This is a genomic window from Paraburkholderia sp. BL23I1N1 (assembly GCF_003610295.1).
Classification (GTDB): domain Bacteria; phylum Pseudomonadota; class Gammaproteobacteria; order Burkholderiales; family Burkholderiaceae; genus Paraburkholderia.
In genome coordinates this window covers 173,015-229,930 of record NZ_RAPV01000004.1, presented here as the reverse complement: position 1 = coordinate 229,930, position 56,916 = coordinate 173,015, and the positions used below count along the sequence as shown (strand labels likewise).

Below are 56,916 nucleotides of genomic sequence, written 5' to 3'. Positions count from 1 at the left end.
CGGTCGCCGGTAAAGCGCGCGTGCCAGCATGACCCGCTGTCGCTGCCCTGCGGATAGCGCGGACCCCATATCCCCGATATAGGTGTAATAGCCCATCGGCATCGCGCGAATGTCCGCATGCACAGACGCCATTTCTGCGCACTCGCTGATCCACGCAAAATCAGGCGTCGTATCGAAGAAACTGATATTTTCCGCAATCGACCCGGCAAACAGCCGATCCTCCTGCATGACGACGCCAACCAACGAGCGATAATTTGCCAGGCCCATTTGTCGAATCGGCATGCCGCCCGCGATGACCTCGCCCCCATGTGGCGCGAGTAAGCCCGCAAGCAGCTTCAGCAGCGTCGTTTTTCCGCACCCCGAAGGACCAACGATTGCAACCGCTTCCCCTTCTTCGACACGCAAATCGAAATCATCCACGATGCGGGGACCGTTCTTTGAGTAACCATACGACAGGTTCCGAACCTCAAGCGTCGGCACGAATTCATCCTTGTCCGGCGCTCGCATTATTTCTTCCGGCTCCCGCGTGGTGAGTACGATGTCAGCCAGGCGCGCCGCGTGCAGCCTCAAAATTCGTAGCTCGTAAATCTTGTCGATCAGCGCCGTGAAACGCGCAGTGAACTGACCTCGATAAGACAGAAATGCGAACAACATGCCGAGTGACAGTGAACGCTCAATGACCGCTACCGCGCCGAAATATGTCACCAGGATTGCTTCGAGTCCGAAAATAAAACGGTTGCTTGTCCCGGCTATCAACTGGAGCCTACGCGTTCGCAAATCAGCGTTCTTTTCACTCACAACGATGTTCAGCCAGCGCGCAAGCCGGTCCTCAGCCTTGCCGAATAGCCGCACGCTCTGGATGCCTCGAACCGATTCCATCAGCAGGCTTTTGCCACGAGCCGCAAAAACGATCTGCTTCTGATTTGACATCCTGAGTGCGCCATAAATGCAGGCACGCAAGATCGCATAGAGCACGACCGCGACGACGCTGACAAGCGACAATCGGGCGTTGTAGACGACCATGATTGTGATAGTGCCGATGGACATGAGCCCATCGAGCACCGACTCCACAAAGCCGACCGTGAGCGCCTGCTGGATCGTGTTCACACTGTCGAACCGTGAAACGATGTCCCCAATGTGCCGCTTGCCGAAGTAATCAAGCGGCAGATTCAGCAGATGGCGAAACACGTTGGCTAGCCACTGAACATTCACGAGCGTGCTGAACGTAGTGACGGCCCACGCGCGCATTGCTTCGGTCGCAACGTGGATCACCATTACCAGGCCGAAGCCGAGCGCCAGAACGGCAAGCAAATGCCGATCCCCGGTTGTAATCGCCTGGTCTGTTACCCATTCGGGATAGAACGGCGCGACGATGCTGAACACTTCGAGTGCGAGCGCGAGCAGAAAGATTTTCAGCAAGCCGCGTCCTACACCGGTCGCGCGCCCCATCATGCTACGTAGGTTGATTTCCTGCCGTTCCCGACGCGGCTGAAACGCCGGTGTCGGAACCAGTTCAAGCGCCATGCCGCTGAAATGCAGCGACAGTTCTTTGAGCGACATGCGCCGCGCACCTAGTGCCGGATCGACCAACAGCACGTGCTCGCGGCCAACGCGCTCCAGGACAACAAAATGCCGGAAATCCCAATGCAGGATGCACGGCAACCGCAGCAAATGTAGTTCTTCAGGTTCGAGCCGAACTGCGCGCCCTGCAAGGTCAAGTGTCGCGCCGATTCGAATCAGGTCGACCAGCGTCAGCCCTTTCAGAGAAGGGGAAAAGCGTCGCCGCAACGTTGCCAGGTCCGTATCGAATCCATGAAACGTTGCAATCATGCTCATGCAAGCCAGGCCGCATTCGGTTGCTTCGGTTTGCAAGTGCACGTCAATGCTGCGGCGAAAGCCGAACTGAAGTTCGCGTGGCATGGTTGACTCAGGAAAGAAAAGGGAAAACGTTGACTGTGCTACTGACGTGATTCCGAATCACGGTGATCGCCGGGTCAGCGTGTAGAGCGGTTCCAGAACCCACTCATACAGCTTGCGCGTATCGAGCACCACGTCTGCATCGACGCGCATGCCGTCCTGCAACGGGACCGCCTCACCATAGGCATTGATGGTCTGCGAATCGAGCGCAACGGTAATCTGATAAAGATTTTCAGACCGGTTAGGATCATCGGTTTCCGTCGCTGCCTGTAGCTGTGCCGGACTCAACGCAGTGCGCGCGATCTGCGTAACCTTGCCCGCGTATGTACCGAATTTCTGATAAGGAAATGCCTCGTATCGCAACTCAACCGGCGCGCCGACTTTGACAAATCCAACCGCTTTGCTAGGGGCAAACAGCTTCACGTCAAGGCGTCCACCTTGCGGCAAAAGCGACATCAAGGGCGTTGACCCATTCACGGACTGACCAGGACGGGCGAGCAGCGCCGTTACCGTTCCCGCGATCTGCGCCGGGATGGTGATTTCCCTGTTCGATTCGTTGTCAGCAAGTTCGCCGTCAACCTGGAGCATCTGCCGCTGAATGGTTCCGAGTTGATTATGTTCGTCCAACGGCGCGTTCCGAAGATCGGCCTTCACTTGCGCCAGTTCCGCCTGAGCCGCCGTGCGTTGCCTACGCAGATCTTCGAGTTGCGCGCGACCGGTCAGCATCGTCTGCTCGTGCTGTTCGTATTCAGACTGCGATACAACATCGTCATGCCGCAGTTGTGCGAAACGGGCACTGTCGATTTCGGCCAACCTGCACCGCGCCTCTAGCGTGATAATTTCCGTATCCAGATGCTGCACCCCTGCGCTCAGTTCGATGGATTTCGCTTTGAGCATCGCTATGTTCTGTTCGAAAATGCTTTCTATGTGCCGGGAGTCGCTTTCGAGACTGGATCGCCTGGCGTTTAATTCCGCGCTTATCTGCTGCCTCGAATTTCCCGCTGCGCTTGTTCGTTCAGTTGATACCGCGAGCAGCGGCTGACCGACTTTGACGGCTTCGCCCTCGCTGACGAGCACACGGACCACGGTGCCGACCGTGGGCGCGAAAATCTCCGCTGCGCCGTTGTCAATCATGACTCGACCCTCTACTTCCTCTTTCCGCGTGTAGTCAGCGAAAATCAGAAACAGGACGATGCCGACCGCGATTCCAAAAAACACGAGGCTAGACGTGAGGTGCCGCATGGAACCGGTCAGCACGACCTCACCAAGCCACTGATGCTGACGATATTCGAGCGCAGCCGGACGGAACAGCAACGCGCGCTTACTTTTCTGGCGCGGCTGTTCCGCTTCTTCAGTCCCTTCGGCGTTGGGAGTGGTTGTGATATCGCTCATTGGGCGCGCCCCCAGGTTTCGCGTCATGAACTTCACAGGCGTTCGGGTTGAACAGCAATAGTGCTCGCCGTGCGCGTATCAGTCGGCGCGAACCATCCGCCTGTTTTTTGGAGAAACCAGTACATCAGCGCGAGGGGCAACGCACCTTTGATGACGGCGAGTGCAAACCAGTCGAACGTCGTTACCGTTGCGGAAGTCTGCATATGAGATAGCGGACCCGTTAAGAACAGTATCTGCAACGCCGCACATATGTTCATCATCGTGTGCGCACCGACCGCAAGCTCAAGACGCTGATCGCGCAAGCTCAGTGCAGAAAAGCCGAGTGAGGAAAACAACATCACCATTTTCAGTTGCAGGTTGTATTGCGTATGGTAGGCCGCGAACGCCACGGCCACGACTGCCACGACGACAAACGGCATGCGTATATATTGCCCAATGGTCTGCGTCAGCCATCCCCGGAAATACACTTCCTCTGCGAACGCGAGGAACGGAAAACTGATCAACGCACCTATTAGTTTGACAATCTGTTCGCCGTGAATTCCTTCGAAGTGACCGAACGGAAACATCCATGCGCCGTATCGCGCCGATGAGTAAAGCGCCATAGTTAAATATCCGATCACATTGACGGGCAGGTACAACGCAGCACCAAGCAGACAGCGCCGAAATCTGAACGTCAGATCAGCAGAAATCAGCGAGCGGAACCGGCGTCGCAGAACCTTTCTGCACGCGATCCAGAATCCGAAAACAGAGATAACCGGGTCCGTTGCAGCGTGCACGATAGTCTTGACTACATCCGCGATATGGTAATTTCTGAAGTAAAGGGAGCCGCCCGTGAGCAGCAGGACGCTCCAATTACAAATTATGCTCAGGAGTGCGATGATAAAGACGGTCAAAACAGCAGCGCGCCAGTCGGTTCGCCCTAACTTGGCTAGATCGATGAAGGAATAGGATTTTATTTTCATGAGCAATGCTCTGCTGAAACAGCATTTTCGATATGCGGTAGACTTTCGCCAACCGGCGCGAACCATCCTTTCGTCTTTTGCAGGAACCAGTACATCAGCGCGAAGGGCAGCGCACCTTTTATCAACGCGAAAACAATTGCATCCGGGATCAAGATATGCGTATTGGAATGTGAGCCCGTGAAAAACATCGGTGTCAGCGTCACCCAAATGTTCATCATTGAGTGCGCCCCGACCGCAAGCTCAAGCCGTCGATCCCGCAGACTCAAGGCGGAAAACCCAAGCGCACAAAAGAACATTTCAATCTTCACCGGCCATTTATACTGCGTGTGAAACATGGCGAACAAAACGGCCACTAATACCACGACTACGACCGGGATGCGAATATATTGCCCAATGGTCTGCGTCATCCAGCCACGCATATACAGTTCTTCTCCGAATGCGAGAAAGGCGATGCCGAGCAGCGTAATTAGTGCAAGTGACACTTTCAGAATCGGGTTTACATTCGGATCAGTCTTCGGAAGCTGGAAATGCCCAATCGGAGATGTCCATATATCGAAGCGCAGTCCAGCATACAGCCACATGGCCGCGACACCGACCATGAAGGCAAGCTGGTACAGTGCCGCGCCGAGCAAAAAGCGCCGGACACGGAACTTCAAATCGATTGAAATCAGGGAACGGAACGGGCGTCGCAGAGCAAATTTGCATGCGAGCCAGAATCCGAAAACGCCGACCGGACTTCCCGCGTCAAGAAGCAAAGAATTAAAGGCCGCAAGGATACTAAAATGTTCGAAATACAGTGACCGATATGCGGGCATTCCCGGAATGGGCAACAACAAAGCGCCGAGTGTGCTCACGGCGATGACGCAAGCAAGAATCAGAATAGTCAACGCTATCGCCTGCCAGTCGGTTCGGCCCAACTTTGCAAGATCGATGAAGGCATGCGGGAAATCTTTTTCTGGTTTCATTGAACACAGTTCGACTGAAACAACGTTTGTTTTATGCGGCAACGATGACGAAAACGGCGTCCAGTCGCGGGACCAGGCATCCACTATCGTTCATCGATCAGGCAACAAATTCGATTTATCGAGAATTCAAAGCCTGCACGTCAGGGATATTTCTTAGTGGTTGTGACCACCACCACCGCCGCCATATCCCACCCCACGCGCGACAGCGCCTGCGACATACCCGGCCACGAAACCAAGCGTGTGGCTTTGGAATGAACTAAGGTTTGCGCTTTCGGCTTGCCCCAAAGACAGACCTTGTTGCGCAGCTTCATAACCCGCCATTTCGGCATTACCTAGGTCCCCATCGATGCCAATTCCCTTACCGATGGCGTCTGCCAAAGCGGCAACCTGGCCTTCGGATGCACCGACCGCAGCATTGTCGGCGCTCTGGTAGCCTCCGTCTGCCAATGCGGTTGCGGCAGTGCACGTAGCTGACGCTTCGCCAGAATCGCCATCACCGTCACCATCGCCGTCCCCATCGCCATCGCCGTAACCGCCGCCGTCGCCATCACCATCTCCGTCCCCACCGCCGTCACCGTCACCGCCGGCTACGTACCGCAGCAAATCCAGATCATCAATCGTTTGCATCTGAACTACTCCTGAAAAAGCGGGTTGTGAGATACATCCACAATGGCACCCGCACTGCCATTGATTCTTGAATCCGCGCTCAGAATTGCGTCCGTCATGCCTCGCACTAGAAGCGGATTTGCTTCACCCTCGACCGCCCACGTCCAGCAAGGCGCAATTTCCCACGTCGCAGCCGGAAAATCCGGCAACGTTGCGATCAACGTTTCTGCGTCCATCCCACGTTGCATGTTCAGTGCAGGCAGAAATACCTGTGATTCGGCATCGTTCCGGCAGATCAGTGCATCGCGATCCATCCGAAAATGCCCGCGAAGGCGCGTGCGCTCACCTACGCTGCGGCCTTTGAATATCAGCGACAACAGAACGCGTTCTGCGCCGGTACGCTGACTGGCTACCGATTCCTTCAGGTCACTCACGTCCGCGTTCTGCATTCCGGCAACCGGTAAAAGAATCGTCGTGACTTTTGCATCGACGGCTTGACGGCGAGCGTCATTGGAGCCTGCGACAAGCGCATCGACGTACCGCGTAACGGCGAGCGCCGAAAGACGGTCTGCGAGTCCCGAATAGAAATCCTGCGATTCGGCCCGTCCCCCCGGGCTCAGCAGCCACGCCACGAAGCGCGTCAAATCAGCCTCGTCATATGGAAAAGGAGCGCCGTAGACGGGCCAGGACAGGTCTTCCGCCTGCCGTTCAACCGTGTGCCGGTAAAGCGTGTGCCCTTCCCACTGCGTGAACTTCGCATTGCGCAGCGCATGAAGATATTGGCCCTGCTCGTTGCTATATTCCGGCGAATTCGGCAGTGCGCCGCCGAGCTTCGCGCCCGCCGTGGCCCGTACAACGATCCCGAATTTTTCATGGTTCAGTTCTTCGAGCGTGGTTTGCTCAAGCGGACCAAACAGGCTGACGCTGACAATCGTCTCACGCAGTGAATCGATAGACAGATTTGCACAGGCTTTTGTCGTTGCGACGATGACCGACATTTCCGGCGACGAACCGGCTGCATCAAATGTCCACTGGCCGCCACGTCCGATCCGTTGCAAGGTCGTCTGGTTTCGCAGGCTGACAAAGACGCCACCATGCGGATACGCGCCGGTCAGACGATATCGTTCAGGATCAGGCAAAGGCGTGTGATTTATCACCGCATCGACGGTGAGGCGAGCAAGTTGCAGCGCCGTCACGTCAATCTGCGACTGACCATCTTCTGATTGTTCCCGCAGGACCGGTGGCATCACTGATATTCCATACAGGCGGTTTGCTATACTAACGACTATGAGCATGCGATTAACCGAATCGTATTCGACGGCGCTTGTGACGGCATCCGGCAGTTGAAACACCCCGGCCAGCGCAAAGGTTGCCGGGTCGATTGCGCGAACACGCCCGTTCGTGCTGCCGAACCATACCCAGGGCCCGATACGAGCAGGCGACGAAAATATCTTCGAGTGCGCGCCGATTTTCGCAATGCCTTCGCCGGTCGCGAGGTCAATCACATACAGATATTTGTCCGTCGATCCACACCAGGCGCGAGCGCCGTCAATCAGCGGCGTGGTGTAGACCGCATTTCCCGTCTGGATGCAGAATCTCAGTTCGCCGGTATCGAGACTCACGCCACGAATACCGCCATCGAAGGAACCAAACACGACCTGTCGGCGCTCAAGGTCTAGCGCAGGCGCATGCTTGATTGCGCCGTTCGTCTGGAATTGCCATCGAACCGCGCCGGTATGCGCATCGAGCGCCACTAATGCGCCGTCATTGGTGCCGCACAGCACTGCCGCAATATCTGCGACATAGAGCGGGGAGCCGTGGACATAGCAACGGGTCGGATATTCCCAAACCTTCTGACCGGACTTTGCATCGATGGCCGTTACGCCGCCAGCTCGTGTCGGACTGGCATATTCAACGCCGATGAACACGAGGCCCAAATCAGCCGCGTAGGCCGGTGATGATCCGATCCAGTCAGGCTCAACGTATCGCCATATTTCTCGCCCATTCTCTGCACACAGGGCGTACAGATTGCCGTCATAGCCGCCGAAGAAAACCCGATCATGCGTGACGTAAGGCGTGGACCAGATTCCTTTCGAGCGCCCTGCTTCGATTTTGAAGCTCCAACGCGTTTGACCGCTCGCCCCATCAACGCAGCGCATTTCCCCGGCATCCGTGCCGAAATAAATAAAGCCGTTTTGCGCACGCGGTGCCGACTTCGGCACGACATAATGATGATTCGCGGACTCTGTTTTAGCGACCCAGCGCGTGACGAATGAAAGCTGTGCTGCGTGGCTTTTAGGAACCGACAGCTTGAGTCCGAAATCCTCAAGGGCGTAAGCAGATTCGACCGTAACGCCGTGTCGCTTCTGCCATTCGGTTCCGGTGCGGGAACCGTAATCGATCACGCTCCAGACTTTCCAGATGGTGCGGCTAATTTCTTCGAGCACGACTCTCGATTGCTCAAGACTCGTGCCGCTATTGAAAATATCATCCACAAGCAGAACCGGCGCATCCGAAACGTCACCTTCAATGGCATTCATCCGGCCATAGCGCTTGCGCTCTTTGTGAATGATAAAGCCAGTGACGTTATATCCCTTTCGCGCGGCATTCATGAGAATCGCGGCCACAAGCGGTACAGCGGCCATTTCCATGCCGCCTACCTGAAACGGCAGTTGGTCCGCGTAGCGCGTCCAGAATAACTCAGCAAGCGTATCGAGCCCTTCCGATGAAAGCAGGATCGGTCGTAAATCAATCAGCCATGACAGGGATTTTCCGCTTGATGATACAAGCCGATGTTTAGGCGCGCGGAATACGCATTTCGATTCAATCAGGTCACGCAGCAAGCTCTGTCTGTTCTGGCTGAAGTCGTTCATGGATTTAGTATCGTTTGATTACTTCACTGTCTCCGCCACGATGCTACCGGCGCGCGAATTCGATAAGCTTTTCCGCATATTTGGGTTTTACCCTCCCGATTACTTTCTGTTATAATACGGAAAGCTTATCGAAGGAAATCCAATGCGCATGCCGCTTAAGATGCGATTTTCTGGATTCTGCCTTGTGTAAACGAAACCGGGTGTTAAATTTTTCTGAGTATGCGTCTTGAATTATTACCATTTATTACGGGGCATTTCGACTCGTAATTCTAGGAAATTCGTTGCGAAGTTTTAATTGGCGAATTATTTACGTCGCAGCAGGGCGAGTGAATAACTAAGGCACTCGCCCAAAGAAAAGGCCACCGTCACAGGTGGCTTTCTTTTTCGTGCATCGAGCGCCAGTCGTGTGCTACTGACGCCTGATTTCATAGTCATCGTTCAGCGTTTTGGGGTTTGAGGCGCAGTGGAACGGTTACGCAAAAAAACGGTGACTGTTCCACTGCACCTCAAACCCCATATATACGCCTTCATCCGGACACCTTGTCTCTGGCTTGAGGCATCAGTGCGTCCCTACCCGTTGCACACCGGCAAGATGGAGGATCTTCGCACCGACACGACGAAGGAACGCGTCGTCGCGTTCAGCCTGGCCGTCACCGTCCGATACCCGGTGTTCGATGAGGATGCCGCGGCGCTTCATGATCTCGTGCATGCGCGACTTGCGCTCCAGATATTCAGGCTCGTCTGCGCCCATCGTCTCGATGACGACGCGATGCAGCCGCGGCGCGGTGCCCGCCGCTTCAACCGTCCGGAATGTCGGCTCGAAGTCCGGCCGGCACCAGAGGCTCGGGTCGTCGAGCTGTCGAACCTCACGATCGAACAGCGGCTTGGCGAGCGTGACGTCGACGCCACGTTTCTTGACCCACTCCATGACGCTGAACAGCTGTTCGAGCGTACGGCGCTCGTAGCGGCTGTCCAGCGGCACCGGTCGCGCAAACGAATACGCATGCTGCGCGAATGCCTCCCGGAACCGGGCGATGCCCTCGCGATCGCGATCGACGACGGTGAGCGCCCAGTACGGCGGCTGCGTGAGGCCGTGGTCGCGGCCGCCGCCGCGGATGCCTTTAGCCGGCCGCACCCGGCATTCGCCCATGCGCGTTTTCTTGATCGCTGCGCCGTCGTGGATCTCGTCTGCAACGAACAGCAGCAGCGCGCTGCGCGCCTTTTTGTCGGGCCACGGCAGCGCGTCGATGGTGGCCATTTTTTCATTGAGGCTGGTCCACGGCTTGAAGTACAGCACCTGCCCCAGCGTCAGTTCCGGACTCATCGCCTCATCGGCCGCGTACGCTTCGAGGCGGTCCCACGAGCGGGTTGTTTCCTTCAGCGAATCCACGTGCGCGGTCGCGAAGCCCGCATCGTCCAGCAACGTGTGCAAGATGCGCCCCAGGCGCGGCAGGCGTCGCCCGTTGTCGGCGCGACCACCAGTTGAGCCGCCGGAGCCACCCGGGCGTGCAATCCCTTCGTGCAGATCGTCAAGATAGTCGAGTGCGTCGCCAACCGGCTTGAGCGGATTGTGCTGGCCCGGTGACGCTGGATCAGCGTCCGGCTCGCCGTCTTCGGGTTCCGGAGTCTGGCGGAACGAGGCCAGCGCACAGCGATGCTCGCCGTATCTGTGCATGCGCACGAAATGACGCGGTCCTTCATCACGCACACGGGCGGTCAGCCGTGGCTGTGTCTTTGCACCATGCCCGCAGTCGCATTCGAGCCACAGCCGGACGTGCCGACCGTCGTGCATCTCCTCGAGCACAGCCGCGACGAGCTCCACGTCGCCCGGCCGGACTTCCTGTCCCGCGCCGCAGAAGCCGCGAACTGCTGCGGCTTCTGCCGGATCAAGCTGCCGGCTGATCCTGTCGGGATGATCGCGATTGACGAGGCGCATGGTCAGCCTCGCGACGAATGGCGCGCGGCCATCGCGAGGCTGCGGACGCTGGCGAGTGACGCCTCATAGCCGCGCGGGGAACCTTGCTGCGTCCGGGTTACCGGCGGGATGGCCACGGTCGCCGGCGCATTGGTGTCTACAGCGGCACGCGACGGTGGGTCGGGTTCGAACGACAGCCGCTCAAAGCGGAGGATTCGCGATGAATGACTGTTCATGCGCACGAAACCGGCCTCGACCAGTGTGCAGAGCATGTCGTTGACCTGCGCCGTCGACGTATCGAAGCACTCGGCCAGCTCGCTTGCCCGATAGGTTCGACCCGCCTCCATCAGGTCGAGCAGTTTTCCGGAAGTGAGTTTCATCGTGTTCTCCTCCACATCGACGGGCAGTGTACTGCGGCCAGCGCTTGCAGACCATCGGGCGGTTCAGTGCTGCCGGCGCCGGTCTGATATTCCAGTTCGACTCCATCGGTCCACTCCAGCCGACGGACGACCGCTGGCCCCGCGTCAGCTGCCGCCGTCCCGTTTCTTCATCAGCGCGGCATGGTGGTTCATCGCGGCGGCGGCGCTGCTGAACGCGCCGAACTGCTCGCCGGCGCACAACAGCGTCCAGCGTGACTTGCCGTTGATGATCCGGTTGGTGATCGACCAGCCGCCCGGATAGACGAATTCATACGGACTGTTTTGCGTCCGGCCCTCATGCTCCATCATGACGGGCCACAAACAGTAGCGCGTCCGGATTGCCCGCGGCCGCAGCCTTGCGCACAAGATCAAGACCTTTCCCCTTCACCTGCGACGCCGTCAGGTTCCGGTCGAGCGTGACGAAGCGACCGGGATGCGCGCTGTTCATCAGGATCCGGCCCATGATGAACATTGCCGTCGGCTCGCCTGCGTCCGCCTCCTGTTGCAGCAGTCCCGGATAATCCTGCCGGAAGTGCGTCGTCAGCCAGGTTCCGGCGACGCGGTTGCCGGCGTTCATCGCGGACTCCATCGCTGGCCTCATCTCGCGGTTCTCAACCGACTGCGCCCACGTCTGGACCGGCCCGCGCGGATCGGTGCCGACCATCCAGAGAACGGCCAGCACGCCCGCGAAAATCCCCAGCAGCCTGAGGCTTCTGCGCACGGCAGGATCGGGGTTGAGCAGCAAGGCTGTGCATTCCGGCCAGTCGATTGAAGCGGCAGCCTGACGCCGGGCCAGGGTGAGTGGGAGCGCATTTGTCATTGCATGGTTCTCCTGTGGATGCTGTTGCGGCGGTTTCAACCGCGGCTTATGGATACCGGAAAAAAGCGCCGGTGACGCGAGAACGCCACCGGCGTGCGAATCCTGGCGGCCCGAGGGTGTCACCAGGCTGAGAGACTGGTTTCAAGGCCCGTTCTCGACGCTGCCGTATTTCGAATTGACAGAACTTTTCTGGTCGCCGCCAACCGATCGGCACTGGTTCAGGTAATCACCTCGTGCGTTCGAAGTGCCACTCAGATCGAAGTGCCCATGGTGATAGCGCACAATCGAAAAATAGTTGGCCTCGTACCCACTGCATTTCTGTCCACCGCTGCCGCCTGCCATCAACCCCGCAAGACAGAGCACCGCACCGCAGGCGTCTTCGTTGTCGTCGGCGTGCGCCGGCGTGCTGATGAGCGGGCCGACCAGAAGCGAGCCGGCCAGAAGCATTCCCAGAAGGGTTTTCATGGTGTGTCTTCCTTGCATCACGGCAATCAGTGCAACACCACGAACGCGCCGAGCGTCACGGCGGCCGATATCAGCGCGGTGCCGCCCATCCATACTGCGAGTTCGAACCGCGTGAGGGCCGACCGGTTGTTCCAGCCTTCCTCGCGCAGTACGTCCCTCAGCAACTGGCGGCTACGGCCATTCGCTTCGTCGTATTGCCGCAGCGAGATTTCACCGAGCAACTGGTCGCGGGCCTGCGCGAAACTGGCCGCCTGCGCAAGCACGTCGGCGCTCGATTCTGAAAACTGCTTCAGGAACTGTTCGTGGCGCGACGTAAAACGCAGCAGCGTCAGCTCGCCGTCATCCTTGAACTGTTTGCCGCTCGCCTCGAGCAGTTGTGACAGGTCTTTCACGTCGCGGCGCAGGAGCGACAGCTCGCCGAGCACCGCGCCGATCAGTTCTTCGCGGATCGAATCGTCTGGTGCGCCCATTACTGCACCAGTAGCCGGAAGGCATCGTCATGTTCTCGCGTCACGCGTGAAGCAAGCCGTTTGATTGCTACCATCTGGCGGATGCGAGCCCGTTCCTGCTCGGGGGTACCGTCTTCCAGTGCCTGAGCATTCCAGGCTACATAATCGATTGGATCATCGTTGACTTCACTGATTGTCTTGCCAACCGCTTTGATTTTTTCGTAGATCGGATTTTCGTATACGACCGCCGACGAATCGATCACAAACGTACTGGCTTTGCGATGCTGTTCGAACAACCGCGCGAATACCCTGGTTACATCCGACTTGCTGTCTACGAAGTTGAACAGCAGCCGGATCCGGCTCGCCGGAATGCCTAATTCGCCTAGCTGGTTAAGTGTCGCAATCGTGTCCAGTTGCTGTTTGAGAGCGGGTACGGTCGGAACAACGAATCTGTCGAAGTCTTCATGGGAGCCCTCATACCGCTGCATCAGCGAAATGTAGTCCTCGACATTTGATGCACCCACGTCGACCACGACGTTAGTGCGTGACATCATCCGTTCCTGCAGTTCGTCGAACTCTTTTCCACGCAGCGCGGCGGTCTCGGTTCCATCCGAGTTGATGGATTCGATGGAAATGACGTCCGCACCGTCAAGGCGCGGTGCGAGGAGATGGTGGGCAACGGTGCTTTTGCCGACGTTGCCCGAGAAATTGATTACGGCGATCTTCATGATGTCCTGCTCCTGTTGTTCGATTTGACGATGACGGTCGTGAAACGGGCGCGGCCTCCCGTAGCGATCTGCCGTTTTACGGTTCCATTTCGAGGGTCGGTCCGTCGTGTCCGGCGGTGTGTGGCTGCGGATCCTGTCCCGGCTCCCGCGACGCAGGTTGCGTCGCCTGCTGCGCGGCCTGGGCCAGCCCCCGCTGCTCGCGCTCGATCTGCTCACGCACCGCCTCGATCGTTGCCTCGCTGACCTGCGGAATCGGGACCTCCAGCGGCCGGTTAGCCGCGCGCGCCTCGGCCACGGCGCTTTCGAACTCCCCCATCAGCTTCTCCTGCTGCTGCTCGGGCAAGCCCCTGATCTCGTCACGCAGCACCTCGCGCGCGGCCTGCGCCTTGATGCGTTCGCGCGCCTCATCGAGCGTCTTCTGCTGTTCCTTCGAGTATTGCCAGTCTCCGTTCAGGAACCGCTCGCGCGCCTGATCGATCCGGCGGCGCTCGTCCACTTCGCGGCGCACGCTGGCCAGCGCCTCGCGCTGCTCGCGCGTGGGCAGACCCGGTACATCCGGCGAGGACACCAGCCATTCGTTGCGCCGGCTTTCCACCGACTTCGGGGCGAGTTCGTTACCCTTGTCGTCGAACTGACGCTGCTGCGCAGTGACCGTTTTGCTACCGCCCTTTTCCAGCTCGATCCGCTGACCGGGTTGCACACGGCTTTCGCCGATCGCGCGTTCGAGATCCAGTCCCCACACGGTGCGTTCACCGCCGGCCGTGCGCACGGTCGCGTAATAGCTCGCGTTCTGCTTCGGATCGTGATTGAACGGTGCACCGCCGTGCGCGACGAGTACGCCCGCAGTCACGCCAGCCGCAGACTGATCCAGCGACGGCGAAGCGGGTTGAGGGTCTGCCATGGACTGGTCCGGCTGCGGCTGCTGTTGCGACTGTTTATCAGCCCTCGGGCCCGTCTGCGTCGCGCCGCGGCCGGCATCCTGCGACGCCGGGACCGGACCTGCGACGGCACCGCTGGCGGGATCCGGCACGGGCTTTTCAGGGCCCGTCGCATCCTGCTTCTGGCCGGCAGCGGTTTCCAGCGAGTTCGTGCGGGCCCCCTCGCCGTCGTTCGATCTGTCTCCGGCGCCGATGCGCATCGCTTCGCGTGCGGCAGTCAGTGCGGCGCGATCTTGCGATGCGGGTTTGAAACCGCGCGTTGGCACGCCGGCAAGTTCGGCCGCAATCCACGCCTGCCGGCGGAATTCCTCGCTGCCCTTGAGCTGCAGTTCTCCCCAGTTTTTCGCTTTCGCGACCTCGACCATGTGCGCGATCACCTCGCGGTCCTCGCTGGCCGTGGACAGCGAGCGGCCCTTGTCCTCGAAGTGCACCGTCTCGCTCTTGCGATCGAGAAACTTGCCTTCGTGCGCGACATAGCGGTTACTGACCGACTTCGGCACGTCATAGCCGGTCTTCTCAAAAACCGGTTTCGGTCGGATGATGTTCGGCGGCTCCTCGCCCTTCTTCCCGAGTGGCTTGCCGGTGCCGGCGGCCGGCTTCACCGCCTCGTCGGTCGCTGTGTCGGTCGCGACGTTGGGTGCGGCGTCGCGCTTGAGCAGCTTCTCGACCTTCTCCCGATCGGCCGCGCGAATCTTCTTCAGGCGCTCTTCAGTCGCGTTATCGACCGGCGTGTCCGGATTGCCAGGCACGGCGCCCGCGTCCGGCTCGTTCGCCGGCGGCGTGACGCGCGCGCGGATGGTCGACGCATCATCGGCGTTGGCCGCATCGCGTTCGCGGTAATCGATCCGGTCGGCAGGAAATTCGATCTCGTTCATACAGTTGCTCCTTGCGGTTCAGGCTGGGGTTCAGATGCTGCGGTCTGCCCTGACACGGCGGCGGCCGCGGTTGCTGATTCGGGCAGGACTTCACGCAGATACGGCATCAACTGGAAAAGCGATGCGCGGATGCTGTGACGGTTGGCCAGATGAACAGGCGCGAGGACACCGATCTCGTGCTCGCGAACATCCCGGACATCTCGCGTCTGGCCGCCCGACTGCAGGGCCAACTCGGCGGCCGCTGCAGCCTGCTGTGCGCGGCGCGCCTCGTTCTGCGTCTGCCACCACTGTTCGACGTCGATCTTCGGCACGGGTGCGCACAGTTCGCGCGCGACGAACGCCGCGTGTTTCATTTGCGTTTCGTCAGGAAACTTCGGACCGAAACCGAACCAGGCGCGACGGCGGTTGGTCGTCTCCAGCTTCGCCATGACGCCCTGCAGGTAGGGGCTCTGTCGCACGAGCCGGTCGACGAGTTCGGCGTCTTCATAGAAAAACGCCTTCTCGCACAGGATCGGCTCGCAGCCCTCCATCGTGATGATCTGTTTGTTGTGCTTCAGCGCGCGCAACTCCTGCGGCAACATGAGAGGCCTGCCATGTTCCGAGTCGTTGGTACTGGTCGACGAACTGCGGCCGCGGCTACGGCTGCGCGAGCGCGCCATCAGCGTGAAGGTGCCCAGCATCTTCGAGTACTCTTCCGACTCCTTCACCGTGCGCGGCGCATAAAGGCTACGCATCTTGCAGTTGATCGCCAGCGTTTCGGCACCGTGCTTCCCGTACAGCTTCGGATCCTCGATCTGGGACATGCCCTGAAAGATCAGCATCAGCCGGAGGTTGTAGCCAGCAATGAACGGGTTGGCCGTATCGATGATGTCGATCTTGCCGGGCGCTGCAAACTCGTCCAGGATCAGCGCGCACTGGTATTTGAGCGCAGGATTTTCGGCAGGCAGTTCGCGCGTGTTCAGGTCGATCAGCTGCGAGAAAAAGAGGTTGATCAGCAGCGCGCCGGCCTTCAGGTCGCCTGGCTTGATGCCCACATAGATCGACATGCGCTTTCTGCGCACATCGGCCAGATCGAAGTCCGAACGGCTGGTTGCGGCGTCCACGACGGGATTGCTGAAAACGTTCAGCGGCGCGGTCATCGTCGACACGATGTTCGCGAAGGCCTCTTTCGACTGCGACAGGAAGCGGTTCAGCGCATCGAGACACTCGAAGGTGAGCGGCGGCAGGCCCTCAGTGCCCTGAGTCGCATGCGCTGCGTCGGCGCGCGTGCTGACGATCGACGAGATGTGTTCACGGATCGCCCGACCCTTGCCGGAGGCCTGCCGCAACACCTCGCCGAACGTGCACGGCAGCGAAGGCGTTTCCAGCAGATACAGCACGATGCCGATGAACAGGTTGCGCGCGTTGTCGTTCCAGTACTTCAGGCGCGCATCGACGTTGGACGGATACAGGTGTTCGCCGATCGTCATCACGTCACCTACACGGGTGTACGGCGCGCGGCGCTGGATGTATTCAAGCGGGTTATACGCGTGCGAGCGTCCGTCTTCGGAGAACGGCGCCCACAGGTAGGTCTCGTGACCACACGCCCGGCGGTAGCCTGACGTGTACAGGTAGTTCTCTTCCTTGATGTCCTCGACCACGACCGAATCGGGATAGGTGAGAAGATTCGGGATCACGAGCGAGGTGCCCTTGCCGGAGCGGGTGCCGGCGGCCGTCATCAGGAAATCCTGGCCGTAGTACTTCAGGTATTCGCCCTTGTGCTTGCCGACAATGAACGGTGGATACATGTGTGACATGCTTACTCCGCAAGTGCGATATGAAGGACTGCTGCAGCGGTGCTCACGGCAAACCTGCGGCGCCAGTCAGTCTCGAACTGGCGCTCACAGGCCGAATACCACCGGTCGATGTCGAGCGGCAGCACAGAAAGCTCGCTCATGCCGCGGCGCGTTGACGCATATAGAACGCACGCGGACTTCGGAAACGTTTCAGGCATCGTCATGGCTGTTTCTTCTCCAGAAGGCCGGCCTTCACGATGTCGCTGCGGGTCGCAAAACGGGCCTCGCCGAACTGCGCGAGGCGCTTGCGGCCCGAGACGAGCGCCATCGTGATCACAGCCACCGGCAGGGCGGTAATGACCACCGAGAGCAGCGTGCACACCCTGAGCGCGCGCACCACCACTGGTACATCGCCGTAGGCGTGCCAGTAGTCGTACAGCGTGAACAGGCCCGCGCTACCCTCAGGCAGCTTCTGCATCTTCGCGAAGAGCTGACCGCCGGCGAACTGGCCAAGGACCGCGAAGCCGCCCAGGATCAGCAGGAAGACCACGACAGGAATGAGGATGCGAAGCGGTTTTGGCATGGGTGGTCCTCAGTGGGTGGGCGTGTCGCTATCAATCTGGAATTCGGCGGCGTCAAAACCCACGACCGGCCTGGCCGGAAACCCGCCGGCCTGATCTGCTGCTGCGACCAGCACGTGCAGGCCTGCGGCCGTTTCGTCGTCGCAGTGCTCCAGGACGCGCTGCGCCGCGCGCAGGATCGGCATACGGGCGCGCAGGCGCTCGGCGCTCGCGTACACATGTCGGGCGAAGTTCGCTGGCTTGTCCGCGAGAAGCCTTTCCCGCACCGCACGATCGTCATCACCGAACGTGAACAGGAGCGGTGGCTGGCCGGTCTCGCCGACCGGCTGGCTGTTCTGCCAGGTTGTCTCCGGCGTCATGCGGTCCGCAAGATCGAGCAGGCGCAGCCCGAGTTCCTGCACCGCGCGTCGACGTACAGAGAAGTTAGCGGCGACACGACCGCCCGGTTTGCCGTTCGCCCTGGCCTCGCGCACCGCAAAGGTCACGTAGTCGGGATGATCCGGCGCGTAGCCGTTGCCACCCTCCACACAGATCCATTTGTCGCCGATGCGGAATCGGATCTCTGTCTTCATTGCCTGACCTCCACGGTTGGATTACTCATTGCTTCATTTGCCCCGTCAGCTTCAATGCTTCGACCCACGGAGCAACGTCGCCCGCCGTGAGCGTGGACACGGCCACGCCCAGGTCTGCCTCTGCTACGCCCCGCTGTCGCAAGGCGAGATACACCGCCTCAATCTCGCTCGCGTGGCTTGTCATGCGATCCAGCGTCAGCTGGAGCTGGACGGTACTGAGCGTGCCGGGCGGCGCCGCGATATTCGCGACGGCTTCCATGGCTTCGGTCAATCTGCGATGGCCGGTCATGAAATCTCCTTTCTCCATTGCCCTGGGATGGCTGATCGAAAGAACGCGCAGGGCGTCGCGCTGCGCATCGTCAAGCTCGGTGTCGGACACCACTGCACAGCCATGCACGATCACCGCGCCGTAAAGCCGGGCCAACGCCCGCGCTTCTACACTGGCGACAAACGCTTCGTCCGATGACGAACACCGGCGCCAGCTGTCGATCGCCGCTTCGACATCACTGATGCTGAACTTCATGCGCCCTCCGGCCTGGCAGAATGCAACCGCCCATCGAGCAGGCGGCTGCGCAGCAATGCATTTCATCGGTCCGCTCAATCGCAGTCTTTTCCATCACCCGCGTTGAGATCCGGCGACGCGAGCTGCCTATGCAAACGCATCGCATCGCGCACATTGTTGAAAGGGCCGTGAGACGCATTGCCGCGCGTGTGGCGGCACAGATCAACCGGTTCCCACAACAGGTAGCGCCACTCGTCGCAGACTGAGTACCGCGCGATCGTCCAGCCCGACGGATGGACCAGGGCGAACTCGCCGGACGGCCGCCATTTGCATAGTCCGGGATCGTCGGCGGCCGCCACAGCGGTCACCTCCGTGAAGTCCATGGCGCTCATGAGACGCACCCGAGCAGTTGCGCCTTGCCGATCGGGTCGTACCAGATCTCGGTGAGCCGCTTGTCGCGCATGAAAAGGACAAGATCAACCGTGACGCGCACCTGTTCCATGATGAATTGCCAGTCGAGCGTCTGGCCCACCACGCTCTGCTTGATGAGTGTGGCGATGCGCGAGTGCGCCGAGCGGGCATCGTTGCAGTGGACGGTCGTGATGCCGCCAGGCGTGCCGGTGTTGAGCAGCGTCATGTAGTCCCACGTCTCGTCGCCGCGCAGTTCGGCGAGAAACACCCGATCGAACCTCATGCGCAGCGTCGACCTGACAAGTTCCTTTGCGGGCAGCGCGTCGCTGAAAAACAGGTGCACATGGTTCGGGTGATTCGGCAGCGACAGCTCCGGCGTGTCCTCGATCGTGCCGATCCGCTCATCGGACGGCACGAGGTCCGAGAGCGCCTTGTTCAGCGTGGTCTTGCCGGAGCCGGTGCCGCCGGCGAGCGCGATGTTCAGACGGTTCGCGACAGCGAGCTCGAGCATGCGCGTGACATTGCGCTGACTCTTCGCTTCCAGCATCCCGAGTTCGAACGGCTGCAGATCGAGTGTCGCCGACATGTCGCGACGCGGCGAGACGTCGCGATAGCCCTCGAACCAGCCGTTGCGTTCATACTCGGCGACGGAAAAGCGCACGTTCGACGGAATGCGGATCGTGATGGAAATCGTGTCCTGCTCGCAGGCCGGCTGCATCAGCACGTGCCCGCGCTGGCCATCGGGCAGCACCACCGGATGAATCGGCTCTTTCGTCGAGAACTTGCCGCCCTTCATCACGGTCAGCGCGTTGGCAAGCTTGAAGCACGCATCGAGCGTGCACGCGGACGCGTCATGCCGCCTCCAGCCGCCGCTGCCCTGCGTCCAGATTTCGCCGGGCCGGTTGATGGCCACCTCGGTCAGGCTTCCGTCGAAGAAGTTGGCGATGCCCATCTGTTTCAGAAAGCTGCGGGCGATTGTGCCTTTCTCGATCACGTCAATAACAGCGGCGCTCATCTGTATTCCTTTGCAGTAGGTAGACATACCCGGTCGCTGACCGGACGGTAGTCGCGCGGTCAGCGATGCGTGACGGCGCCGCCCTGCGGCTCGATCTGCACGGACACGCGGTATGGCCGCCGGTCGTCCGGGACGCTGCTGGCCAGGTCGCGGAGCGTTTGCGCTGGCGACGTGGACACCACGGTTGCACTCAGGGGCGCGGCCGGCCGGGTCGATTTCCAGGCCGCCCCGCCGATTGCCACGGCTACGCACAGACCCGCTGCAAGCAGGACGCTAAATGTGCGCGGCGCATGGCGCCCGCGAACTGGTATGAATGCGGAGAACTGACTGTTAGTTGCGTCAGATTCCATCACATGACCGGCGACGTGACTGACCGGCTCACCGGGCAGCGGCAAGGCGCTGTCGCCCCATTCCGAGATCGTCAGCCCGATACGAGCCCCGACATTGCGCAACAGGTTGCGACGCAACGACGTGGACATGTCCTCAATCCGGCAGCCGTCGAGCGTCAGGCAGTCGTCGAACGCGTGCTCGTCGGCGATCCGGCGCAGCGGTAACGCGTCCCATGCGCCGGCCGGTAGCGAACGCGCACGCCGGGCATCCACCCGTTCGGCCAGTTGCCGGACCGTGTTGCCATGGAAGCAGAAACGCAGCGCGGCGCGCAGCTTCGTTTCGAACATGTCGCGCTCGAGACCATGTAATGGAAAGTCCTCCGGAAAGGTAATTTTCAGATTCATGAGCCTGTTCCTCATTGCTGTGCGTCGGTGCCGACCGGATTGCCCTGCGCCGGGTTACCCTGCGCATCGACGTTCTCGTACACGCCACTCAGATCGATGTCGCGTGCCACGAAGATATTGATCACCGAGCCCTGGTTCGAATACGCCGTCGGCGGGATGTTGATCGTGTTGCGCAGCGTCTCGGCCGCGACGTCCTGCGTCGCGTTGGAGCTGTTCGAGAACGTGATCGTCTGGCCGGAGCCGGTCGCCTTGTTGGCCAGCGCCTGGCCGAAGTCGCCAATCAGGCTCACCATCAGTGCCCCCTTGAAGCGCTGCCAGAAGTGCTCGTCGACGTAGGCTGGGATGCCGGCCGCGCCGAGCGGATCGGTCGCCGGCGAATTCAGCGGAATATGCACGTCGCCGTCGTCGATCTCGTCCCAGATCGCGCCGATCACGCCCTGCCCCTGCAGCACTGCGTCGCGCTGCTCGCCCTTGGCCATCGCGCCCTTGCGCACGAGCAGCGTCGTGCCGTCGTCGGACCACACGTCCTGAGCGATCGGGCATCCGATCAGGCCCGGCCGGTCGGTGCGGATCGCCGTCGCCTGACCGCACCGGATGATCGTGTTGCGGCTGAGCAGGTAGTGCCGGTTCGGCCGGAACGAGGCCTGCATCGGCTGCAGCTTCGATGGCTGCAACGACTGGTCGATGGACGACCCCTTGCTGTCGCCCGCGTCCGTCCTGCTGGTCGGGCCGGATGCACCGCCTGCACTGGAACCATGCAGCGCCGAGAAGCCCATCGACTTCGCGAGACCCGCCAGCCCACCCGCGTCATGGCCGCCCGCTCCCGCGTTGCCCGCCGGGTTGCCCTCGCTGTCACCGGTGGTTTCATTCGAGGCCACCGGACCATCTTCGCTCCGGCCCGCCCCGTTGCTCCCGTTCGAGACGAGCACGCTGCCCTGCAGGCGGCGCTCGGCCGGCGTGAGCGGCCGTGGCTGGTTGCTCACCGCCACTGCCTGTCCATTCGTTGCGCCGCCCGTCTGCGACGCCGCACCGGACGGCGTCGCGAGACGGGAATTCGCCGCAGCCGCAGCCTCCGACGCTGCACGGGCCTGATCAGCCTCCGCTTTCTTGATCCGGTCCTTCTGCGTCTCCAGATCTGCGCCGGCGTCACTCGCGCCACTGTCTTTCGGCTTGTTGAGCGCGGCCTGCTTCGCATCCTGATGCTGCTGGAAGAGGCGCTGCAGATAGATCGTGACGCCCGACGCACCCAGCGCGATCACGGCCAGCGCGACCAGCACCAGACGCAGCTTGCCCACGCGCGTCTTCCGGCGCCCCGGCAGGTCAAGCGAGGGCTGCGGGCCGACGTCGGCCGGGGCGGCCCGACGCGCCGCATGTTCGATTTCGTTTCGTTCAGTCATGCCCTGTTCGCTCCCTGATCAGTTCGCCGATGCATCGGCATGGTCGCGCTCGATGCGCGCGCTGCCCGGCACCGACGAGCCCGCACGGTTGTAATGCCCATCAGGCGAATAGCTGTCATTGCGGATCCCCAGCACCGACTGGCCGAAGCGGATGACAAACGACTTCGACACCTCGTGCACGACGACCGTATCGCCTTCCATGTGGAAGTTCGCGGTCGCCTCGCCGCCGTCCGGCAGCTTCGTGAAGATCGTCGGCAGGTCGCGCGCGGTCGCATACTTGAAGTACGTAAAGCGGCCGTCGTCCCAGAGCGCCGTCGGCGCGAGTGCGCGATCGCCGCGCATCATGTACTGCATGTTCGCGGCCGAAGCCGATGTCACCGCTTGGGCAGCAGCTGCCTGCACCGCATTCGTCCCTGCCGCGAGCGACGCCGGCACAGCCGGACCGTTGCCCTGCTGATTGATCTGTTGACCGCCGAGCGCCGCGCTGACTGCCGCCTGCCGGCGCTGCTGCGCCGCAGTCAGCTTCGCTTTCGTGTCCGGATAGTCGAATCGCAGCATCCAGGTCGCTGGCTGGGCGGCCGACACGTCGGCAAGCGAGAGCGAATACGTGCGCCGGTTAGTGACGAGTACAAGATTGGTTTCCGGCTGCAACGCACCCGGCTTGAGCAGCGCCCCGCTATCGTTGATGGCCACGTGCCATGCCTTGCCGTCTCCGATGCCTTCACCGCTGTCGATGATGTGTTCGCCCGGTTCGAACTGGATCATCACTACGCGGCCCGGCATGGTTGCGACGCGATACGCCTGGTTGGGGTCGTAGGTGGCGCACTGGATGTGCGGATCCGAACCGCAACTGCGTGGTGTCTCGAGTGCCCTTACATTCGACGATATGAAGGCGAGCCCCGCAGCCATGGCCACCACGCCGGGAGGCAGGCGAAAGAATCCGGTGTTCATGATGCGTTCCCCGCTGCCGGCGTCGACGAAGAGGGCGCGTCGGCGGGTGCACGCGTCCAGTCGCGCGTGACCTCGTAGCTCGTGCAGCGAAAGCCGTCCGGATCGATGTCCTGCTGATCTTTTTTCTCCGGCACATCCACGCGCTCGAACGCCACCGTCGCAATCCACCAGGTCGGATCAGGACGCTTCACCGCGGGGTTCAGCGGAATCAGCTGCCGCGAGCAAAATACCTGCGCGGTCGAGCCGACGAACGTGATCGAGCCGACGCGCGCAAGCACGCGAGCCTGATCCTTCAGCAGCTTGAGCGGCCCGGTCGGCCCCTGCAGGAACGTGTCGTAGATTTCCTTCTCGTGGTCATCGCTCATGAACATGACGGCCGCATGCGTGTCGGAGATCGTCTCCCAGTCGTAGCCTTCGCGCATTTCGACGTAGCGGCGCAGATCCGCGCGATCGGTCTTCTCGGTGAAGGTCACGTGACCGGTGGCCGTCGTGGGCAACACATCCACGTTGCCGTTCGTATCATTCACGCGCAGAACGGCAGGTGGATTCGGCCGCTTTAGGAGTCCTAAAACCCCCATACCAAAAACGGCCGCGAGCGCCACACCCCCGGACAGCAGCGAGCGCCGGTCGGCGATCCGCGCCTTCTCCTCGGCCGCCTCGACTTTCGACCTCTCGAAGGCCTGTGCCTGCTTCAGATACCACGCGACAGCATCACGCTCGCCTGCGTCAATGCCGCTCGCGAGAGAGCCGACGTGCCCCGCTGCCTGCACGGCCAGCGGTGTTTCCCCGCCTTTGCGGCGCTTGCGCGCCTGTGATCCACCCGCGAACCATTGTCTGATGGTAGATGTCATCGTGTTCCTCACTTCGATTGGGTACGCACAGCCTGTTGCTGCGCCGCGAGCTGGTTGACCGGCACCCATTGGCCCGTCGGCTCGGGAGGTTTTGGAGGTGAACTGCACGCCTGCAACGAGAGAATGAGCAAGGCCACCGCGAGTGCAGTTTTCATGACTGGCGGCCTTTCGTGCGTCGCACCGCACGACGGACTTCACCAGCCAGTTCCCACGCGCCGGCCGCGATCGCGGCCCCGATGCCCGGAATCTGCAGCGCCAGAAAGAGCAGCACGATGCAGATGCATGCCAATGCCCAGTCCTCGGTGGGCAACGCCGACAGAATGCGGTGTAATTCTGGTTTGAATGGCGCGAGGATCTGCCGCGCGGTAGCTGTAAGCAGCGCAATCAAGCCGGCGTAGACAACGAGTCCCAGAATTGTTCGAGCGGCGATCGCCCGCGCTGGCACACGTCGGGTTACTGTCTTGCTGTTCATGTGATGCATTTTTTTCTCCTTTGCTGTCTGGATGGACTGGTCGCCGCCCGACGGTTACCATATTTCGTTTGCAGGTTGATCCCGCGCGGCGCGCGTTACATTCCATCTTCTTCATGAAGGTGGTCCCACGGGTCAATGTATAAGCTCGATGGAGAGGATCAGTCCCACCGTGCAGATCACCACCGCAGCCAGCCACCACCGTCCGAGCCTGATCAGAAAACGTTTCATCCGGTTCTCCTTTATTGAGGACTCAGGCTACCGCCAGAGGGCTTGGCGCCGTGGCCGCCAGCCTTTGCGAGGGCCCCAAGCATCTTGCCGGCCGTGCCGAGCTTGCCCACCATGGTGGAGATCCCAACACCACCGGCGAGCGACGACGCCAGTCCGGGCAGGTTGAGCGCGATGATCCAGAAGGAAATCCCCATAATGTCGAGCTCAAAGACCTCCGCTATGGTTGGCATCGCACCACCCGACGGTATGAAGCCCATCGCGAAATTGACCTCCAGCGCGCACGACGCCGCGAACAGTGTGACGAGAAAGACGTAGTTCATGCACTGCCCCACCCAGTTCCAGAAGAACTGCCGTGCTGGTGGAAAGAGCGCAGCCGAGATGAACAGCGGTCCGAGAGCAAGCAGGATCCCCAGCGCGAATTTGGCCAGAATCAGGTAAGCGATCGCGATAGCCATGAAGGGCGTACCGAAAATGAACATCAGGCAAACGACCCACAGCGCCTCGAACACTTTCAGCCCGTGCGCGTTGTTGAAAATTGCCTGCGCGGAATTCAGGTAGGCATCCAGCAGGTTGTCGAGCCCGGACACCGTGTTGCTTCCGTTTGTCACCGCTGCGGAAAGCTGCTCTCCCAGCCCATTGAAAAACGGCACGACGTACTCGCTGTAAAACTGGATGTTCATTCCGCACGTCAGGATGAACGCCCACGTCGCCATTCGCATCAGAAAGTCGTTGATCGGCTCATCGTTGCGGCCCTGCCAGTAGGACCACAAGATGAGCAGTACATAAATACTGAAGCACGCGGCCATCAGCGGAGAGATCAGCGCAATCATCCGCGTCGACCCGGTGGTGATCGTGTTCACCACGTTCTGATCCATGTAGCTCGTCATTGACGAAAACAGATGAGTATTTATCACGATGACCTCACATTCAGGGTTGTGGCGGCCGACACTTATTTCAGGCCGGCGGCGCTAGCTTCCGCGTCATCGCTCGCAGCATGTTCCGACAATTCCTTTTGCTTCGCTGCATATTGCTGCGGGGTCATGCCTGCGAGGGCGGCATCGAACTTCAGGTCCTGCTGCTGCTGTTGCTCTTCCTGCACGTTGTGCTGGTGACGGTCCCAGGCGAGGTAACCAAGATAGCCCGCGATCACGACCAGCAAAGCGATGATTGAGCCGAGAAGTGTCTTATTGACCATTGTTTTTCCCCATGAGAGCGTTATCGAATTCCCGGTCGCGCTGCTCTTCAGCAAGCTTGAGTTCGGTCTGCTGCAGTTGCGCGGTGAGCTGCATACGCGTCTGCTCGTTGGTAACCATTGCCTCTTCGGCCGCCATCCGGTTCTGCAGATCCGCCTTCTGCGCCGGGTCCTGCGTCGCGTTGGACAACTGCATCAGTTGCTTGATGTTATTCAGCCGCGCCGTCGTCGCGCTGTACGCCTGCTCGTTCATCGCCTTGTTGGCCGCGAGCGTGTCGTAATAGCGTTGCTGGCCGGGCGTGCTCGCGTCCGTCATGCCCTCCTGCTGTTCGATAGTGCGCATCGACGAACTGATGCCTGATAGGCTGCCGTTCTTCGCCTGGTCGTAAATGTTCTGCCACTGCTCCGGCAAATAGTTACGCAGCGATGCGTCGTTCATGATGTTGCCGAAACTGCTGTTGCCGGTCAGCGCCTGATACTGGGCCTCCTGATTCTGGATCTGCTGAAACAGCTGCTGGACCTGCACCATCTGCTGCGCGAGTTCGGCGGGCGAAATCGTCGGCACACCCTGCGCATGAACGGCACTCGCGGCGCACAGCGCGAACGTAGCGGCCACCACACGGCCTGCCCGGAGCAGGCGCACGATCGGCCTGACACGGTTGACGTTCATTTCATTCCTCCATTGCGTTATGGTCAGACAGTCAGTGCGTCGGCGTCGGCTTCGACGGTCCGCGCTGAGGGATAAATGGCCGCGAGTTCGGCCCGCTTGCGATCGAGGCCGCGCTGCAGCTCGGTGGACCACAGACGCTCATCGGCGCCGTGCTTCGCCGCGAGGCGCGTGCGCAGCTTGCGTTCAAACACGCGCTCCAGATAGACGGGCAGCCAGACATCTGGATCGTCGCCCAGCTCGGCGCGCACCGCATCGCAGATCAGCACGTTCTCGCGGTCACCCGAAAACACCGCGATCGCGTCATCCAGCCCGGTCAGATCAAAACTCGCGAAGGCAGACTGGTTGCCCTGCTTGATGAGGAAGCGCCGGGCCTGCGGCGTGAGCTTCCTGAACTCACGGAATTCCTTCTTCGTCATGCCGTCGCGCAGATACGCTGCTTCCTCTGCTGCCGGATCGGCCAGCCAGAGCTTGGTCGCGACAAGGCTGCGCAGCGCGGGAAACAGGTCCGCCGCGCGCTGCGCCTGCTCCGGCTGCTGGGTGATCAGGGTGAGAAACTCACCCTCCTTGCGGCCGCTGGCGAGTGTTTCCTCGATCTGCTCACGGATCGTGCGAAAGCGGATCGGCAGCCAGTACTCTTCGATCACCGTCTGCATCAGCCGGCCTTCACTGCGCATCAGCTTCTTGAGGTGGAACAGGTAAGCAAACGCCGGTTCCGACGGCTCGTAGTTCTCGACGAGGAACGCCTCGACGTCGAACCCGATCCAGCGCTGCTCGCTCATGTTCAGCGACAGGTTGGGCGGGTTGTCGAACACCCACCAGAACCGGCCACCCTCCGACTTGCACCAGATCGACAGCCGTGCGCGCAGACCGTCATCGCCTTCGTCCGGAATGCTGTCCAGCAGCAGGCTGAAGCGGCGCAGGCGGACGTCGTCAATGCCCATGACCGCGTCGACGGCATTGCGGCACTGGATCTTCTCCGAGGCTTTCAGATCGATCTTGACCGGCTTGCCCTGGTGGTCGACGCCGTTCTTCCGGCCGCACAGTTCGACCAGCCCGTACAGGAACTCGCGGTTATCCGGCGTGTCGGCCAGCTCGAACGGTGCCCAGTCGGTGGGCTTGCCTTTCTCGAGGTAGACATAGGCACCGCCCATTGCGCGGATCAGTACCTCCCAGCCACGCCCCTTGTCGAGCACGTACAGGAGCGGGTCAAAGCGCGACAGCATGCCGGTGATCGCCGCAGCCACCATGCTCTTGCCGGTCCCGGTCGTACCCTTGAGTTCGTTATGGCCAGCAAGCTTTTCCGCCACGTTGATATCGCCCCGGCGCGTCGCGTGGTGGTTGTAGTGATACATGCCGGAGGCCGAGCGGAACGGGATGAGGGCCGAGCCGTCGCCAATCGGGTTGCCTTCGGCCTTGCCGGTCGAATAGTCGTGACACGCATGCATCGATGCGAAGTTGCGCGACGATTGCACCTTCGGCCGCGGCTTTACTTTTGCGCCCGGCACCTGCGAGAAATACGTGAACGGCGCGGAGCCCGTCGCCAGCGCCCATTCGACACTGCATTCGTTGAGTGATCGCGAAGCAAACAGGTCGCCGTTCGCGAGCGCCTCCTTTGCCGTCTCGCCATAGATGATGGCCGCGCCGTGATACTCGCCGAACGACAGCTCGCCCGTGTTCACATAGCCCTGGGCGTCGCGGAGTTCCTTCACCTGATGCTTCGCCTTGTCGCCGGCCGATTCCAGCTTGTTGATCACAGAATCGATCGTGCGGTTCGACTCGAAGCCCGTCATGCAGTTGAACGAGTGCACAACCGTCAACGCCATGGGGAGCGAGATCAACGGATCCAGCTGGCCCCACCCTGGCTTGTCCGGGCAGCCGCGCAGGTCGTAGCAGGTCGCGAACTGACGCGAGGCCGGCACGCCCGGTCCCTGGATCGAGAGCGTGTTGTAGCCGAAATGCAGATAGCTCGAAGGAATGATGTCCGTGCCCGGTTCCGCTGCCACGGGCAGATCACCCGACGCAGCGTTCACCAGATCGTTCAGAAACCCGTACTGCTTCGAGAACAGCATCCGCGTGCCGTTCAGGTGTTTGCGCTCGTACACTTCGAGCAGCTCGGCCTCGTAGTCGACGAACTGCAGCAGCGCCTGCTGCGCGAGCGATTCGATCTCCTTCAGCCCATCGTCGAAATCTTCGTATTTCAGGATCAGCGACAGGTAATAGCGGTTCTCGAAGAATTTCTCCTCGTGAAACTTCCCCACATACACCGACGCGAACCACTGCAGGAAACGCGGCCTGAAACGGTACATGCGGTCAAAGCTCACGCGCCGGCGCGTGAAGACGGCGTGATAGCCAAGCCGGCCACCCAGATCCCGGCCGAGCTTGCTGTACGTTTCGGTGTCGCGATCGAACATGCGCTCGATCGCTTCGTTTTCATGCACTTCGAACGGCACGCCGCGCTTGGCCAGTGTCACCATGAAGCGGTTGCCCTCAAGGTGCTGCACGTGTTTCGTGACCGGATGACCGAACTTCGGGAGCCAGTCCTCAACCGCGCCGATGGCGCCGAGAATCTCACTGGAGACGAGGGGTTTGCCTTCCATCGGTTTGCCTTTCATCACTGATCCGTTTCGAGTTCCCGCAGCCGGCGCTCGCCACTCGACAGGGGTTGGAGAAAGTCGCGGTAGACGCGGCGTTGCCGCCCGTAACGCAATGGGGCAAGGGTGGCCGTATTACCGAACTGAGGCGCAGCGCGCCCCGCATTCAGGCGGCCCCGCACGCGCAGTTGCCAGAAGTAGAACCGGCAGCGCAGTTCGAGCCACATGATGCGCAGGCCCTGATCGTCGGTTTCGCACACGTGCTTGAAATACAGCAGCACGGGAAAGCCAAGAAAAACGAACAGCAGACCACCCGGGCCCACGAAGAACGAGATCAGCACGCCCACGAACATCGATGCGACCACGACCACCAGCATCGCCATATAGGGGACACCCCAGATGGCCGCCGTACGGCCGAGGCCATTAAAGCCGGGATAGGTGTTCTTTTCCGACATGACGGGCTCAGCTGAACATGTTCCACAGATACGGTGCGAGCACACCGACCACCGAGCCCACCGCCGCCACCTTGCCGCACATCGTCACAAACTCGCTCCAGTGCGCGCGATCGGCCCAGCATTCCGCGCCCTTCCACATCAGCACGCAGGCGGCGACGACGCCGAGAAACGAATAGAGCCAGATCTTGAAGGTGATCGCACCCTGGGTGGCCGAGTCCAGGCCGCCGCCTGCGAGGGCGAGTTGCGGACCCATGACGGCGCCGATCAGAAAGGCGCTGCGCACAGCGGTCAGAATGACACGTGTCCGCATGCCCGCCGCATATGCGGTAAGTTGTACTAATCTGTGTGAACGGATTGAGACTTTAAAATACATGATTCCTCCTCGGGCGGTGGGTAAGCGGCGCCGCCATGCACGCCGGTTAAATCACTTGCAAGACGTTCCGGCGCACGGAGTGTCGCCGAACGCATCCCATGACGGGTGGATCTGGCTTTGCGCGTCGGGGAGTGCCTCGTTACGGGCCGCGCTCGGACGTCGCGTGTCGGCTGCCCGGATGCGAACAGGCTCGCCCGATTGCGGCCGGTCCATCACCACGGGAATGGCCGGCACCACGCTGGTTGCGGTATCGGCCGGTTGTGCGTTGGCCGACACGCGCTGCACATAGCTCGTGCCGTTGAAGTCCACCGCGAAACCGCGCGTAAAGTTGCCGCTGTAGTAGCAGCTGATTGCAGCACGCAGCGCCTGATCTCCCGCCCCCATCGTGGCGGAGGCGCGGGTATAGCAACTGCGCAGAATGTCCGCACCGGCCCGCAGGTTTGCGCACAGGTCGAATACGGTGTCGTAGGTCAGCCCGTAACGGGCCAGGTTCTTCCTGTTGACCTGGCCGAGGCCCATGCTGAAATTGATGCCCTGGGTGTCAAGTGCCTTTGCCGTCGCCACCGCTTCCGCACGATCACGAGGCTGACGCGCGAGATGGCCACCGACGACGCCAATCGCGTAGGGATTGAAGCCGGACTCAGTCCTCACGACCGCCTGCAGCGTCGTGGGGTGAACGTCCGGCGCGCATTGCTGGGCGAGGGCGTTGAAGTCAAGCATGACCCTCCCCTCTGCCCACGATATGCCGCCGGCCACGCCCTGACGATATAATGGCTTTAGCCATTGTCGACCTCTCAGGTTTCAACAACTGGTCAGGTCGGCGCCAATGCTCGCTACATTGACGCCGACCGCTCCTACACCATCACCTACCCATTCTTTTCCGCCTGTACTTCATCGGATGCTGGCCCGTGCGCATCCTCCCGGTTTACAACGCCGTCTTTCAATCCCAACAGAACGGCTGCATTGTGTGCATGTCCTCGCTTGCCTTTTAGCCGCCCCTGCAGCACTCCGCTTACGATATTCCGCGGGATTCTGTGTTGATTCGCCCAGCTTGATACCGAGACGCCGTATCGATTGAACTCTTCTCGGACCTCTTCCAAGGTTTTGAGTGGCATTCAAGCGCCCCTATACTGAGCAAGTTTGATCACATTCGCACAATATAGGCACGTTTGTGCCACATGTCAATTTTAAGCACATATATGCCAGAAACCTTTGGCTCGCGACTCATCGTGGAACGCGAACGGCTAGGACTCTCCCAAGGCGAGATGCATGCGATTTCGGGTGCCAGTCGTCGCGCGCAATTCAATTACGAACAGGGCGTGCGTCTACCCGACGTCGGATATCTGGCGGCTCTCGCTCAGCGCGGCTTCGATGTCCTGTACCTGGTGACGGGAACCCGCGTGACGCGCCACGGCGCTGTCGATGAAAATATGCTGTGCCGGGTACTCGTCGCGGTCGACGTCGCACTAGGAAATCGCCCCATCGACGCCCAGAAAAAATCGAAATTGATCGCACTCGTTTACCAAAGTGCCTCCGACTCCGGCCAGATCGACCAGTTGCTCGTCAAGAAAGCAATCGATCTCGCTTTTTAAGCGGCTGCGCCTTTCAGGCATGCTCCGAAACGTACTGCGCAATCTCTGGCGCCCTGACGCCGATGCCTGTGTTACGTAAGGCGTCGCGGATCAGGTTCGCAAACGCCACAGCATGGGGCCCGTCGCCGTGAAGGCACAGTGTTGTGGGCCGAATTTCGATCCAGCGGCCGTCGACCGCCTTGATCCGGCCATCACGCGCCATGCCAAGCGCCTGCTGACAAGCCGCGACATCGCTTTCCAACACGGCGTTCGCTTGCGTCCGAGGTACAAGCTTGCCTTCCGGCGTATACGCACGAGCAACCCCTCTTCGCGGGCCAGGCGGACGAGCTGGCCGCCGGCGAGTCCGTAGATGAGCAGATCCGGGTCGTAGTCCCTTATCGCCCGTACGATGGCGAAGGCGAGTTCCTCATCTGTCTCTGCCATGTTGTACAGAGCCCCATGAGGCTTCACGTGAGCCAGACGGCCGCTGAGCCCCGCCACAACGGCGGCCAGCGCGCCCACCTGATACTGCACGCCGGCGTAGACCTCGTCGGCCGGCAGGCGCATTGGCGCACGGCCGAAGTTCTCCCGATCTGGAAAGCTAGGGTGCGCTCCAATCGCAACGCCCTTTCGAATTGCTTCTGTCGTCACCCGTCGCATCGTCAACGGGTCGCCAGCATGCCAACCGCAGGCGATGTTGACCGAACTGGCAAGCTCGATCAGCTCGAGGTCGTGATCGAACCCTTCCCCGAGATCGACATTGAGGTCAATAAATTTCTCGCTCATCTTCTTCCTCCCCACATCAGCCCTTAACTACGCAGTGCGTATCAATCGCGATCGCACCGTCCCCAATCACCTCATTCCTGAAGGTGCAAACTTCGTTTCCCTTCACATAGCGCCCCTCGTAGGTGTCTGAATCGCCCATATCCCATGAAGGCGATACGTGTGGTCCCGAATGCCTTGATCCCTCAACCCCTCCTACAACGAAAGCCGATGCATATACCACCACTGCAACGACAGCGAAATTAACCTTGACTCGGTTTATCATCCCAGACCTCCGTCGAGGGCTTCCACCGCGCCTGATCGGCACTCAGAACCAGCCGGAGCCGTCAAACGACTGTTGTAGGCATCAAAAATCGCCTGACCAGCTGACCCCGCCCTACCCAGCCACTCTCGCGCCCTAGCCCGGCCTTCGTTCTGCAGCTTCGCGCGCAAGTCCGTCGAAATCGGGTCTTCGATGGCCACACCGTTATTCCTCATGTGCGTGTAGTTGATCGCAATACGTTGAAGAATCGCTTGCCATTCCGCCGTCTGCACATCATGGGCCGCTGCCGTGAGTTGCTGCTGCCGTTGTGTGGACAGCGCCTTGAAGCGGCTCTCACTCATCACGAGGAACGAAACCGGGAAGGCATATCGAACCGCTGCAAAGTTTGGAAGTATCCCGGCGAGGGTGTCACCGACCGATCCATCTCCCGAAGACAGTACCGCATCGATACCGCCCTCGCTAACTAACGGCTTGACCTGCTCCATAGGCAGACTGGACGCCTGCGCGCCAACATTGCCTAGTGCGGTCGCCGACGCTTCGTCATAGGTACGAACCTTCAAATGGGCGATATCGCTCGCACTTCTGAGAGGTGTGCGCGACCAGAGACCAGTGGGCGGCCACGGAGACACGACCAGTAGATGCAAACCGGCTTTGGCTAGCGCGCTACGGTAGGCTGGCTCTGCAATGCATGCCAACGTTTTCGCGTCCGCTTCGCTTTGCGCCAGGAATGGCAGCGTTGACAGTTCGAACAGCGGATCGAGCCGGCCCAGATTGCCGCCAAAGATGTCTGCGGCGTCGACTCTACCCGCTCGTACATCGTCGACCAGCTGCGCCGTGCGCTTACTCATTCGATACTGGATGTGCGGCGCTATGTAGCCTTCCGTTTCCGTTTCGACTCGCTCGGCGAACGACCGAAGGCCGCGACCTGATACGGTATCCTCAGGGTATGTCGTGACCATCGACCAGTACACATGTCGAGCTCCGACGTCGGCACAGGATTCACTACCGGTCAGCAGGCACGCTACCGTGAAGCAAACAGATCGAACGAGAATCGCAGTTTTCATCACCGGAGTAGAAAGGCCTGGTACGGCCAGCTTGCAAACTTGCGGCCAATTTAGCCGACAACCCTGCGTAAAATCCACTCCGGTTTGTCCCTTCACAGCCCAGTAATAATCTGTTATGAAGCGCTCTGAATATTGCTATCAGTTAATCAAGCCGCATTTAAACGCAATAGTTACCGCGTCTTTGATATGAGCAACGCGCAGTTTTTCGGTAATTCTTGGATAAACGACTTGTCTCACATGACGGGCCCGCATATCAAGCCCCGCAGCTATCGTTTCCGCCGAGCTGTCTTTCCAGTGCAACAACGCGCGTAGTACCGTCAAATCTTCGTCCTGGAGCCCGCAACGGGCCGCAGCCTCGCGGAGCCTGCGCAGACGCCATTCCGATAGCGTACTGGCAGTGGACCGCCAATCGAACTGATTGCGCAACAACACGCGATCACCGTCGGCACCGTCCCGGCTGACCGTGACCTGGAGTATGGACACGGCCGACCGCGCTCGCTCGTGTACTGGGCACGTCAAGACGCTTTCCATTCCGTGCCGTTGTGCCTCCTGCAGCAGCCAGTGTTCCGAAACGTCGACTCCCAGTCCGGATATCGTCGCAGGGGCCGCATTGCGCTTGGCATACTCGAGCAACGGATCATTCATGTAGCCGGAGCGGTGGATGTATTTTTGCATCCACGCAGGATCACAACCAACGAGGTACCGGTGCTCGACAGTATCTCCGCGGCTGTCGAAATCGATCCAGCTCACACAGTATTGCTCGGCACCGAGCGACCCCACGAGACTATCCAACGCCACCCCGAGATCGAATTCGGTTTCGTACTCCAGAATCTGGCCCAACCGGTCATTAACACCGACGGCACGTTCCTGCCGCTGTGATCGACCTTGCCTGTTAAAGCCTGGCCGGCTTTGCGCATGAATGGCTTGATAACCCGGCTCCAGAATATCGATCCACGGGTCCGCTGTTGCGAATGCCCAAAACTGCTTCTCGCTGCGGAGAGGAAGAACCAGCGTCAGCCCTACTTCGTCCGGACGGGTAATCGTGCGCTCCAGGACCTGACGACCATCGCCGTGATCGCGTATCTTGAGGACGACGCGATCAGCGCCCACCCGCTCGCATCGCTGGAATGAAATATTGTCCTCAGCTTTGGGAAACCGGTCAATTAACGAGCCGGACATCGCTAGCCCGCCCTCAACATGGCCGCAAGCTCCTCGATTGGCGCAGGCCGTGAGAAGTGAAAGCCCTGGACAAGAATGTTGCTGAAGCGCGCCAACCATTCGGCTTGTTCTTTTCTTTCGACGCCTTCAACGACTAACGACAGTCCAACGTTCCTTGTGAGTTGTACCAGGCTTTCGATAAGCGCTGCGGCCACAGGTTGATGCAAAGCCTCTTCGACGAACCGTTTGTCAATCTTTATGCCGTCGACCGTTTGTGAAACAAGATTCGACAGCGACGAGTGCCCAGTACCAAAGTCATCCAGAACCACTTTCACGCCCAGTCGTCGAATATCCTGGATGCGCGATTTCAGGCGACTGTTATCGGATAGCACAGCGGTCTCTGTTATCTCCAGCTGCAGCACGTCAGGATCCATCAGGTTGTCATTCAGGCATTCCTTCACGCTGTGCACGAGGCCGCCCGCCGATAGTTGTACAGGCGACACGTTCACCGATAGGTGAAGTCGGCTATCCGTCGATTCCTGCCACGCCTGGAAGTCGTGGCAGGCCTGCCGCAACACGAACTCTCCTAGCTGGACAATCAGTCCTGTGGACTCTGCCAGCGGAATGAACTGCTCGGGCAGCAAAACGCCCCTTTCAGGGTGCTTCCAGCGAGCGAGGGCTTCAATGCCGTGGAGCATTCCGTCCAGCGTCACGATGGGCTGGTACAGAACAAAGAACTCCCGGTTCATGATGGCGTATTGAAGTGTCTGTCGCTGCTCGAGAAGCGTCATCGCGCGACTGGAAAGCTCGGGCGTGTAGACGTGGTAACGGCTCTCCTCACCTTGCCGACCGCGATTCTTTGCCGCGTACATCGCAAGATCAGCTTTCGTTAGCAATCCGAATTCGTTGTCATGTGGCTGCTTGTGAAGCACAATGCCAATACTAACGTTGATGGTGTAGTCTTCGCCTCTCATGACGAAGACACGCCGAAATACTCGAACGATGTCCTGGGCAATCAGCTCGGCCCGCGCCAGTGGCTGTTCGTCACTGATGAGATACGCGAATTCGTCGCCGCCTATCCGTGCGAGTACATCTCCCGGAGCCGCACACTCCTCGAGGCGGAAGGCGACGTTACGCAAGAGGTCGTCCCCGACCTTGTGTCCCAATGTATCGTTGATGCCCTTGAAGTTATCGAGGTCGATATACAGCAGCCCCACCCTTTCCGGGGCTTCTCCCCGGATCCTTCGTCGAATGGTCTGCAGCATCAAATGCCGGTTTGGCAGACCCGTCAGCGAGTCGGTCTCTGCAAGCCGTCGAAATCGGCGAGTGACTGCCACCTGCCAGGCAGCGGCAGCCAGCAAGGAGAGGCTGAGAAACGATGCAAGGGCGCAGTAAAGCAACCGGGCCTGGCGAAATGGCGCAAGGGCGTCGTCGGCCGAAACACCGGCGAGTATGGAGACGTGATACTCCGTTAGGTGATGATATGAAACGAAGCGCTCAACACCGTCCACCGGATCTTTGACGATTTTTCCCTTCGCCCCGGTCATTGCCGAAAAGGCCGACGCGGGCGGTCCCTTGGGGGATGTCGGCTCTCCACCGGCTAATCGCGATAGCAGGTAGCCGTTGTCGGACAGTACAGCCAGCATCCCATGAAGGCCGAGCCCATCAAGGTTGTAGAAACCGTCGGTCAGGAAGTCCGGGTCTTCTGAGACAACGACCACCCCCGCGAATGAACCATCAGGGTGATTGAGTCGTCGGGTGAACTGAAGTGTCCAGTGCGACGAAACGCGTCCGAGCACTGGCTGGCTGATATAAAGACCAATGTCGCCTTGCTCATGAACTCGGAAATGTAGCCGGTCGGAAAGATTCACCGCGCGAGCGTCCGGCGTTGTCGTTTGCAGGACCTTTCCGGTCGCGTCGACAATCGTCACCTGTAACGCAGTGTCGGCTGAGACAAGTCCGCGCCGCTTGTAGTCCGCGAGCGCAAACGTCGCAGGTGAGCGTTCATACTCATACTTGACCCACTGCACAACCACGTCGGCATCGTGAACAGTCTTTGCGATGTGTGCCGCAAATGCACTAGCCAGTTGCGAGTTCGTGGCGACATCAGCTGCACGGGCCTGCTCGCCCTCGTGATCTATGCGTTGAACTGTTGCTGCCCAGATCGTGGCGCTTAACACCACTGCAACAAGCGGAAACGTGAAGGAGCGATCGGCACAGCTCTTCAGTACATCGACCAAACAGCCAAGACGATTCGGCGTTTTCGATATGGACATACCCTCTTCCCCTAGCCTTCACCACATCGCTAGTCTGAGGAATAATCTGTTCACATCGTAAAGCGGTTACAAATTGTTTCGCTGAACCATGCAGGACGCATTTCTGGGCGACCTTTCATCGCCGCGCTAGGCAGCGACAAACTCATCAAGGTCAAGGCGAGACTGTGGATTCTGCGTGAATTGAAAATCCAATGAGCTGACGGCTCGCCCGATCTTGACAGGCCGCCATTGGATAACCAGATCCGCCTTGGAGTTAAGCTCTTTGACCGGGCATACCGACGACGCGACGCTTGATATCTGCGAACCGATACGTTTCAGGAATTTCAAGAGAAGCACGAAAATCTTCGAGCGTGATCAGCAATCTACCGCGGTCCCGTTCGCGCATAAGCAGAGCGCCGCATCCTTGAGATCAATCTTGTAAGCGTCACGGTAGCAACCATGAACAGATAAAAAGATCACTTTGCACTGCCATCGTGGATGTGAAGCGGGTTGGACCCGCGCGAGGTATGCCTGAAAATCGTACGGGGATTTCGTTCCCGTTTAGCGAACGAGGTCCTTGCGTGCGTCTTTCATCAGGGTCCAGGCAATTAGCCCAACATGACCGTTTGTAGTACCGCAGTCCTTCACCTTCTCACGTCGCAATGGAAATGCAATGCAGTACCGCAACCATAGAAAACCGCGATTGAGCTTGTGCTCAACGGGGACCCCTTGTAGTACGATTTGTTCCCGTTTCCTGACCGCACCCCAATAGGCCAATGACCGTTGATACTTTCAACTACACCCTCCGGCCGGCGTCCAGTCCTACGACCGGTATGGGTCGAGATTGAATGGACACGTCCACGAGACCAAATGGTCTCGCATCCCCGATCTCAGACGGAAGCAGGCACGCCGCCGAGGTCCAAAACTTTGCGCTAGAATACCTGTGTATTTATACAGTATTTGGAGCGCGTCTAGTGCCCTCCGTCGCCACAGTTTCTTCGCCGCTAAGCACTTCAGACGAGCGGACGCGTTCGGTCGACGCTCTTCTCGACGGAAGTATGTATCCCGGATCGGGGAGAATAAGCCTCTGGCGAGCTTCGCAGCTGGCCGCCGGCTGCGAGCGGGTGGTGTCGTGCGGCCATGCCGCGCTGGCCGGGGTATTCGTCCTTTTCGTGCAAAATCTGGCGCTTTGCTCTGAAAATCCTTGAGTTTTCAATAGCTTGCAGGATCGGGCGTCGCGTAACGAACGCCAAAGCGAAAGCCCTACTTGACGGGGCTCTCCGGGAGACGACCGCCAGATTTTGCACGAAAAGGACGAATACCCCAACGAACAGCACAACATGTTGCCATTCTCAGACTAGCAGCAGGGTCATCCGCCTTTCCGGCGTCCCTGCCCCCACCCTGAGGACCGCCGCGGCGATTCTCGGTCGATGCGATTCAAACGCATTAGTTATTGCCGAATTGGACACACCCGTGGCGCCAAGCTGTTCAACAGCGAGCGTAATCGATAGAGCGTAGGAACAAAATCCCCAATCAAGTTGCCATGCGGAGAAAATAATTTGATGATTAACAATTATGGGATCAGATAAAATCATGTCGTAATAAGGTTATGCAAACAAGTCTGGTCATCGTTTTTTAAATAACTATGTGGCTTGGTTTTTTTATTGGCGGATGAAACCGCGATAACGTGCATCCTAAGAATCGGAATTCGGGTCGCTCCGATTGTAGGTCCCAGACGATCTGATTTTATGAACAAGTAAAAAGATGTGCCATCTTTATCTGAAATCGCACGATTTCAGAAAATGAATAACCTTCGAAGCGGAGACGTTGTTGCAAATGTTCTCCAGTAACGCCGGAACGCATTGCGACAGTCAAAATTCTCCAGTCTAGGTGTGGATGGAGGAAGACAGCCGCAGCTAACGCACGAGTTACGGATTTTGTACTTATTTTATCGTTGAGCGAAGCCCGCAGTTGCGCTTCCCAGACATTGGTAACACCGGAAAGATCGGGCTCGATCGCGACGCACACTGCGCCCGTAACATCGGGATCAGCATCAATATCGAACCTATCAAGTTCCGGAACCTTGGTCCGCGAGATCCGTACTAGCTTTGTACCGTGAGAAGAACGCCTGCTACGTAACTGGCCTCGTAGAACCCAAAGTTGCACTGGGAACGCAAACCAAATGCGTTCCAAGCTTAAGGGCCGCGTACGATACAAGAGGTACCGCCGTGTTGTCTTTCGATCGCGAAAATCGGTGTTCGGGGGCGCCTCAACGATGTTCACAAACGCCCCGACCTGTCTTTCGTCCAAGCCTCCCCTCGGACACATATCGCCGCAAGCTCGCTGGCGGTAGGTATCGATCGCTCGACGGCCTGCCATGGAGCGACTCCAAGATCGCCGGGCAAACATCAAGTCCAATCAGATCCGCCAGTCTCAACGGAGCGATAGGTTGGTCGCTCCCTGTTTTCATGGCCAGATCGATATTATCCGGCTTCGCTACATCTTCATCGAGCGGAGCAAAAGCGTCGTTAATCATACGGATGAGAAGGCAATTGACAACAAAGCCCGGCGAGTCTGAAACTATCACCGATTGTTTTCCAAGGCGTTCGACGAAGCGCAACGAATGCTTTAGTGTTCCTGAGTCGGTCCCGGGCAACGAAACGATTTCAAAAAACGGCATCACCGGCACCGGATTAAAAAAGTGCGTGCCAATAAATCGTTGCGGGCGAGCCACTGCCCGCTTCAAGCACCAGAGGGTCTTCCCTGTTAAGGCTTGGTGCGGAGTCCACATGTGCCTTGATTCCATGTATGACCGTGAGCCGCCGGCACCGGCTCCATAGCGCGCAGTGTTCGAGGTCAAAACGTACAAACCTGTGGAAAACGCCGAGTAACCGACAGCGACCCTTACAAGCTCGATGTGAGCTCAGGGACCGCACTGAACAGGTCGCCTACCAGGCCGTAATCGGCAACGCTAAAGATTGGTGCCTCTGGGTCCCTGTTGATTGCGACAATCACCTTCGAATCTTTCATCCCGGCAAGATGTTGAATTGCTCCCGAGATTGCGACTGCAACATATAGGTGCGGCGCAACGATCTTCCCGGTTTGTCCCACCTGGTAATTGTTCGGCGCGAAACCTGCGTCTACTGCGGCACGCGACGCACCGAGGGCGGCGCCCAACTTGTCAGCTAACGGCTCCAAAAGCTTGTAGTAGTTTTCGCTACTGCCGAGGCCGCGGCCACCGGAGACAATAACGCTAGCGCTCGTTAGCTCGGGACGGTCCAACTTGACGACTTCGCGACCGACGAACTGCGATCGGCTAGTGCCCGCAGACGCCTCAATTGCAGAGATTTCTGCGCTATCGCCGTTGATCGAACTAGCATCGAAGCCAGTGGCCCGCACGGTAATCACTTTAATGGCGTCGTTGGACTGAACCGTGGCGATAACACTACCTGCATATATCGGACGCTCGAAGGTTTCAGGATTAACGACCGCTGTAATATCGCTAATTTGTGCCACGTCGAGACGTGCCGCGATCCGCGGCGCAACGTTCTTCCCGTACGCTGTCGCCGGAGCCAGAATGTGCGTGTAATTTTTAGCGATATTCAGCACAGTCGCTTCGACGTTTTCTGCCAGGCCGTCCGCAAGCGCTGGGTCGTCAGCGACTAACACCTTGCTGACGCCCACAATCGTCGCAGCCTGGGCAGCGGCGGCCTGCGCGTTCCATCCTGCGATGAAGACATGAACATCACTGCCCATTTTTAGTGCGGCCGTTACAGTATTGAGCGTCGCAGGCTTGAGGGAGGCGTTATCGTGTTCCGCGATTACTAAAATGGTCATCTCATATCCTCCTCACAAAGCCTTAGCTTCGATCTTAAGTTTCTCAACCAATGTCTTGACATCAGGCACTTTGATGCCGGCGGAACGCGTGGTCGGCTCAACGAATTTCATGATCTTCAAGCGAGGCGTGACGTCCACGCCGAGATCATCCGGCTTGATAATCTCGAGCGATTTTTTCTTTGCCTTCATGATATTGGGCAGCGTCACGTAACGAGGCTCGTTCAGCCGCAAATCCGTCGTGACGACCGCCGGCAGGGTAAGAGACAAGGTTTCCGCTCCACCGTCAACTTCCCGCGACACAACCGCGGTACTGCCTTCCAACGTCACCCGTGATGCGAAGGTAGCTTGTGGCATACCGGCGAGCGCAGCAAGCATCTGACCTGTCTGATTAGAGTCGTCATCAATCGCCTGCTTTCCCAGGATGATGAGTTGAGGCCGCTCCTTGTCCACTAGTGCCTTCAGAAGCTTGGCGACAGCAAGCGGCTCGAGTTCCACGGCAGTTTCAATCAAAATGCCGCGATCGGCTCCGATAGCCATGGCGGTGCGCAGCGTCTCCTGGCACTGGGAAATGCCACACGAAACCGCGATGACTTCAGTAGCTACGCCTGTTTCTTTCTGGCGCACAGCTTCTTCCACTGCGATTTCATCGAACGGATTCATCGACATCTTTACGTTGGATATGTCGACTCCGGAACCGTCGGCTTTGACACGGACTTTCACGTTATAGTCGACCACCCTCTTCACCGGTACCAGGATCTTCAATGTAGGATTCCTAATGCATTCGCACGAAAGTCGGTTGGAAAAATAGCCATAATCAGCAAACATGTCTCTTATTGCTTCAGAACGTATGGCGAATGGCGACATGAGCTGCAAACTGTCGGTCGCTCGTCGACGGCGTTATTGCCGTGATTGATGCGACAGCTTGTTGACCAGTCGAGTCGCGTCCAGTTGCTTTTTGGTATATCAACGCCCCATAGATGTCTGTGCGCTTCGACAAGAAATAGTCGAACGTCACCTGGGGTTGATGATACTTTGCGTTGTTACCGTTTGGTCCTGTTCCTTTAGTGAACACATAGCCGCCCCCCAGCATAAACGCCGGGGTCACATAGTATGAGTAGTCAAGCTCCGCGGTGTTGAACACTGCGGTGCCTTGGTATCCAAAAGGATTCGGGCCGGCACTCGTGTCCCCAAGGCCAGAAAAACGGACATTTGAGTAGTTAGCGTAAAGTGTTCCGCCACCGATCTTGTAGTTCATCCCAACAGCGAAGATATCTTTCGAGTGAGCAGATGCGTAACCTGAGATCGCCGGGTTTCCCTGCACGCCGGTTAGGGTCGTCGCGCCGATGTTGTTCGTCGTCGCGGGGCCCGCAGACGGGGTGTTTCCATAAACAGAAATGTTCGGGTTTCGCGCGGCGAGGTAAGTCATTGCGCCGTAGAACGGGCCGTTCACATACGTGGTTCCAACAGCAAGTTGCTGGTTGCGCGTGACGTCGCCCGCGATCCCGCCCAGACTGTACATAAACCCAAATACGACCCCGTGGTACGGCTGAGTCTTGAATTTAATCGCGTTATTGACGCGATATGTACCGCTCAGATTATCAAGATCGGAAATGTGTGCCGTGTAGCCGCTGCCCCACGGATTTGACGTCGTCAAGGCATTGAAATCCAGCAAGAGGTCATATTGACGACCGAGCGTTACGGTTCCCACGGAATTACCCAAACCGATATAGACCTGGCGGCCCATGTAGTCCCCCCCTTGCTGGAATCTCCCGGTATTCATGTCCCAGCCGCTTTCCAGTACCACGATCGTGCGCATCCCACCGCCGAGATCTTCTACCGCTCGAATCCCCCAACGGCTACCGGCGAGAATGCTGCTCGCAAGGTAGGTCTGGCTTGCTTTCTTTCGCCCAGCGGTTCCGGCCGTCTGGACGTTGTTCACATAGGTTATCCCGTCGTCGATCAAGCCATACAGCGTCACGCTACTTTGCGCGTATGTTGGCTGGGCGGTCAGTACGACAATGCCCGCGACGGCAAGTCTTTTACTCATGCAAGCTCCAGTGTTTGGCAGGGTGGGACGATATAACTACGGTGAACCTAGAATCTTCACTCCCAGATCATAAGAGGGCGGAACCGTTCGGTACTCGCGTAATACTCTTCAATAAGGCGATAGATGACGTCGCGGGTGCGTTCGATTGTGTTCAAGCGACCAACGATTTGACCGACCGGATTGATCGTCACGGCCTTCGCCTTATCGGGGTACGCCCGCGCACGTCCAGTTGCCTCGGCTGCGACAATGTCTTGAAGCGGCAGTGGGAGCGTCTTCGGCGCACTCGGCGCCTCCCATGCCTTGGTCCACTCGTTCTTCAACATCCGGCAAGGCTTACCCGTGAGCGACTTGGAGCGCGTGGTATCGCGGCTGCGGGCCTCTATTAACAGCTCTCGTTGTTGGTCCGTGAGATCTGATTCAACGGTCGTGAGCCATAGCGATCCGGTCCAGACCCCTTGGGCCCCCAGCATTAGCGCTGCTGCGATCTGAGCGCCACTGCCTACTCCGCCCGCCCCGAGAACCGGCACCGGCGCAACAGCTTCGACGACCTCGGGCCAGAGCACCATCGAGCCGATCTCGCCGGTGTGTCCTCCGCCCTCGGTGCCCTGGGCGATAATGATGTCTACTCCCGCCGCTGCGTGGCGCTTCGCTTGTGACACCTCCCCGCACAGGCCCGCAAGCAATCGGCCGCTTTCCTTGATCATTGCCGTCACGTCGGCCGGCGGTGCGCCCAGAGCGTTGGCCACGAGACGAACCAGGGGATGCTTCAGAGCGATTTCGACGTGGCGACGCGCCGTTGCGGCGGTCGATCGAATGAGGTAATCCCCTTCGTGCTCGATACCAGCCGGCAACTCGGGAACGCCGTTGTCCGCGAGGACCTTTTTTGCATAGGCAATGTTCTCGGGCGGAATCATGGCCTTGAGCTTCGCGTGCAATCGACTCAGATCTGCCTCGTCTGCCCACGGGTCCTTTTCAGGCATGACTACATCTACACCGTACGGCTTTCCGCCAATGCGTTCGTCGATCCACTCAAGCTGAACCTCGAGCTCTTCGGGCGTGAAGCCGACACAGCCCAGGACACCGATCGCTCCTGCTTTGCTCGCCTCTACGACGACGTCACGGCAATGACTGAAGGCGAAGATCGGTGCATCGATGCCTAGCTGTTTGGCGAGTAATGTTTGCATGTTGACTATTAGCAGTTCGTGATAGCGTTGACTAATCCGCGTCGGACATCCTCTGCAGCAAGGACGTTGCGGCGTTAAAGGGCCTTTTGTCACTCAAAGAGCGACAGCTTGCCATTTAAAGTGAGGCAATTGATCTAGGCCGTTCAAGCCCATGACCTTTTCCATGTCGTTCGGTGAAATGGACGTACCCCCGGCCCGCGCCATGTCAGGCATCCGGTGAAACTTGTCAACGAGTGTCTTGAGAAATCCGGGGCCGCGCACCCGCTTCCCGGAGACGTGATCGGTACCAAAAAGAATGCGTTCCGCGCCGATGACTTGGATAGCTTTCGCCACGCGCTTGGCCAGCGCTATTTCGGCCTCCTGGTTGTGGTCATCCCAGAGGCATACCGATAATTCCAGTGTGGCGGCTTCGGATTTTTCGGCTACGCGAAGCGCGTTTTCAAACTCGCACGGTGCGCCTGCATGACCCAAGACAGCCTTCAACTGAGGAAAAGCTTCGACGACCGGAAGAAAATTGTCCAGGCGAGACCATGACTCGTCGAGCAACGGCAATGGATGGCCGGTGTGGAACAAAATTGGCGCATCGTGAGCGAGGCAAACTTCGTACACAGCAATCGCTTCGGGTGAACCTGGCATCCACCCGCAATTCGGGTACAGCTTTAGACCGTTCACCCGCCTGGAACTCAGCCAAGCGTCGACTTTCTCGGGCGCACCGGGCCGTCTCGGATCGATGCCGCCAAATGCAATGAGACGCCCGGGATAGCGTTCTTGACACGCGATCGCATGAGCCACGACCTCATCGACTGACTTTTCCGAATGGAAGTCTGGGCCCCAATCAATCGGTAATACGACAGCCGCGTCAACTCCGGCCGCGTCCATGTCGGCGATCATGCGAGATCCGTCGGGGTCAATAAGACCGGCTTCGATTTTTCCTCGGATCTGGTCAGGCGTGCGACCCGGTTCAGCGCTCGCCCATTGATTGGCGACGTAATCCCACCATTCGTTTGGCCAATGGCCCTTGTCAAGCAGATGCGTATGGAAGTCAAGTATCATTGCGGCTCTATCCTTCTAGTTTGAACACAGGAATGTTTTGACCACTTTCCGCAGTCGCGAAAAGCAAGCGGACATCAGCGTCAATTTTTAAGCGATCGAGGTCGTCCGCAAGAATGCGCGATATGACCTTCACGCCTTCAGGAAGCGCGATCACCCCGGTTGCGTAGACGCCCCAGCTAGAAAACTGTGGGGAACGGTTGACTTTGACAATACTGAAAGTCCAAACCTTTCCGGTTCCCGCAATCGGAAGATCCTCGACCTCGTCGGACCAACAGTGGCAGCAAAATGCGCGGTAGTGGTATTGAACTCTCCCACATGACTGGCAACGCTGAACCAGGAACTCACTGCGATTGCAAGCGTCCCAAAATGGTTGCGTTTCATTGACAGTCGACGGTAACGGGCCGGTCCACGCTAGCGTGTTGGTAGTCATATTTAGATCTCGAGAATATGGGCCGCAGACCCGCGGCGGGCCAAAAACGCAGCACCCGTAGCGGTGCACATCGCGACCTTCGCGTTCTTGACTTGACGCCCCGTTGCCTCACCTCGCAACTGGCGTACAGCTTCGATGAACATAAAGATTCCACGACGACCAGGATGATTGGAGGACAGACCGCCGCCATCGGGATTTACCGGGAGGGATCCACCATTTAGCTTCATCTCACCGGCTGCGGCGAAGGCGCCGCCCTCCCCAACCGGACAGAACCCGGCGCCTTCGAGGTCGACGATTACGTTGAATGTAAAGGCGTCGTAGATCATCGCCGTATCGATGTCACTCGGGCGGCGTCCCGCCATGGCGTATGCATCGCCGCAGGCGCGCGCCACCATTTCGCGACTCTCGGTCGCCCAGTCGGTGTGGCCTCCTCCGTGCGTCATGAGCGCTTCACCCCAACCCCGGATCCATACCGGCGGCTTGGCGCACTCCGCGAACAGGTCGGGATGAGCGACGATAATTGCGCCCGCGCCGTCGCTGACGATGCAGCAGTCGAGCCTGCGCAGCGGCGTCGCGATAATCGGCGATGCAAGCACGTCGTCGACCGTTATCGAGTCGCGTCGAAGCGCGTTGGGATTGAGTTGCGCGTGCTCGCGCATGGTGACTGCCACATGGGCAAGCTGTTCGCTTGTCAAGCCCGTATCGTGCATATAGCGCTGCGTCAGCATCCCCATGAAAGCAATGACAGTTGTGCCATAAATCTGCTCAAATGCGTCGGGGATCGGCACCATTTCCTGGCCAGTAAGCTGGTTATAAGACACCGTACCCACATTGACCTTGCGTGACTTGGTGGTCGCCCCGTAGGCGATTAGGGCGCACTTAAAAAGGCCTGCGTGAATGCCAAGGACCGCCCGATTCACGTAATAGCCAAGCGACGCACCGCCCACATCGGTTTCATCGATGAACTTGGGTTTGATGTTCAGATAATCAGCTGCCATCGTGGATGCGCACAGTCCGAGCTGGCCACCCTCGGGCGCCGTTGCGGCAACGAACAGCGCGTCGACGTGGGCAGGCGACAAACCAGCGTCATTAACGGCTCCGCGACATGCTTCGGCAAGTAACTGCCATTCACTTTTTTCCGGAGCGAAGCGGGTGGGATGCTCGTATGCGCCGACGATCGCGGCCGCTTGTGCAAGTCTAGGGTCTGCCACTACAAAATCTCCATGGAGTCGTACATATTCGGCCGGGTGACCGCAGCAATGCCGCCTGCAATGCTCTTTGTTAATGCGCGCTAAGCCCGCGGTAATTCAACGTGGACTTGAAGCGCTTGTGCATGCAGTGCAACGGCGATGCGTCGCGCCTCAACCCGATTCTTTTTCCCCGTTGTTCCCGCCGGCATCGCGGTTACTTGGAAAAGGTTCGTGGGAATCTTGAATCGTGCGATGCGATCAGCAAGGAATTCCAGCACCTTCCCGGTATCCAGGCTGTTGTCGTTACGGACGATTACAAGGGCCGCTACGGTCTCCCCTAATACGTTGTCTGGCAGGCCAATGACCACTGCATCGAGGACGTCCGGATGAGCGCAGATCGCCGATTCCACTTCGGCGGGCGATATGTTGACGCCGCCTCGGATGATGATTTCGCTCTGACGGGTGACAAACGTGTAGTATCCGAGCGCGTCGCGCTTAAGGATGTCACCCGAGCGCAGCCAGCCGTCGGCTGTGCGGCGAGAAGCGGTTAATTCAGGCTCGTCGGCATAGGCAAGAAAATCGCCCGGGCCGCGAACCCAAGCCTCGCCGGGCTCGTCTACCGCCACATCCCAACCGTCTGCATCGACTAGCTTGATCTCGATGCCCGGTACACATCGTCCCAAGCTTGTCGGCGGTGCATCAACATCATGTACCGGGTGAATAGCAAGCGCGGGAAAGGACTCAGTCATTGCCCACGCTTCGCAAAGCCGCAAGCCCAGACGCGTTTGCATTTCGGCTACTACGACCTCATTTCGTGGCTCTCCACCAAGGATTGTTTTACGAAGCGCGGAGGTATCGAACGCCTGCTGATTGAGAACTTGAAGCATCATTGCGTACATGCTCATCGTCCCGGCGAAGGCTGTTACTTCTTTGGCTGCAATCAACTCCAGTGCTCGCGTCGGACTAAATTTCGTCTCGAGTACGATGGTTGCCCCGGCGGCGAACGCAGACTGGGAAAGCGAGCACAGCCCAAAGACCCAGCTTAGCGACATGGCTACGAGTAACCGGTCATCACGCTCAAAGTTCCAGGCGTCACGATACGCTTTCGCGCTCCAGGTTTCTGCGCCGTGGGAACGCAGGACCGGCTTTGGCAGCGACGTCGTTCCGGATGTATAGCTAATGAGCAGCGGCTGTTCGGGCGGAAAGTCGATCGGAGGGAACGAGTCAGGCTCGGCCATCAGATCGGATAAATGCGGGTAACCCACCTGGGGAGTGTTGTCGAGGAAAACGATCGCTGGGTTGAGGCTCGTTTCAATCAGCCCGGCTTTCAATGTCTCGAAAAGATCCGAGGTTGTAATGATCAAGGACGGCTTTGCGTTAGATAGCGCGTAAGCCAGCTCCCGGATTTTGAACGAAACATGCACCGGCGCGAGAACGGCGCCAAGTCGTGCGACTGCATGATAGACAATGAGCGACTCGATGGCGTTGTCTGCGAACAGCATTACGCGCTCGCCCACGCCGATGCCGTGGCGCCTCAATCCCAGAGCGAGCATCTCAGACGCTTCAACAAATTGACCATACGTGACCGCGCGGGTGCCCATTTGGACAGCGACACGGCTTGGGTCGACCTTGGCATGATCGATTGCGAGGTTAGCGTGGTTCATTACTCAATACCTGCGGAGATTGTCGTTGAGCGGTTGCCTCGCCTCGCGCTATCGGGACGCGCTGCGGAGCAAAAACCCGCAGCGGCATACGCGACGGCTGCAACAAGACCGAGCGGCGCGAACACCGCCATTGCCTGTCGTAATCCCTCACCGGTACTCGCACCAGCACTGACAAAGAAGTCGGAGCAGTAGCCTATAACCATAGGAGCGAGGATGAGGTTTCCGAAGCTGGTGGCGAGAAGAAACATTGAAACGATCTTGGCGCGAAGAGCGGGCGGTGACATATTGTTGATAAGACTGAATGTCGGCCCGGTATACATGTATAACGTTGGGACGTAGAGCCACAGGCAAAGCACGAAAAGTTCTCGGTTACTGGCTGTGTAGGCGACGATCGATGCCACTGCAGCGCAGGCGATAACGGTGGCAATCGCCCAGATCTGCGTCCTGGCCGGGCGCTGTGAAAGCCAGTGCATAACGAAAGCGACGAATATCGTTGCGGACGCACCACCTATTAAATGCAGCTTGCCTAGCACGGCTCCAGTCTGTGCCCCCGTGAGTCCGTAGGTTCGCACCAGGAATGCGGGTGTCCACCAAAGCAATCCCCAACCCCAAGTACAAATGGTCGCACCGCCGAGGATCACGAAAAGAAGCGCCTTCTCTTTCCTGACGTGAGTAAGCGCGGCCAGCAGACCATTATTGCGGGTACCTGATGGGTCATTGCATGCAATGACTATGTCGTCAGCCGCACCGCGGGTCGGCTCGCGCACGAGGAGCATTGCAATTGCCCCCAGCGGGAGCCCGAAGGCACCGAAGATAACCATGGTGGCCCGCCAGCCATATTGATCGCTAAGCGACCCCGCCAAGGCGGTTCCGAGGCACGAACCACCGCATACGCCTAAAGTGAAAATCGTCATTGCGACGCCTCGACGCGCCACCGGAAAGCGGTCGGCAATGAGCGTGAGAGACGGGGGTGTACAGCCGGCTTCGCCGAGGCCTAAGCCTAAGCGCGTCGCGACAAAAGCAGACATGCCCGTCACCATTCCACCTAAGGCTGTCATTGATGAAAACGTAATCGCACAAATGCCCAGAAGCATGCGACGGCTGTATCGATCGGCGATGACGCCAGCCGGAACGCCCAAGACCATCAGAACGAGGCCGAGGGCGAGATTCAAACTTGCGACGCCTCCATCAGAAAGCCCGAATTCGTGCTTAATGGGCTGGAGCAGCGTTGAGAAAATGAAGCGGTCAGCGACGTTCAAGGTGTAGATCGCAGTTGCCATCGCAAGCGTGATCCAAGCCTGTGCACCGATGCCGGGCGGCGTAGACTGCTCGGATTCAACCCTCTCGCTCGGCGGATTCGACGACGCCATCCAGAACTCCTTCTTGGTAGACTGTTTTTTGACTCTGAAGTCGAATTTATTGCTTCTTGCCTTATTTTGTCAACGAGTCAAAATGTTTTTTGGGGGGGTATTTGTACCTACTCCGCGTGCTGTGCAGGACGTTGACGTTGGCCAGTTGCATGATTAGACTGAACAGAAGAATTTTTGACCGTACTCCCGCCCAAGTTCTCACCGTCGCTTTGATCTGCCTAAGTTGGGCGGAGACAGGACAGGGAACCGGTGTTTCTCCCCCCATTACTTCGGGCAAACGTCCTCTCTCGATTGCTCGACCGCACAGCTCCGAATGCCTCGACTCGTTAAAAACACTGCACACCAGACGGCTACAGAGACGTCTGCGCCTCCGGCCTCTAAAAAGGGCAACGTCAGATCGCTGAAGCGGTTGCTCGTGCGCGAGGAAATTATTAAAAGTGCCGCAACTTTGTTTGCCGAACGTGGTGTACGGTCCGTAGCTCTTGACGAAGTCGCCAGCACGCTTGGCTACACAAAGTCGAGTGTGTACTACTACTTCGAGAGTAAGGATGAGTTGTTGTGGGCTGTGTTCAACTATATCTCGGGGCACTTTGTTGGGGGAGCCGAACGCATTGCTGAGTCAGTTCCCGACCCCGCCGATCGCTTGACGAGCTTGATTCGCATGCACGTACGCTTCCTTGCGGAGCACCGTGAGTGGGCCACCGTCTTTTACCGCGACATCCAGGCCTTATCTGAGCAGCGACAAAAAGAGGTCCGCGGCATCATCGTTAAATATGACGCAATTTTCAGGCAGGCAGTATCGGAAGGTGTAACGAATGGGAGCATGCATCCGCTCGCGCCTGACATCGTGGCCAATGCTGTGCTCGGAGCCTGCAACTGGATGGTGAACTGGATCTCACCTAAGCATCAGCAGAATATTGAAAAAATCGCCGACACTTATGTTTCACTTTTTATGAATGGCATTTTTAAACGGCCGCAGGCATAAAGCGGTCGACTCCCTGAGAAGGAGGCCAGGCGCCAGCGCAGGATCGCGCTAGAGCTGATCAGGTCACAAGCGACCATCCGTTTGCCAGACTGCTGCCTCACACACGGGGCATGCCGTATGCCAAGCTACCGCGTTCCCCTGCAAAAATGCGGGCGGCTGCAAGCACAGTTGGACTGATAGTCTGGATGCGCGTTCGAAAAACTTGACTGCGCCGTAGATTGGTGCCGAGGAAGCGCCGAACCGCCATGAACGGATGGCGTACGTTGAATCAGAATTGCGATTCGGGAAGACGAACTACAAGACCGTCGAGTTCGTCTGACATCTGTATCTGACAGCTGAGCCGGCTATTGGGCGCAGGATTTATTAGGCAGTCAAGCATACTTCGCTCGGTTTCGCTTGGCGCGTTCAATTTGTCCGTCCAAGCCTCATCTATATACACATGGCACGTCCCGCAGCTGCTGCACCCCCCGCACTCGGCCAGCACGGCATCTAGCCCCTGACGCACCGCCGCTTGCATGACGCTTGTCCCGGATGTGACGTTAACACGATGGATCGCACCATCGTGGCAGATAAATTCGATTACAGGCACAACTTTCCCCTAACCCGTTACGCTATAAGTAGATCTTGGATAGGTAGAGCTTCGTCGTGAAGCCGCTCCCGATCCGGCGAATGACCGTCCGTCAGCAGGCGGCGCGACAGCATGAACTCTTTAGGACGATTGATCGCATCCACTGCGAGAAATTTGCGTTCCTTGAAATAGAACACGGCAAAGCTCCGGGCCGCCTTCCATTCCCCACGAATCACAATGTGATCATAGCCCTGCGACAGACCTGCGATTTGCAACTTTACGTCATATTGATCCGACCAAAACCAAGGTAGCGCCCTGTAAGGCTCAAGCTTTCCGCAAATTGTTTTGGCTGCCGTTTTGGCTTGATCAGTCGCATTCTGGACCGATTCAAGGCGAATAAATCTTTGATAGATCGGATTGCAATGGCTTGTGCAATCGCCCGCTGCCAAAATGTCGTGATCGCTTGTCCTGGCAAATTCGTCTACTCGAATGCCATCATTAATCTCGAGCCCGGCGTCTTCTGCGAGACTGATTTCCGGTCGCACGCCGATACCAATAATTACCAGATCAGCCTTCAATTGCAATCCGTCACCACACGAAACACTCTCGACCTGAAGGTTGCCGTTGATAGAACTCGCCGTCATCCCGGTCAGAATCTCTACGCCTTCCTCTCGATGGATTCGCGTGTAGAACTCTGAAATTTCTGGCACGGTAACACGTTGCAATACCCTTGAAGAAGCTTCGACTATCGTTACATGCATGCCCAGATTTCGTAGCGATGCCGCCGCTTCCAATCCAATATAGCCACCCCCTATAACGACCGCGCGCTTGCCTCGTCCAGCGAACTCACGGATCTGATCCACATCTTTTATTTCCCGGAGATACAAAACGCCCGGCAAATGAACGCCAGGAAGCGTCAGCTTCCTGGCGGATGCCCCGGTGGTTAGAGCAAGCTTGTCATAAGAAATCCGGGCACCATTGGTCAGTTTAATTGACTTTTCATTCCGGTCGATTGCGACCACGCGCCTTCCCAAGACCAACTCCACATTCGCCGTGTCGTAAAAATTTGCCGGTCGAATGAGAATTTCGTCGGGATGTTGTGCACCCGCCAGGTAGGCTTTCGAAAGTGGTGGACGATGATACGGTATGACCGCCTCGGCACTAACAAGTGAAATTTTCCCTGCCCACCCTTCCTGCCTAAGACTCGCAGCAAGCTGGGCCGCGCCGTGGCTCCCGCCAATAATTACAACTCGCTCATCGCTCATAACAGTACCCGATTTATGATGCAAGCCAGCGTCCGCTCAACTGGCTCATCACCAAACTCCCAAACATACTCAGGCTTTGGTACGATGCATTCACGGTAGCTGAAACACGGGCCCGAAACGGGCACAGCGCTTCAACCCTAACCTGCATCAAACAGTACCGTCCGGCTTCAGTCGTTTTAAAACACCGCACACCGCTTCGACCGCTCTATCCGCTTCTTCTCTGGTTATCGTCAACGGCGGTGACATGCAGATATTGTTATAATTGCTGATTCGGACAATCACGCCCGTTTCCTCTCGGATAACGTCCGGAATAGTTAATGCGGCCTCGGGGATGGGTTGACGTGATTTCTTGTCCGTGACCAATTCGATCCCGATAGCCATGCCTATTTGCCGCACTTCACCGACACAAGGATTGTCACGCAGCGCGGTGAACTGCTCTGCGAAATATGCCCCCATCTCGTTAGAACGAGCAATCAGGTCTTCATCCTTAATAATCCGAAGATTTTCCAAGGCCACCGCGCACGCAACGGGATGTCCCGAATAGGTATAGCCGAAAGGGATTCCATACCCTTCTCGAACAATATCGGCCACCTCACGGGTCATCAATACCGCACCCAAAGGGATATAACCGCTCGAGATCCCTTTAGCAGTGACCACAATATCCGGTGTAACGCCAAACCTTTCGGACGCAAACCAGGTGCCGGTGCGTCCGAAAGCGGTGACCACTTCATCAAAAATCAGAAGGATTCCGTGTTTTTTCAGCACAGCAGACATTCGGGTCCAGTAATTGGCCGGGGGAATGACCATGCCACCGACACCCATGATTGGCTCGGCGATCATTGCCGCAATGTTTTCAGCCCCGATAGACGCGATAGTCTTCTCAAGTTCCGCGACGCAGAAATCAGTAGGGTCCTGACCATCGAAGTAGTAATTGCGATATGCATTCGGCGCTGTCAGGTAGGCTACGTGCGGCAACCCGGGTCCGGTGCCTTCGCGCATTGCTTCGAAGCCGGTAGCTGTTCCTCCACCGTAAGCGGCACCATGATAGGCGGAGTTCCGTGAAAGAATCCAGGTACGGCTGGGCTGGCCCTTTTGAGCATGATAAAAGCGAGCGGTTTTGATGGCGGCATCGTCGCCTTCGGATCCACCGCTAGTAAAAAAGCTCATCTGTAGCTCGTCAGGTGCAAGCACTGCAAGCACTTCGGCAAGCTCAATTGCACGTTCGTGGGAATAATCCCAGAAGCAAGTAAAGTACTCAAGCTGCTTGATCTGACGCGCAGCTGCTTCGGCGATTTCTTCACGTCCGTGACCGATTTGAGCCAGCCATAGCCCACCCGTTCCATCCAGATATTCCCGCCCCTGCACATCCCAGAGTTTGCAACCCTTGCCGCGCGTAAAAATCGTACGTTCAAGCTTGTCTTTAGGCAAAAATGGATGAATCAGGTGACGATGATCTGTTGCGAGCAAATCTTGCGCGTAGTTCATATGCTACCTCATTCAATATAGATCGTTACTTGACTGAAATTCGGGAAAATTGGGCGCCGTGACAATTGAGAAGTTACATTTTTCGAAATTTAATTATATAAACAGCTATGAATTCCAAAAAAATATAAAATTAGCGCGCCTCTTATAGACCAATGGTACACTCGATTTAATAACGAGCTTTATCTATTTATCGAACTTTGTTTTCGAAAAATAAAACCTTAACCAGATCAATTGGCGGATGCCCCCGCGAGCAGTTAGTAAAACCGGTGAGGGCCCTCTCCGGCTTGGATCAGCTTCACGCCCTTTTGCTATAGGCGCTGCACCATCCCTTGGCGGCAACCTGCTTGCCGGTAAATACAGAGCATGGTGCGGATGTACTATTCGGTGTGCCCTGAAATAAGCCGCAATTGCCACAAGCTTGACCGACGGCATACCTCGAGTATTTTGTTTTATCAACCTTGGCCGCGTTGGTCTTATAGCCAAGCGCTCCTGCCATGGGGTCGGCTTCCGACACTGAGGCTGCGTCAGCAAAAGCGAACCGCGACATTGCAAGGCCCGAAGCGAAGCCAATGGTCCCGATCAAAAAGGTACGACGAGGTGTTTCCACGCAGATTCTCCACTTACAAAAAATACCATTGGGCAAACGCACTAGGCGCCTAGCCGTTATATGAGGTCTTCACCGTGGTATAGAACTCCGCGGCGTAGCTCCCTTGTTCTCGTGAACCATAACTAGACGCTTTTCTACCTCCAAACGGTACGTGATAATCGACTCCGGCAGTAGGCACATTGACCATCACCATTCCTGCCTGAATCTCGCGCTTGAAATGACTGGCAAGCTTGAGCGAAGTCGTGCAGATACCTGCGGAAAGACCAAATTCAGAATCATTTGCCTTCTGCAAGGCGTCGTCGAAGTCGCGGGCTGCAATCAGACATGCCACCGGGCCAAAAATCTCTTCCCGAGCGACGCGCATTGTGTTGTCTACATCGGTGAGCAATGCCGGCGCCATGAAATAGCCGTTTGTGTCGCGCGTCAAATGCTCACCACCATATGCAAGTGTTGCGCCCTCGTTCTTACCTATGCCGACGTACTTCAGATCTGTCTCAAGTTGGTTAGCGTCGACGACCGGCCCGATGTCGGTGTCGGGAGCCAGCGCGTGTCCGACCTGCAGGCTACCGAGTCGATCGATAAGCGCGTCACGAAATTTTGAGTAGATCCCCTCTGTGACGATAATTCGGCTCGAAGCCGTGCAGCGCTGTCCCGTCGAGTAATAGGAGCCCTGGATGGTGCAATTGAGGGCGGTCTCAAGATCTGCGTCGTCAGTAATAACGAGCGGATTTTTCCCGCCCATTTCCAACTGTAGCTTTGCAAAGCGGGCGCCCGCCGTCGCCATCACTCGTGCACCGGTGATCGTGGAACCAGTAAAGGTGATGGCATCTACCTTGGGACTTTCCAACATAGTCTTGCCGACAACACTGCCTCGGCCGATCAGAAGATTGAACACGCCATCGCCGAACCCAGCCCGGCTAATGATCTCGCTCAGTGCCCACGCGAAAGATGGCACGCCTTCGGCCGGTTTAAAGACAACGCAGTTACCGTACGCCAGAGCAGGGGCAATCTTCCATGCCGGAATGGCAATCGGAAAGTTCCAAGGTGTGATAATGCCGACGACTCCCACTGCCTCACGCGCTATATCTACGGTCACGCCAGGCCGCACCGAGTCCAGATGCTCCCCTCGCTGGCGAACGACTTCTCCGGCAAAGAATTTGAAAATCTGCCCCGCACGTGTGACCTCACCGATTCCTTCCGGCCTTGTTTTTCCCTCTTCACGTGACAGAAGCTCACCAAGCTCATTTCTACGCGCAAGCAGCTCGTTTCCAACCTTATCAAGCGCCTCTGCGCGCGCCTGGATGCCGAGCACTTTCCGGCTTCCGAAGGCCTCGTGCGCACTATCGATTGCCGATTCCGCGAGCGTCTGGTCCGCCTGTGAAAATTCATCGACGACATCCGTCGTATCCGAAGGATTGATGTTCCGATATATATCGGTGCCTTGGCGCCACTCTCCACCAATGAAACTAGTTTTCATGCCAGCACCTTAAAACTCTCTACTTTGCAGTCACTCAATCAGGGACGCTCAGACATCAACACGGACGTTGAAGCCGGAGCTCCGGCAGTTAGCTCAAGCAAAATCCCTTCGATGATGTCGATTCCCTCGTCAACAATTGCGTCGGACACCGTCAATGGCAGCATGATCCGCAGGACATTGCCGTACGAGCCGCACGTCAGCAGAAGCAGGCCGCGATTGAATGCTTCCGCCTTCAACGCATTGGCAAGTTCCGGAGCGGGCTGATTGCTCTTCATGAACTCGATGCCGGTCATGGCACCCAGTCCGCGGACATCGGCAATCTCGGGCACGCGTGAGCGCAGCCCATTGAGCCGTCCGCGCATACGCTCGCCGATAGCTTCACTGCGAGCACAAAGCTGCTCTTCCTTCATCACGTCCAGGACAGCCAGTGCAGCAACACAGGCCATCGGATGGCCCGCATATGTGCTGCCAAGACCACCTGCCGGCACCGAATCCAGAATATCTGCGCGGCCCACAACAGCCGAAATGGTCATACCACCACCGAGACCCTTGGCCATCGTCGTCAGG

The 56,916-nt window shown here is 58.4% G+C and carries 58 protein-coding genes and 1 pseudogene (2 of these 59 only partly in view); 2 read left to right on the top strand and 57 right to left on the bottom strand.

The genetic code is table 11. The features are described 5' to 3' along the window. The 35 genes from B0G76_RS42240 to B0G76_RS42075 form a co-directional block, all read right to left on the bottom strand. Positions 1-1,920, bottom strand: the 5' portion of a protein-coding gene (locus B0G76_RS42240) for a peptidase domain-containing ABC transporter (protein ID WP_120298624.1). 174 nt of this gene lie to the left of the window's left edge; only the first 1,920 of its 2,094 coding nucleotides appear in the window; it begins with the start codon at positions 1,918-1,920; the stop codon falls past the left edge of the window. Between the two features lie 57 nt (positions 1,921-1,977). Beyond that, positions 1,978-3,309, bottom strand: a complete 1,332-nt coding sequence (locus tag B0G76_RS42235; protein ID WP_183082341.1) for an HlyD family secretion protein — start codon at positions 3,307-3,309, stop codon at positions 1,978-1,980. Between the two features lie 32 nt (positions 3,310-3,341). Continuing rightward, positions 3,342-4,271, bottom strand: a complete 930-nt coding sequence (locus B0G76_RS42230; RefSeq protein WP_183082340.1) for a type II CAAX prenyl endopeptidase Rce1 family protein — start codon at positions 4,269-4,271, stop codon at positions 3,342-3,344. Further along, positions 4,268-5,320, bottom strand: coding sequence for a CPBP family intramembrane glutamic endopeptidase (locus tag B0G76_RS42225; RefSeq protein ID WP_147394171.1), 1,053 nt, complete (start codon positions 5,318-5,320; stop codon positions 4,268-4,270). Before B0G76_RS42225 ends, B0G76_RS42230 begins: the two co-directional genes overlap by 4 nt. A gap of 69 nt (positions 5,321-5,389) precedes the next feature. After that, the gene (locus tag B0G76_RS42220; RefSeq protein ID WP_120298620.1) at positions 5,390-5,863 is read right to left on the bottom strand and encodes a hypothetical protein; all 474 of its coding nucleotides are present in this window, start codon (positions 5,861-5,863) and stop codon (positions 5,390-5,392) included. A 5-nt stretch (positions 5,864-5,868) separates the two neighbouring features. Further along, positions 5,869-8,715, bottom strand: a complete 2,847-nt coding sequence (locus B0G76_RS42215; RefSeq protein ID WP_120298619.1) for a PQQ-binding-like beta-propeller repeat protein — start codon at positions 8,713-8,715, stop codon at positions 5,869-5,871. A 559-nt stretch (positions 8,716-9,274) separates the two neighbouring features. After that, entirely contained in the window at positions 9,275-10,651 is a 1,377-nt protein-coding gene (locus B0G76_RS42210) for a hypothetical protein (RefSeq protein ID WP_120298618.1), read from the bottom strand. Between the two features lie 2 nt (positions 10,652-10,653). Further along, positions 10,654-11,010, bottom strand: a complete 357-nt coding sequence (locus tag B0G76_RS42205) for a hypothetical protein (RefSeq protein ID WP_259461011.1) — start codon at positions 11,008-11,010, stop codon at positions 10,654-10,656. Between the two features lie 144 nt (positions 11,011-11,154). After that, positions 11,155-11,358, bottom strand: coding sequence for a hypothetical protein (locus B0G76_RS42200; RefSeq protein ID WP_147394170.1), 204 nt, complete (start codon positions 11,356-11,358; stop codon positions 11,155-11,157). After that, on the bottom strand, positions 11,345-11,794 hold the full coding sequence (locus B0G76_RS42195; protein WP_259461010.1) for a hypothetical protein: 450 nt from the start codon (positions 11,792-11,794) through the stop codon (positions 11,345-11,347). Before B0G76_RS42195 ends, B0G76_RS42200 begins: the two co-directional genes overlap by 14 nt. Positions 11,795-12,010: 216 nt before the next feature. Continuing rightward, positions 12,011-12,334, bottom strand: coding sequence for a TrbM/KikA/MpfK family conjugal transfer protein (locus tag B0G76_RS42190; protein ID WP_259461009.1), 324 nt, complete (start codon positions 12,332-12,334; stop codon positions 12,011-12,013). Between the two features lie 26 nt (positions 12,335-12,360). Beyond that, entirely contained in the window at positions 12,361-12,804 is a 444-nt protein-coding gene (locus B0G76_RS42185; protein WP_120298615.1) for a hypothetical protein, read from the bottom strand. After that, positions 12,804-13,511: a StbB family protein gene (gene stbB, locus B0G76_RS42180; RefSeq protein ID WP_120298614.1), complete on the bottom strand. Its 708-nt coding sequence runs from the start codon at positions 13,509-13,511 to the stop codon at positions 12,804-12,806. Before stbB ends, B0G76_RS42185 begins: the two co-directional genes overlap by 1 nt. Positions 13,512-13,587: 76 nt before the next feature. Then, positions 13,588-15,324 (bottom strand): LPD7 domain-containing protein, encoded by a 1,737-nt coding sequence (locus B0G76_RS42175; protein WP_120298613.1) that lies wholly within the window; start codon positions 15,322-15,324, stop codon positions 13,588-13,590. Next, a complete protein-coding gene (locus B0G76_RS42170) occupies positions 15,321-17,120 on the bottom strand; it encodes a type IV secretory system conjugative DNA transfer family protein (protein WP_120298612.1) in 1,800 nt (599 codons plus the stop codon). Before B0G76_RS42170 ends, B0G76_RS42175 begins: the two co-directional genes overlap by 4 nt. A 2-nt stretch (positions 17,121-17,122) precedes the next feature. Next, positions 17,123-17,260, bottom strand: a complete 138-nt coding sequence (locus B0G76_RS43250) for a hypothetical protein (protein WP_183082339.1) — start codon at positions 17,258-17,260, stop codon at positions 17,123-17,125. Between the two features lie 59 nt (positions 17,261-17,319). After that, a complete protein-coding gene (locus tag B0G76_RS42160; protein ID WP_120298610.1) occupies positions 17,320-17,682 on the bottom strand; it encodes a hypothetical protein in 363 nt (120 codons plus the stop codon). Positions 17,683-17,691: 9 nt separating this feature from the next. After that, complete coding sequence (locus B0G76_RS42155) at positions 17,692-18,252, bottom strand: hypothetical protein (RefSeq protein WP_120298609.1); 561 nt, start codon at positions 18,250-18,252, stop codon at positions 17,692-17,694. A 25-nt stretch (positions 18,253-18,277) separates the two neighbouring features. Further along, the gene (locus B0G76_RS42150) at positions 18,278-18,775 is read right to left on the bottom strand and encodes a DUF3717 domain-containing protein (protein ID WP_120298608.1); all 498 of its coding nucleotides are present in this window, start codon (positions 18,773-18,775) and stop codon (positions 18,278-18,280) included. 74 nt (positions 18,776-18,849) lie between these two features. Next, positions 18,850-19,146, bottom strand: a complete 297-nt coding sequence (locus B0G76_RS42145) for a hypothetical protein (protein WP_120298607.1) — start codon at positions 19,144-19,146, stop codon at positions 18,850-18,852. After that, the gene (virB11, locus tag B0G76_RS42140) at positions 19,143-20,180 is read right to left on the bottom strand and encodes a P-type DNA transfer ATPase VirB11 (RefSeq protein ID WP_120298606.1); all 1,038 of its coding nucleotides are present in this window, start codon (positions 20,178-20,180) and stop codon (positions 19,143-19,145) included. The genes B0G76_RS42145 and virB11 overlap by 4 nt, the downstream gene beginning before the upstream one ends. A gap of 59 nt (positions 20,181-20,239) precedes the next feature. Beyond that, positions 20,240-20,914 (bottom strand): hypothetical protein, encoded by a 675-nt coding sequence (locus tag B0G76_RS42135; RefSeq protein ID WP_120298605.1) that lies wholly within the window; start codon positions 20,912-20,914, stop codon positions 20,240-20,242. A gap of 11 nt (positions 20,915-20,925) precedes the next feature. Next, the gene (locus B0G76_RS42130) at positions 20,926-22,311 is read right to left on the bottom strand and encodes a TrbI/VirB10 family protein (RefSeq protein WP_120298604.1); all 1,386 of its coding nucleotides are present in this window, start codon (positions 22,309-22,311) and stop codon (positions 20,926-20,928) included. Positions 22,312-22,329: 18 nt separating this feature from the next. Beyond that, entirely contained in the window at positions 22,330-23,220 is an 891-nt protein-coding gene (locus B0G76_RS42125) for a TrbG/VirB9 family P-type conjugative transfer protein (protein WP_409076792.1), read from the bottom strand. Positions 23,221-23,258: 38 nt separating this feature from the next. Then, on the bottom strand, positions 23,259-24,113 hold the full coding sequence (locus B0G76_RS42120; protein ID WP_120298602.1) for a type IV secretion system protein: 855 nt from the start codon (positions 24,111-24,113) through the stop codon (positions 23,259-23,261). An 8-nt stretch (positions 24,114-24,121) separates the two neighbouring features. Continuing rightward, positions 24,122-24,268, bottom strand: a complete 147-nt coding sequence (locus tag B0G76_RS43245; RefSeq protein ID WP_183082338.1) for a hypothetical protein — start codon at positions 24,266-24,268, stop codon at positions 24,122-24,124. Then, positions 24,265-24,594 carry a hypothetical protein gene (locus tag B0G76_RS42115; protein ID WP_120298601.1) on the bottom strand — a complete coding sequence of 110 codons (330 nt, stop codon included), beginning with the start codon at positions 24,592-24,594 and terminating at the stop codon, positions 24,265-24,267. Before B0G76_RS42115 ends, B0G76_RS43245 begins: the two co-directional genes overlap by 4 nt. A 230-nt stretch (positions 24,595-24,824) precedes the next feature. After that, positions 24,825-25,688, bottom strand: coding sequence for a type IV secretion system protein (locus B0G76_RS42110; RefSeq protein WP_259461008.1), 864 nt, complete (start codon positions 25,686-25,688; stop codon positions 24,825-24,827). Positions 25,689-25,762: 74 nt separating this feature from the next. Further along, positions 25,763-26,008: a hypothetical protein gene (locus B0G76_RS42105; RefSeq protein WP_120298599.1), complete on the bottom strand. Its 246-nt coding sequence runs from the start codon at positions 26,006-26,008 to the stop codon at positions 25,763-25,765. Next, a complete protein-coding gene (locus B0G76_RS42100; protein WP_120298598.1) occupies positions 25,998-26,675 on the bottom strand; it encodes a type IV secretion system protein in 678 nt (225 codons plus the stop codon). Before B0G76_RS42100 ends, B0G76_RS42105 begins: the two co-directional genes overlap by 11 nt. 23 nt (positions 26,676-26,698) lie before the next feature. Beyond that, the gene (locus B0G76_RS42095; protein WP_259461007.1) at positions 26,699-29,287 is read right to left on the bottom strand and encodes a VirB4 family type IV secretion system protein; all 2,589 of its coding nucleotides are present in this window, start codon (positions 29,285-29,287) and stop codon (positions 26,699-26,701) included. After that, positions 29,287-29,721 (bottom strand): VirB3 family type IV secretion system protein, encoded by a 435-nt coding sequence (locus tag B0G76_RS42090; RefSeq protein ID WP_120298597.1) that lies wholly within the window; start codon positions 29,719-29,721, stop codon positions 29,287-29,289. The genes B0G76_RS42095 and B0G76_RS42090 overlap by 1 nt, the downstream gene beginning before the upstream one ends. 7 nt (positions 29,722-29,728) lie before the next feature. Next, on the bottom strand, positions 29,729-30,031 hold the full coding sequence (locus B0G76_RS42085; RefSeq protein WP_259461006.1) for a hypothetical protein: 303 nt from the start codon (positions 30,029-30,031) through the stop codon (positions 29,729-29,731). A gap of 114 nt (positions 30,032-30,145) precedes the next feature. Further along, positions 30,146-30,814: a lytic transglycosylase domain-containing protein gene (locus B0G76_RS42080; RefSeq protein ID WP_120298595.1), complete on the bottom strand. Its 669-nt coding sequence runs from the start codon at positions 30,812-30,814 to the stop codon at positions 30,146-30,148. A 146-nt stretch (positions 30,815-30,960) separates the two neighbouring features. After that, positions 30,961-31,209 (bottom strand): DNA-binding protein, encoded by a 249-nt coding sequence (locus B0G76_RS42075; protein ID WP_120298594.1) that lies wholly within the window; start codon positions 31,207-31,209, stop codon positions 30,961-30,963. Positions 31,210-31,323: 114 nt separating this feature from the next. Here B0G76_RS42075 and B0G76_RS42070 point away from each other — a divergent pair, with 114 nt between their 5' ends. Continuing rightward, a complete protein-coding gene (locus tag B0G76_RS42070) occupies positions 31,324-31,686 on the top strand; it encodes a helix-turn-helix domain-containing protein (RefSeq protein WP_259461005.1) in 363 nt (120 codons plus the stop codon). Between the two features lie 13 nt (positions 31,687-31,699). Here B0G76_RS42070 and pxpA read toward each other — a convergent pair. From pxpA to B0G76_RS41995, 16 genes and pseudogenes are all read right to left on the bottom strand, one after another. Continuing rightward, a pseudogene (gene pxpA / locus B0G76_RS42065) lies at positions 31,700-32,451 on the bottom strand (5-oxoprolinase subunit PxpA). Positions 32,452-32,709: 258 nt separating this feature from the next. Then, positions 32,710-33,681 carry a TRAP transporter substrate-binding protein DctP gene (gene dctP / locus B0G76_RS42060; protein WP_183082337.1) on the bottom strand — a complete coding sequence of 324 codons (972 nt, stop codon included), beginning with the start codon at positions 33,679-33,681 and terminating at the stop codon, positions 32,710-32,712. Between the two features lie 231 nt (positions 33,682-33,912). Continuing rightward, on the bottom strand, positions 33,913-34,953 hold the full coding sequence (locus tag B0G76_RS42055; protein WP_183082336.1) for an autoinducer binding domain-containing protein: 1,041 nt from the start codon (positions 34,951-34,953) through the stop codon (positions 33,913-33,915). Between the two features lie 2 nt (positions 34,954-34,955). Next, a complete protein-coding gene (locus B0G76_RS42050; protein ID WP_120298591.1) occupies positions 34,956-37,208 on the bottom strand; it encodes an EAL domain-containing protein in 2,253 nt (750 codons plus the stop codon). A gap of 126 nt (positions 37,209-37,334) precedes the next feature. Next, positions 37,335-37,442 (bottom strand): hypothetical protein, encoded by a 108-nt coding sequence (locus B0G76_RS45070; protein WP_409076791.1) that lies wholly within the window; start codon positions 37,440-37,442, stop codon positions 37,335-37,337. A 19-nt stretch (positions 37,443-37,461) separates the two neighbouring features. Beyond that, the gene (locus tag B0G76_RS44490; protein ID WP_259461004.1) at positions 37,462-37,593 is read right to left on the bottom strand and encodes a replication initiation protein; all 132 of its coding nucleotides are present in this window, start codon (positions 37,591-37,593) and stop codon (positions 37,462-37,464) included. Between the two features lie 1,863 nt (positions 37,594-39,456). Then, complete coding sequence (locus tag B0G76_RS42040) at positions 39,457-39,978, bottom strand: 3-hydroxyacyl-CoA dehydrogenase family protein (RefSeq protein WP_166679211.1); 522 nt, start codon at positions 39,976-39,978, stop codon at positions 39,457-39,459. Positions 39,979-40,091: 113 nt separating this feature from the next. Then, positions 40,092-41,024, bottom strand: a complete 933-nt coding sequence (locus B0G76_RS42035; protein WP_120298589.1) for an electron transfer flavoprotein subunit alpha/FixB family protein — start codon at positions 41,022-41,024, stop codon at positions 40,092-40,094. 12 nt (positions 41,025-41,036) lie between these two features. Next, a complete protein-coding gene (locus B0G76_RS42030) occupies positions 41,037-41,786 on the bottom strand; it encodes an electron transfer flavoprotein subunit beta/FixA family protein (RefSeq protein WP_120298662.1) in 750 nt (249 codons plus the stop codon). 76 nt (positions 41,787-41,862) lie between these two features. After that, positions 41,863-43,071: a porin gene (locus B0G76_RS42025; protein WP_120298588.1), complete on the bottom strand. Its 1,209-nt coding sequence runs from the start codon at positions 43,069-43,071 to the stop codon at positions 41,863-41,865. Between the two features lie 56 nt (positions 43,072-43,127). Continuing rightward, positions 43,128-44,255, bottom strand: a complete 1,128-nt coding sequence (locus B0G76_RS42020; protein WP_120298587.1) for a nitronate monooxygenase — start codon at positions 44,253-44,255, stop codon at positions 43,128-43,130. Between the two features lie 93 nt (positions 44,256-44,348). Next, complete coding sequence (locus B0G76_RS42015) at positions 44,349-45,308, bottom strand: amidohydrolase family protein (RefSeq protein WP_120298586.1); 960 nt, start codon at positions 45,306-45,308, stop codon at positions 44,349-44,351. Between the two features lie 7 nt (positions 45,309-45,315). Continuing rightward, positions 45,316-45,738, bottom strand: coding sequence for a Zn-ribbon domain-containing OB-fold protein (locus tag B0G76_RS42010; protein WP_120298585.1), 423 nt, complete (start codon positions 45,736-45,738; stop codon positions 45,316-45,318). A gap of 2 nt (positions 45,739-45,740) precedes the next feature. Continuing rightward, positions 45,741-46,949 (bottom strand): thiolase C-terminal domain-containing protein, encoded by a 1,209-nt coding sequence (locus tag B0G76_RS42005; protein ID WP_134143956.1) that lies wholly within the window; start codon positions 46,947-46,949, stop codon positions 45,741-45,743. Positions 46,950-47,029: 80 nt separating this feature from the next. Then, positions 47,030-48,592 carry a class I adenylate-forming enzyme family protein gene (locus tag B0G76_RS42000; protein ID WP_120298583.1) on the bottom strand — a complete coding sequence of 521 codons (1,563 nt, stop codon included), beginning with the start codon at positions 48,590-48,592 and terminating at the stop codon, positions 47,030-47,032. After that, on the bottom strand, positions 48,592-49,962 hold the full coding sequence (locus tag B0G76_RS41995; protein WP_120298582.1) for an MFS transporter: 1,371 nt from the start codon (positions 49,960-49,962) through the stop codon (positions 48,592-48,594). Before B0G76_RS41995 ends, B0G76_RS42000 begins: the two co-directional genes overlap by 1 nt. Positions 49,963-50,377: 415 nt before the next feature. Here B0G76_RS41995 and B0G76_RS41990 point away from each other — a divergent pair, with 415 nt between their 5' ends. Beyond that, positions 50,378-50,947: a TetR/AcrR family transcriptional regulator gene (locus tag B0G76_RS41990; protein ID WP_183082335.1), complete on the top strand. Its 570-nt coding sequence runs from the start codon at positions 50,378-50,380 to the stop codon at positions 50,945-50,947. 268 nt (positions 50,948-51,215) lie between these two features. Here the strand turns inward: B0G76_RS41990 and B0G76_RS41985 are convergent, their stop codons facing one another. The 6 genes from B0G76_RS41985 to gabT form a co-directional block, all read right to left on the bottom strand. Beyond that, a complete protein-coding gene (locus B0G76_RS41985) occupies positions 51,216-51,536 on the bottom strand; it encodes a 2Fe-2S iron-sulfur cluster-binding protein (protein ID WP_120298580.1) in 321 nt (106 codons plus the stop codon). 17 nt (positions 51,537-51,553) lie between these two features. Beyond that, positions 51,554-52,780, bottom strand: coding sequence for an NAD(P)/FAD-dependent oxidoreductase (locus B0G76_RS41980; protein ID WP_120298579.1), 1,227 nt, complete (start codon positions 52,778-52,780; stop codon positions 51,554-51,556). 147 nt (positions 52,781-52,927) lie between these two features. Further along, positions 52,928-54,265 (bottom strand): aspartate aminotransferase family protein, encoded by a 1,338-nt coding sequence (locus B0G76_RS41975; protein ID WP_120298578.1) that lies wholly within the window; start codon positions 54,263-54,265, stop codon positions 52,928-52,930. A gap of 295 nt (positions 54,266-54,560) precedes the next feature. Further along, a complete protein-coding gene (locus tag B0G76_RS41970; protein WP_120298577.1) occupies positions 54,561-54,872 on the bottom strand; it encodes a high-potential iron-sulfur protein in 312 nt (103 codons plus the stop codon). A 49-nt stretch (positions 54,873-54,921) separates the two neighbouring features. Next, a complete protein-coding gene (locus B0G76_RS41965) occupies positions 54,922-56,349 on the bottom strand; it encodes an aldehyde dehydrogenase family protein (protein WP_120298576.1) in 1,428 nt (475 codons plus the stop codon). 38 nt (positions 56,350-56,387) lie between these two features. After that, a protein-coding gene (gene gabT / locus B0G76_RS41960) for a 4-aminobutyrate--2-oxoglutarate transaminase (protein WP_120298575.1) crosses the window boundary here: on the bottom strand, positions 56,388-56,916 show its 3' end. The gene runs 764 nt beyond the window's last position; only the last 529 of its 1,293 coding nucleotides appear in the window; its start codon lies off the right edge, out of view; the stop codon is at positions 56,388-56,390.

What these genes read in the sequence shown, in the direction of transcription:
- B0G76_RS42235 (WP_183082341.1), bottom strand. Translation starts at nt 3,309, where the DNA reads ATGAGCGATATCACAACCACTCCCAACGCCGAAGGGACTGAAGAAGCG.
- B0G76_RS42230 (WP_183082340.1), bottom strand. Translation starts at nt 4,271, where the DNA reads ATGAAAATAAAATCCTATTCCTTCATCGATCTAGCCAAGTTAGGGCGA.
- B0G76_RS42220 (WP_120298620.1), bottom strand. Translation starts at nt 5,863, where the DNA reads ATGCAAACGATTGATGATCTGGATTTGCTGCGGTACGTAGCCGGCGGT.
- B0G76_RS42215 (WP_120298619.1), bottom strand. Translation starts at nt 8,715, where the DNA reads ATGAACGACTTCAGCCAGAACAGACAGAGCTTGCTGCGTGACCTGATT.
- B0G76_RS42210 (WP_120298618.1), bottom strand. Translation starts at nt 10,651, where the DNA reads ATGCGCCTCGTCAATCGCGATCATCCCGACAGGATCAGCCGGCAGCTT.
- B0G76_RS42205 (WP_259461011.1), bottom strand. Translation starts at nt 11,010, where the DNA reads ATGAAACTCACTTCCGGAAAACTGCTCGACCTGATGGAGGCGGGTCGA.
- B0G76_RS42200 (WP_147394170.1), bottom strand. Translation starts at nt 11,358, where the DNA reads ATGATGGAGCATGAGGGCCGGACGCAAAACAGTCCGTATGAATTCGTC.
- B0G76_RS42190 (WP_259461009.1), bottom strand. Translation starts at nt 12,334, where the DNA reads ATGAAAACCCTTCTGGGAATGCTTCTGGCCGGCTCGCTTCTGGTCGGC.
- B0G76_RS42185 (WP_120298615.1), bottom strand. Translation starts at nt 12,804, where the DNA reads ATGGGCGCACCAGACGATTCGATCCGCGAAGAACTGATCGGCGCGGTG.
- stbB (WP_120298614.1), bottom strand. Translation starts at nt 13,511, where the DNA reads ATGAAGATCGCCGTAATCAATTTCTCGGGCAACGTCGGCAAAAGCACC.
- B0G76_RS42175 (WP_120298613.1), bottom strand. Translation starts at nt 15,324, where the DNA reads ATGAACGAGATCGAATTTCCTGCCGACCGGATCGATTACCGCGAACGC.
- B0G76_RS42170 (WP_120298612.1), bottom strand. Translation starts at nt 17,120, where the DNA reads ATGTCACACATGTATCCACCGTTCATTGTCGGCAAGCACAAGGGCGAA.
- B0G76_RS43250 (WP_183082339.1), bottom strand. Translation starts at nt 17,260, where the DNA reads ATGAGCGAGCTTTCTGTGCTGCCGCTCGACATCGACCGGTGGTATTCG.
- B0G76_RS42160 (WP_120298610.1), bottom strand. Translation starts at nt 17,682, where the DNA reads ATGCCAAAACCGCTTCGCATCCTCATTCCTGTCGTGGTCTTCCTGCTG.
- B0G76_RS42155 (WP_120298609.1), bottom strand. Translation starts at nt 18,252, where the DNA reads ATGAAGACAGAGATCCGATTCCGCATCGGCGACAAATGGATCTGTGTG.
- B0G76_RS42150 (WP_120298608.1), bottom strand. Translation starts at nt 18,775, where the DNA reads ATGAAGTTCAGCATCAGTGATGTCGAAGCGGCGATCGACAGCTGGCGC.
- B0G76_RS42145 (WP_120298607.1), bottom strand. Translation starts at nt 19,146, where the DNA reads ATGAGCGCCATGGACTTCACGGAGGTGACCGCTGTGGCGGCCGCCGAC.
- virB11 (WP_120298606.1), bottom strand. Translation starts at nt 20,180, where the DNA reads ATGAGCGCCGCTGTTATTGACGTGATCGAGAAAGGCACAATCGCCCGC.
- B0G76_RS42135 (WP_120298605.1), bottom strand. Translation starts at nt 20,914, where the DNA reads ATGAATCTGAAAATTACCTTTCCGGAGGACTTTCCATTACATGGTCTC.
- B0G76_RS42130 (WP_120298604.1), bottom strand. Translation starts at nt 22,311, where the DNA reads ATGACTGAACGAAACGAAATCGAACATGCGGCGCGTCGGGCCGCCCCG.
- B0G76_RS42125 (WP_409076792.1), bottom strand. Translation starts at nt 23,220, where the DNA reads ATGGCTGCGGGGCTCGCCTTCATATCGTCGAATGTAAGGGCACTCGAG.
- B0G76_RS42120 (WP_120298602.1), bottom strand. Translation starts at nt 24,113, where the DNA reads ATGACATCTACCATCAGACAATGGTTCGCGGGTGGATCACAGGCGCGC.
- B0G76_RS43245 (WP_183082338.1), bottom strand. Translation starts at nt 24,268, where the DNA reads ATGAAAACTGCACTCGCGGTGGCCTTGCTCATTCTCTCGTTGCAGGCG.
- B0G76_RS42115 (WP_120298601.1), bottom strand. Translation starts at nt 24,594, where the DNA reads ATGCATCACATGAACAGCAAGACAGTAACCCGACGTGTGCCAGCGCGG.
- B0G76_RS42110 (WP_259461008.1), bottom strand. Translation starts at nt 25,688, where the DNA reads ATGGATCAGAACGTGGTGAACACGATCACCACCGGGTCGACGCGGATG.
- B0G76_RS42105 (WP_120298599.1), bottom strand. Translation starts at nt 26,008, where the DNA reads ATGGTCAATAAGACACTTCTCGGCTCAATCATCGCTTTGCTGGTCGTG.
- B0G76_RS42100 (WP_120298598.1), bottom strand. Translation starts at nt 26,675, where the DNA reads ATGAACGTCAACCGTGTCAGGCCGATCGTGCGCCTGCTCCGGGCAGGC.
- B0G76_RS42095 (WP_259461007.1), bottom strand. Translation starts at nt 29,287, where the DNA reads ATGAAAGGCAAACCGATGGAAGGCAAACCCCTCGTCTCCAGTGAGATT.
- B0G76_RS42090 (WP_120298597.1), bottom strand. Translation starts at nt 29,721, where the DNA reads ATGTCGGAAAAGAACACCTATCCCGGCTTTAATGGCCTCGGCCGTACG.
- B0G76_RS42085 (WP_259461006.1), bottom strand. Translation starts at nt 30,031, where the DNA reads ATGCGGACACGTGTCATTCTGACCGCTGTGCGCAGCGCCTTTCTGATC.
- B0G76_RS42080 (WP_120298595.1), bottom strand. Translation starts at nt 30,814, where the DNA reads ATGCTTGACTTCAACGCCCTCGCCCAGCAATGCGCGCCGGACGTTCAC.
- B0G76_RS42075 (WP_120298594.1), bottom strand. Translation starts at nt 31,209, where the DNA reads ATGCCACTCAAAACCTTGGAAGAGGTCCGAGAAGAGTTCAATCGATAC.
- B0G76_RS42055 (WP_183082336.1), bottom strand. Translation starts at nt 34,953, where the DNA reads ATGTCCGGCTCGTTAATTGACCGGTTTCCCAAAGCTGAGGACAATATT.
- B0G76_RS42050 (WP_120298591.1), bottom strand. Translation starts at nt 37,208, where the DNA reads ATGTCCATATCGAAAACGCCGAATCGTCTTGGCTGTTTGGTCGATGTA.
- B0G76_RS44490 (WP_259461004.1), bottom strand. Translation starts at nt 37,593, where the DNA reads ATGCGCGAACGGGACCGCGGTAGATTGCTGATCACGCTCGAAGATTTT.
- B0G76_RS42040 (WP_166679211.1), bottom strand. Translation starts at nt 39,978, where the DNA reads ATGTGGACTCCGCACCAAGCCTTAACAGGGAAGACCCTCTGGTGCTTG.
- B0G76_RS42035 (WP_120298589.1), bottom strand. Translation starts at nt 41,024, where the DNA reads ATGACCATTTTAGTAATCGCGGAACACGATAACGCCTCCCTCAAGCCT.
- B0G76_RS42025 (WP_120298588.1), bottom strand. Translation starts at nt 43,071, where the DNA reads ATGAGTAAAAGACTTGCCGTCGCGGGCATTGTCGTACTGACCGCCCAG.
- B0G76_RS42020 (WP_120298587.1), bottom strand. Translation starts at nt 44,255, where the DNA reads ATGCAAACATTACTCGCCAAACAGCTAGGCATCGATGCACCGATCTTC.
- B0G76_RS42015 (WP_120298586.1), bottom strand. Translation starts at nt 45,308, where the DNA reads ATGATACTTGACTTCCATACGCATCTGCTTGACAAGGGCCATTGGCCA.
- B0G76_RS42010 (WP_120298585.1), bottom strand. Translation starts at nt 45,738, where the DNA reads ATGACTACCAACACGCTAGCGTGGACCGGCCCGTTACCGTCGACTGTC.
- B0G76_RS42000 (WP_120298583.1), bottom strand. Translation starts at nt 48,592, where the DNA reads ATGAACCACGCTAACCTCGCAATCGATCATGCCAAGGTCGACCCAAGC.
- B0G76_RS41995 (WP_120298582.1), bottom strand. Translation starts at nt 49,962, where the DNA reads ATGGCGTCGTCGAATCCGCCGAGCGAGAGGGTTGAATCCGAGCAGTCT.
- B0G76_RS41980 (WP_120298579.1), bottom strand. Translation starts at nt 52,780, where the DNA reads ATGAGCGATGAGCGAGTTGTAATTATTGGCGGGAGCCACGGCGCGGCC.
- B0G76_RS41975 (WP_120298578.1), bottom strand. Translation starts at nt 54,265, where the DNA reads ATGAACTACGCGCAAGATTTGCTCGCAACAGATCATCGTCACCTGATT.
- B0G76_RS41965 (WP_120298576.1), bottom strand. Translation starts at nt 56,349, where the DNA reads ATGAAAACTAGTTTCATTGGTGGAGAGTGGCGCCAAGGCACCGATATA.